This window comes from Peribacillus sp. YIM B13472 (assembly GCF_042788005.1).
Taxonomy (GTDB): Bacteria; Bacillota; Bacilli; order Bacillales; family DSM-1321; genus Peribacillus; species Peribacillus simplex_E.
This window is the reverse complement of record NZ_JBHZPG010000011.1, coordinates 57,672-114,850: the sequence shown is the minus strand read 5'-3', so window position 1 is coordinate 114,850 and position 57,179 is coordinate 57,672. Positions and strand designations below refer to the sequence as shown.

The 57,179-nt window shown below is 40.7% G+C and carries 58 protein-coding genes, 3 pseudogenes and 2 riboswitches (2 of these 63 cut by a window edge); of the genes and pseudogenes, 45 read left to right on the top strand and 16 right to left on the bottom strand.

All coding sequences use genetic code 11. The features are described 5' to 3' along the window. The 5 genes from ACFX4I_RS11505 to ACFX4I_RS11485 form a co-directional block, all read left to right on the top strand. Positions 1 to 179: the final stretch of a substrate-binding periplasmic protein gene (locus ACFX4I_RS11505; RefSeq protein ID WP_377420689.1), read on the top strand. 619 nt of this gene lie to the left of the window's left edge; the window shows 179 of its 798 coding nt (coding positions 620-798); the start codon falls outside the window, past its left edge; the stop codon is at positions 177 to 179. Between the two features lie 21 nt (positions 180 to 200). Next, entirely contained in the window at positions 201 to 875 is a 675-nt protein-coding gene (locus ACFX4I_RS11500; RefSeq protein WP_377420687.1) for an amino acid ABC transporter permease, read from the top strand. After that, entirely contained in the window at positions 853 to 1,620 is a 768-nt protein-coding gene (locus ACFX4I_RS11495; RefSeq protein WP_377420685.1) for an amino acid ABC transporter ATP-binding protein, read from the top strand. Before ACFX4I_RS11500 ends, ACFX4I_RS11495 begins: the two co-directional genes overlap by 23 nt. Before the next feature lie 147 nt (positions 1,621 to 1,767). Then, positions 1,768 to 2,610, top strand: coding sequence for a PfkB family carbohydrate kinase (locus ACFX4I_RS11490; RefSeq protein WP_377420683.1), 843 nt, complete (start codon positions 1,768 to 1,770; stop codon positions 2,608 to 2,610). Between the two features lie 377 nt (positions 2,611 to 2,987). Beyond that, positions 2,988 to 3,719, top strand: a complete 732-nt coding sequence (locus tag ACFX4I_RS11485; RefSeq protein WP_377420681.1) for a GntR family transcriptional regulator — start codon at positions 2,988 to 2,990, stop codon at positions 3,717 to 3,719. Between the two features lie 93 nt (positions 3,720 to 3,812). Here the strand turns inward: ACFX4I_RS11485 and ACFX4I_RS11480 are convergent. Further along, a pseudogene (locus tag ACFX4I_RS11480) lies at positions 3,813 to 3,953 on the bottom strand (amino acid permease); the annotation flags it as partial. A 163-nt stretch (positions 3,954 to 4,116) separates the two neighbouring features. Here ACFX4I_RS11480 and ACFX4I_RS11475 point away from each other — a divergent pair. The 11 genes and pseudogenes from ACFX4I_RS11475 (at position 4,117) to ACFX4I_RS11425 (ending at position 15,950) form a co-directional block, all read left to right on the top strand. Further along, the gene (locus ACFX4I_RS11475; protein ID WP_377420679.1) at positions 4,117 to 4,491 is read left to right on the top strand and encodes an STAS/SEC14 domain-containing protein; all 375 of its coding nucleotides are present in this window, start codon (positions 4,117 to 4,119) and stop codon (positions 4,489 to 4,491) included. Positions 4,492 to 4,903: 412 nt separating this feature from the next. Continuing rightward, positions 4,904 to 5,280 (top strand): annotated as a pseudogene (locus ACFX4I_RS11470) (IS110 family transposase); the annotation flags it as partial. A 381-nt stretch (positions 5,281 to 5,661) separates the two neighbouring features. Beyond that, positions 5,662 to 5,740, top strand: a riboswitch (ZMP/ZTP riboswitch). Positions 5,741 to 5,796: 56 nt separating this feature from the next. Then, positions 5,797 to 7,389, top strand: a complete 1,593-nt coding sequence (locus ACFX4I_RS11465) for a glutamate/serine transporter AimA (RefSeq protein ID WP_230304150.1) — start codon at positions 5,797 to 5,799, stop codon at positions 7,387 to 7,389. 609 nt (positions 7,390 to 7,998) lie between these two features. Further along, positions 7,999 to 8,658 carry a hypothetical protein gene (locus ACFX4I_RS11460; protein ID WP_377420677.1) on the top strand — a complete coding sequence of 220 codons (660 nt, stop codon included), beginning with the start codon at positions 7,999 to 8,001 and terminating at the stop codon, positions 8,656 to 8,658. An 11-nt stretch (positions 8,659 to 8,669) separates the two neighbouring features. Beyond that, on the top strand, positions 8,670 to 9,167 hold the full coding sequence (locus ACFX4I_RS11455; RefSeq protein WP_377420675.1) for a complement C1q domain-containing protein: 498 nt from the start codon (positions 8,670 to 8,672) through the stop codon (positions 9,165 to 9,167). A 598-nt stretch (positions 9,168 to 9,765) separates the two neighbouring features. Continuing rightward, the gene (locus ACFX4I_RS11450; RefSeq protein ID WP_377420673.1) at positions 9,766 to 10,122 is read left to right on the top strand and encodes a hypothetical protein; all 357 of its coding nucleotides are present in this window, start codon (positions 9,766 to 9,768) and stop codon (positions 10,120 to 10,122) included. A 116-nt stretch (positions 10,123 to 10,238) separates the two neighbouring features. Beyond that, on the top strand, positions 10,239 to 11,051 hold the full coding sequence (locus tag ACFX4I_RS11445; protein WP_377420671.1) for a carbon-nitrogen hydrolase family protein: 813 nt from the start codon (positions 10,239 to 10,241) through the stop codon (positions 11,049 to 11,051). A 351-nt stretch (positions 11,052 to 11,402) separates the two neighbouring features. Further along, positions 11,403 to 12,758, top strand: a complete 1,356-nt coding sequence (locus tag ACFX4I_RS11440) for an APC family permease (protein WP_377420669.1) — start codon at positions 11,403 to 11,405, stop codon at positions 12,756 to 12,758. A gap of 27 nt (positions 12,759 to 12,785) precedes the next feature. After that, on the top strand, positions 12,786 to 14,411 hold the full coding sequence (locus ACFX4I_RS11435) for an amidohydrolase (protein ID WP_377420667.1): 1,626 nt from the start codon (positions 12,786 to 12,788) through the stop codon (positions 14,409 to 14,411). A gap of 34 nt (positions 14,412 to 14,445) precedes the next feature. Continuing rightward, positions 14,446 to 15,345 carry a carbon-nitrogen hydrolase gene (locus ACFX4I_RS11430; protein WP_377420665.1) on the top strand — a complete coding sequence of 300 codons (900 nt, stop codon included), beginning with the start codon at positions 14,446 to 14,448 and terminating at the stop codon, positions 15,343 to 15,345. 464 nt (positions 15,346 to 15,809) lie between these two features. Further along, positions 15,810 to 15,950 carry a hypothetical protein gene (locus ACFX4I_RS11425; protein ID WP_157831099.1) on the top strand — a complete coding sequence of 47 codons (141 nt, stop codon included), beginning with the start codon at positions 15,810 to 15,812 and terminating at the stop codon, positions 15,948 to 15,950. 175 nt (positions 15,951 to 16,125) lie between these two features. Here ACFX4I_RS11425 and uraH read toward each other — a convergent pair whose 3' ends face one another. The 4 genes from uraH to ACFX4I_RS11405 all read right to left on the bottom strand — a co-directional run bounded on the left by uraH (position 16,126) and on the right by ACFX4I_RS11405 (position 21,108). Then, complete coding sequence (gene uraH / locus ACFX4I_RS11420) at positions 16,126 to 16,485, bottom strand: hydroxyisourate hydrolase (RefSeq protein ID WP_377420663.1); 360 nt, start codon at positions 16,483 to 16,485, stop codon at positions 16,126 to 16,128. Positions 16,486 to 16,494: 9 nt separating this feature from the next. Further along, a complete protein-coding gene (gene pucL / locus ACFX4I_RS11415; protein ID WP_377420661.1) occupies positions 16,495 to 17,988 on the bottom strand; it encodes a factor-independent urate hydroxylase in 1,494 nt (497 codons plus the stop codon). A 14-nt stretch (positions 17,989 to 18,002) separates the two neighbouring features. Beyond that, a complete protein-coding gene (locus tag ACFX4I_RS11410; RefSeq protein WP_377420659.1) occupies positions 18,003 to 19,328 on the bottom strand; it encodes a nucleobase:cation symporter-2 family protein in 1,326 nt (441 codons plus the stop codon). Between the two features lie 163 nt (positions 19,329 to 19,491). Then, positions 19,492 to 21,108, bottom strand: coding sequence for a PucR family transcriptional regulator (locus ACFX4I_RS11405; protein WP_377420657.1), 1,617 nt, complete (start codon positions 21,106 to 21,108; stop codon positions 19,492 to 19,494). 290 nt (positions 21,109 to 21,398) lie between these two features. Here ACFX4I_RS11405 and ACFX4I_RS11400 point away from each other — a divergent pair, with 290 nt between their 5' ends. From ACFX4I_RS11400 to ACFX4I_RS11385, 4 genes are all read left to right on the top strand, one after another. Continuing rightward, positions 21,399 to 22,454 carry a Rieske 2Fe-2S domain-containing protein gene (locus ACFX4I_RS11400; RefSeq protein WP_377420655.1) on the top strand — a complete coding sequence of 352 codons (1,056 nt, stop codon included), beginning with the start codon at positions 21,399 to 21,401 and terminating at the stop codon, positions 22,452 to 22,454. 195 nt (positions 22,455 to 22,649) lie between these two features. Then, a complete protein-coding gene (gene allC, locus ACFX4I_RS11395) occupies positions 22,650 to 23,897 on the top strand; it encodes an allantoate deiminase (RefSeq protein ID WP_377420653.1) in 1,248 nt (415 codons plus the stop codon). A gap of 15 nt (positions 23,898 to 23,912) precedes the next feature. Next, positions 23,913 to 25,175 (top strand): pyridoxal-phosphate-dependent aminotransferase family protein, encoded by a 1,263-nt coding sequence (locus tag ACFX4I_RS11390; RefSeq protein ID WP_377420651.1) that lies wholly within the window; start codon positions 23,913 to 23,915, stop codon positions 25,173 to 25,175. A gap of 30 nt (positions 25,176 to 25,205) precedes the next feature. Continuing rightward, the gene (locus tag ACFX4I_RS11385; protein WP_377420649.1) at positions 25,206 to 26,585 is read left to right on the top strand and encodes an allantoinase; all 1,380 of its coding nucleotides are present in this window, start codon (positions 25,206 to 25,208) and stop codon (positions 26,583 to 26,585) included. Between the two features lie 169 nt (positions 26,586 to 26,754). On the opposite strand, the gene ACFX4I_RS11380 is transcribed toward ACFX4I_RS11385, so the two are convergent. From ACFX4I_RS11380 to ACFX4I_RS11370, 3 genes are read right to left on the bottom strand one after another with little or no spacing between them, the layout of a single operon-like run. Beyond that, positions 26,755 to 27,201, bottom strand: a complete 447-nt coding sequence (locus tag ACFX4I_RS11380; RefSeq protein WP_230302793.1) for a PaaI family thioesterase — start codon at positions 27,199 to 27,201, stop codon at positions 26,755 to 26,757. Positions 27,202 to 27,217: 16 nt separating this feature from the next. Further along, positions 27,218 to 28,768 (bottom strand): solute symporter family protein, encoded by a 1,551-nt coding sequence (locus ACFX4I_RS11375; protein WP_377420647.1) that lies wholly within the window; start codon positions 28,766 to 28,768, stop codon positions 27,218 to 27,220. Further along, the gene (locus ACFX4I_RS11370; protein ID WP_377420645.1) at positions 28,768 to 29,118 is read right to left on the bottom strand and encodes a DUF485 domain-containing protein; all 351 of its coding nucleotides are present in this window, start codon (positions 29,116 to 29,118) and stop codon (positions 28,768 to 28,770) included. The genes ACFX4I_RS11375 and ACFX4I_RS11370 overlap by 1 nt, the downstream gene beginning before the upstream one ends. A gap of 265 nt (positions 29,119 to 29,383) precedes the next feature. On the opposite strand from ACFX4I_RS11370, the gene ACFX4I_RS11365 reads away from it, so the two are divergent. The 14 genes and pseudogenes from ACFX4I_RS11365 (at position 29,384) to paaX (ending at position 41,336) form a co-directional block, all read left to right on the top strand. Beyond that, positions 29,384 to 30,712, top strand: a complete 1,329-nt coding sequence (locus ACFX4I_RS11365; protein WP_377420643.1) for a phenylacetate--CoA ligase family protein — start codon at positions 29,384 to 29,386, stop codon at positions 30,710 to 30,712. Positions 30,713 to 30,913: 201 nt separating this feature from the next. Next, positions 30,914 to 31,153: a ferredoxin gene (locus ACFX4I_RS11360; protein WP_230302797.1), complete on the top strand. Its 240-nt coding sequence runs from the start codon at positions 30,914 to 30,916 to the stop codon at positions 31,151 to 31,153. Between the two features lie 127 nt (positions 31,154 to 31,280). Continuing rightward, entirely contained in the window at positions 31,281 to 32,237 is a 957-nt protein-coding gene (gene paaA, locus ACFX4I_RS11355; RefSeq protein ID WP_230302798.1) for a 1,2-phenylacetyl-CoA epoxidase subunit PaaA, read from the top strand. Between the two features lie 18 nt (positions 32,238 to 32,255). Next, positions 32,256 to 32,615 carry a 1,2-phenylacetyl-CoA epoxidase subunit PaaB gene (paaB, locus tag ACFX4I_RS11350; protein WP_230302799.1) on the top strand — a complete coding sequence of 120 codons (360 nt, stop codon included), beginning with the start codon at positions 32,256 to 32,258 and terminating at the stop codon, positions 32,613 to 32,615. Next, positions 32,605 to 33,405 (top strand): 1,2-phenylacetyl-CoA epoxidase subunit PaaC, encoded by an 801-nt coding sequence (paaC, locus tag ACFX4I_RS11345; protein ID WP_230302800.1) that lies wholly within the window; start codon positions 32,605 to 32,607, stop codon positions 33,403 to 33,405. The genes paaB and paaC overlap by 11 nt, the downstream gene beginning before the upstream one ends. A gap of 24 nt (positions 33,406 to 33,429) precedes the next feature. Next, positions 33,430 to 33,927 carry a 1,2-phenylacetyl-CoA epoxidase subunit PaaD gene (paaD, locus tag ACFX4I_RS11340; RefSeq protein ID WP_230302801.1) on the top strand — a complete coding sequence of 166 codons (498 nt, stop codon included), beginning with the start codon at positions 33,430 to 33,432 and terminating at the stop codon, positions 33,925 to 33,927. A gap of 20 nt (positions 33,928 to 33,947) precedes the next feature. Next, positions 33,948 to 34,253 (top strand): EthD family reductase, encoded by a 306-nt coding sequence (locus ACFX4I_RS11335; protein WP_230302802.1) that lies wholly within the window; start codon positions 33,948 to 33,950, stop codon positions 34,251 to 34,253. Then, positions 34,250 to 35,026 (top strand): enoyl-CoA hydratase/isomerase family protein, encoded by a 777-nt coding sequence (locus ACFX4I_RS11330; RefSeq protein WP_377420640.1) that lies wholly within the window; start codon positions 34,250 to 34,252, stop codon positions 35,024 to 35,026. Before ACFX4I_RS11335 ends, ACFX4I_RS11330 begins: the two co-directional genes overlap by 4 nt. Positions 35,027 to 35,036: 10 nt before the next feature. Continuing rightward, entirely contained in the window at positions 35,037 to 35,810 is a 774-nt protein-coding gene (locus ACFX4I_RS11325) for an enoyl-CoA hydratase-related protein (protein ID WP_377420638.1), read from the top strand. Positions 35,811 to 35,833: 23 nt separating this feature from the next. After that, a complete protein-coding gene (locus ACFX4I_RS11320) occupies positions 35,834 to 37,354 on the top strand; it encodes an aldehyde dehydrogenase family protein (RefSeq protein WP_377420636.1) in 1,521 nt (506 codons plus the stop codon). Positions 37,355 to 37,470: 116 nt separating this feature from the next. Next, entirely contained in the window at positions 37,471 to 38,343 is an 873-nt protein-coding gene (locus tag ACFX4I_RS11315) for a 3-hydroxyacyl-CoA dehydrogenase (protein WP_377420634.1), read from the top strand. Further along, positions 38,340 to 39,548 carry an acetyl-CoA C-acyltransferase gene (locus ACFX4I_RS11310; protein ID WP_377420632.1) on the top strand — a complete coding sequence of 403 codons (1,209 nt, stop codon included), beginning with the start codon at positions 38,340 to 38,342 and terminating at the stop codon, positions 39,546 to 39,548. Before ACFX4I_RS11315 ends, ACFX4I_RS11310 begins: the two co-directional genes overlap by 4 nt. Positions 39,549 to 39,614: 66 nt before the next feature. Further along, positions 39,615 to 40,369 (top strand): annotated as a pseudogene (locus tag ACFX4I_RS11305) (enoyl-CoA hydratase-related protein). A gap of 85 nt (positions 40,370 to 40,454) precedes the next feature. Beyond that, positions 40,455 to 41,336 carry a phenylacetic acid degradation operon negative regulatory protein PaaX gene (gene paaX, locus ACFX4I_RS11300; RefSeq protein WP_142244574.1) on the top strand — a complete coding sequence of 294 codons (882 nt, stop codon included), beginning with the start codon at positions 40,455 to 40,457 and terminating at the stop codon, positions 41,334 to 41,336. A gap of 76 nt (positions 41,337 to 41,412) precedes the next feature. Here the strand turns inward: paaX and ACFX4I_RS11295 are convergent, their stop codons facing one another. Next, on the bottom strand, positions 41,413 to 41,925 hold the full coding sequence (locus ACFX4I_RS11295) for a gamma carbonic anhydrase family protein (protein WP_230302809.1): 513 nt from the start codon (positions 41,923 to 41,925) through the stop codon (positions 41,413 to 41,415). A gap of 81 nt (positions 41,926 to 42,006) precedes the next feature. On the opposite strand from ACFX4I_RS11295, the gene ACFX4I_RS11290 reads away from it, so the two are divergent. Both ACFX4I_RS11290 and ACFX4I_RS11285 read left to right on the top strand, forming a co-directional pair. Beyond that, positions 42,007 to 42,972 (top strand): NAD(P)H-dependent flavin oxidoreductase, encoded by a 966-nt coding sequence (locus ACFX4I_RS11290; RefSeq protein WP_230302810.1) that lies wholly within the window; start codon positions 42,007 to 42,009, stop codon positions 42,970 to 42,972. Between the two features lie 331 nt (positions 42,973 to 43,303). Next, a complete protein-coding gene (locus ACFX4I_RS11285; RefSeq protein ID WP_377420629.1) occupies positions 43,304 to 43,915 on the top strand; it encodes a DedA family protein in 612 nt (203 codons plus the stop codon). Between the two features lie 45 nt (positions 43,916 to 43,960). Here ACFX4I_RS11285 and ACFX4I_RS11280 read toward each other — a convergent pair whose 3' ends face one another. Beyond that, positions 43,961 to 44,104, bottom strand: coding sequence for a YjcZ family sporulation protein (locus ACFX4I_RS11280; protein ID WP_230302812.1), 144 nt, complete (start codon positions 44,102 to 44,104; stop codon positions 43,961 to 43,963). A gap of 216 nt (positions 44,105 to 44,320) precedes the next feature. Between ACFX4I_RS11280 and ACFX4I_RS11275 the strand changes: the two genes are divergently transcribed. The 5 genes from ACFX4I_RS11275 to ACFX4I_RS11255 all read left to right on the top strand — a co-directional run bounded on the left by ACFX4I_RS11275 (position 44,321) and on the right by ACFX4I_RS11255 (position 48,817). Continuing rightward, positions 44,321 to 45,064, top strand: coding sequence for a metallophosphoesterase family protein (locus ACFX4I_RS11275; RefSeq protein WP_230302813.1), 744 nt, complete (start codon positions 44,321 to 44,323; stop codon positions 45,062 to 45,064). A 98-nt stretch (positions 45,065 to 45,162) separates the two neighbouring features. Further along, positions 45,163 to 45,297, top strand: a complete 135-nt coding sequence (locus tag ACFX4I_RS11270) for a hypothetical protein (protein ID WP_283932657.1) — start codon at positions 45,163 to 45,165, stop codon at positions 45,295 to 45,297. Between the two features lie 208 nt (positions 45,298 to 45,505). After that, the gene (locus tag ACFX4I_RS11265; protein ID WP_377420626.1) at positions 45,506 to 46,432 is read left to right on the top strand and encodes a cation diffusion facilitator family transporter; all 927 of its coding nucleotides are present in this window, start codon (positions 45,506 to 45,508) and stop codon (positions 46,430 to 46,432) included. A 274-nt stretch (positions 46,433 to 46,706) separates the two neighbouring features. Continuing rightward, positions 46,707 to 47,396, top strand: a complete 690-nt coding sequence (locus tag ACFX4I_RS11260; RefSeq protein ID WP_053534009.1) for a response regulator transcription factor — start codon at positions 46,707 to 46,709, stop codon at positions 47,394 to 47,396. Between the two features lie 44 nt (positions 47,397 to 47,440). Next, positions 47,441 to 48,817: a HAMP domain-containing sensor histidine kinase gene (locus ACFX4I_RS11255; protein ID WP_377420624.1), complete on the top strand. Its 1,377-nt coding sequence runs from the start codon at positions 47,441 to 47,443 to the stop codon at positions 48,815 to 48,817. 54 nt (positions 48,818 to 48,871) lie between these two features. Here ACFX4I_RS11255 and spx read toward each other — a convergent pair whose 3' ends face one another. Beyond that, the gene (gene spx, locus ACFX4I_RS11250) at positions 48,872 to 49,267 is read right to left on the bottom strand and encodes a transcriptional regulator Spx (protein WP_230302260.1); all 396 of its coding nucleotides are present in this window, start codon (positions 49,265 to 49,267) and stop codon (positions 48,872 to 48,874) included. Between the two features lie 247 nt (positions 49,268 to 49,514). Between spx and modB the strand changes: the two genes are divergently transcribed. Next, a complete protein-coding gene (gene modB / locus ACFX4I_RS11245) occupies positions 49,515 to 50,168 on the top strand; it encodes a molybdate ABC transporter permease subunit (protein ID WP_377420622.1) in 654 nt (217 codons plus the stop codon). Here modB and ACFX4I_RS11240 read toward each other — a convergent pair. Further along, a complete protein-coding gene (locus tag ACFX4I_RS11240; protein ID WP_377420699.1) occupies positions 50,130 to 50,609 on the bottom strand; it encodes a GNAT family N-acetyltransferase in 480 nt (159 codons plus the stop codon). The genes modB and ACFX4I_RS11240 overlap by 39 nt on opposite strands. Positions 50,610 to 50,725: 116 nt before the next feature. Between ACFX4I_RS11240 and ACFX4I_RS11235 the strand changes: the two genes are divergently transcribed. Both ACFX4I_RS11235 and ACFX4I_RS11230 read left to right on the top strand, forming a co-directional pair. After that, positions 50,726 to 51,217 (top strand): hypothetical protein, encoded by a 492-nt coding sequence (locus ACFX4I_RS11235; RefSeq protein WP_230302258.1) that lies wholly within the window; start codon positions 50,726 to 50,728, stop codon positions 51,215 to 51,217. 198 nt (positions 51,218 to 51,415) lie between these two features. Beyond that, positions 51,416 to 51,613 carry a cold-shock protein gene (locus ACFX4I_RS11230; RefSeq protein ID WP_028393295.1) on the top strand — a complete coding sequence of 66 codons (198 nt, stop codon included), beginning with the start codon at positions 51,416 to 51,418 and terminating at the stop codon, positions 51,611 to 51,613. A 41-nt stretch (positions 51,614 to 51,654) separates the two neighbouring features. On the opposite strand, the gene ACFX4I_RS11225 is transcribed toward ACFX4I_RS11230, so the two are convergent. From ACFX4I_RS11225 to ACFX4I_RS11210, 4 genes are all read right to left on the bottom strand, one after another. Next, entirely contained in the window at positions 51,655 to 51,822 is a 168-nt protein-coding gene (locus ACFX4I_RS11225) for a hypothetical protein (RefSeq protein WP_260284481.1), read from the bottom strand. Positions 51,823 to 51,943: 121 nt separating this feature from the next. Then, on the bottom strand, positions 51,944 to 52,363 hold the full coding sequence (locus ACFX4I_RS11220) for a flavodoxin domain-containing protein (RefSeq protein WP_377420620.1): 420 nt from the start codon (positions 52,361 to 52,363) through the stop codon (positions 51,944 to 51,946). Continuing rightward, positions 52,353 to 53,405: a ribonucleotide-diphosphate reductase subunit beta gene (locus ACFX4I_RS11215; RefSeq protein ID WP_098372568.1), complete on the bottom strand. Its 1,053-nt coding sequence runs from the start codon at positions 53,403 to 53,405 to the stop codon at positions 52,353 to 52,355. The genes ACFX4I_RS11220 and ACFX4I_RS11215 overlap by 11 nt, the downstream gene beginning before the upstream one ends. A gap of 45 nt (positions 53,406 to 53,450) precedes the next feature. Further along, complete coding sequence (locus tag ACFX4I_RS11210) at positions 53,451 to 55,748, bottom strand: ribonucleoside-diphosphate reductase subunit alpha (protein WP_377420618.1); 2,298 nt, start codon at positions 55,746 to 55,748, stop codon at positions 53,451 to 53,453. A gap of 138 nt (positions 55,749 to 55,886) precedes the next feature. Continuing rightward, positions 55,887 to 56,067: riboswitch (cobalamin riboswitch) on the bottom strand. A 293-nt stretch (positions 56,068 to 56,360) separates the two neighbouring features. On the opposite strand from ACFX4I_RS11210, the gene ACFX4I_RS11205 reads away from it, so the two are divergent. Continuing rightward, positions 56,361 to 57,179 carry the 5' portion of a manganese-dependent inorganic pyrophosphatase gene (locus ACFX4I_RS11205; protein ID WP_309519131.1) on the top strand. The gene runs 111 nt beyond the window's last position, so 819 of the gene's 930 nt are visible here — the first part of the coding sequence; it begins with the start codon at positions 56,361 to 56,363; its stop codon lies beyond the right edge, outside the window.

Below are 57,179 nucleotides of genomic sequence, written 5' to 3'. Positions count from 1 at the left end.
TGAAGTATCGAATTGTTGAGGGATATGTTCCTTCTCTCACTGGGGAAGTTGGAATAGGTGTATCAAAAGATCACCCTGAACTATTAAACAAATTCAATAAAGCAATTCAAGAAATGAAAGAAGATGGCACCCTTAAAGATATTTATAAAAAATGGGGTGTAGATTGGGACTTTAATTAATGAAGAGGGAGGGGACTGTAAATGAACGATTTTTTCTCAAATGCTAAAGATTTTGCACCCAGATTTCTAGAAGGTACCATTATTACTATTGAATTAACCGTAATATCTTTGATTCTCTCTCTTATTATTGGTTTAGTAGTTGCTCTTGGTAAAATAACACCTAATAAATTTATAAATAAAGTATGTGGTATTTATATCAGCATAGTAAGAGGAACGCCCCTCTTAGTACAAATGATGTATGTTTACTTTGTTTTCCCGGATTTGGGGCTTTCATTAAGTGCTTTCCAAGCGGCTATTGTTGCGCTTTCTATTAATGAAAGTGCTTACTTAGCTGAAACATTTCGAGCAGGTATTAAATCAATCCCTAAGGGGCAAATGGAAGCAGCAAAGGCAATTGGAATGAATTACTCTCTTTCGATGCGTAGGATTGTCCTCCCTCAAGCAATTCGAAATGTGATTCCTGCCATCGGAAATTCAGCTATTGTATTGATTAAAAACTCTTCATTAGCAGCAGTTATTACGGTGACAGAGTTAATGCATGAAGGAAATTTATTAGCCTCATCAACATATCAAAACATACAGATATTCACGATGATTGCGATCATTTATTGGATTTTACATTATCCACTGGCCATTCTTGTAGATTATCTAGAAAAGAGAGGTAATAAAAATAATGTTACAATTAGCCAATCTTAAAAAATCCTTTAATGAAAAGAAGGTTATTAATGGGATTGACCTATCAGTGCGAAAGGGTGAAGTAGTCGTTATCGTTGGACCAAGTGGTAGTGGAAAGAGTACGCTTTTGAGAATGATGAATGCTCTGGAGTATCCTACCGAAGGAGATATTAAGCTAGAAGGTGAGTCCATTCTCTATAAAGACATAAATGGAAAGCATATTTCACGAAATGAAAAGGAATTAAGTAAATCTCGAGCTGAAATTGGAATGGTATTTCAAGGTTTTCATTTATTTGCACACAAAACTGTACTTGAGAACATTATTGAAGGACCTATTCACGTAAGAAAAGTCAAAAAAGAGAAAGCAATTCAGGAAGCAGAATATCTATTAAAGAAAGTCGGCTTGCTAGATAAACGCGACCAGTTTCCACATTCTCTTTCCGGTGGGCAGCAACAACGAATTGCCATTGCAAGAGCGTTGGCTATGAAGCCTAAAATGTTGCTTTTTGATGAACCAACTTCCGCTCTAGATCCTGAATTAGTTGGTGAAGTTCTTATAGTAATGAAGGAATTAGCATTGGAGGGCATGACAATGGCCGTAGTCACACATGAAATGGGCTTTGCTCGTGAAGTAGGTGACCGTGTCATATTTATTGATCAGGGAGTAATTGTTCAAGATGCGCCACCAGAAAGGTTCTTTCATTCTACGAATGGAAATGAACGTATCAGAAAATTTTTGAGTACTTTATCAAGAAATGCCGTTTAATACTGAAAAGAAATTTGAAGATAAAAAGGGTCTTCTAGATTATTGAGTTAGGAAAAGTAAGATAACTTTCAATTAAATAATAGATTCTTCACTTTCATTGGAATTACTTACTTTTTAGATGAAATGTAGATGTTGAGGTGAAGGGAAATGAAGATAGTAGGGGTAGGGGACAATGTCGTTGATTATTATCAAGACCGTGGTGAAATTTATCCAGGCGGAAACGCTCTAAATATAGCTGTTTTATGTAAAAGGTATGGAGTGGAACAAAGCTCATATATTGGAGTTATCGGAAACGATATAGCGGCTGAGCATATTGTAAATAGCTTGAAAGCTGAAGGTGTTGATATCTCCAGGATTAGAAAAGCATATGGACCAAATGGGGAATCGGTTATCTCTCTTAACGAAAATAACGACCGCATCTTTGTCGGATCAAATAATGGAGGGGTACAAGGCCTAATAAAATTAAATTTTGATGAAAACGATCTTAACTATATTTCAACTCATGATCTTATGCATACAAGCTTGTATAGCCATATAGAACAAGATTTACCTATGCTGTCGAAAAAAATATCTATTTCTTTTGATTTTTCTTCACGACATGAAGAAGCATATCTTAAAGAGGTTTGCCCGTATCTTGATTATGGTTTTTTTTCAGGAAGTGAACTAAACGACTCACAGTGTATTGAATTAATGCATTATGCAAAAAAATTAGGAACTAAAATCATTGGAATTACAAGAGGAGAAAAAGGTGCTCTATTTTTAGTGGATGACCAAGTGTATAAACAGCCTATTGTGGAAGCTAAAGTGATTGACACCCTGGGAGCAGGTGATTCCTTCATTTCCATGTTTTTGGTCCATTATCATCAACATCATAATGTAACTGAGGCATTGAACCAGGCAGCAATAGCAGCCGCAAAAAACTGTGAAAGTTATGGTGCATTTGGATATGGATTAAGTAAAAAAACTAACCTTTCCAAAGACTTGGTATAATCTTTTAATGTGCATTTAAACTATAAGGGGCGGGAACTTTTATTATTTGAGTCCGCCTCTTATTGTATTTTATACGTACAATCAATAGATTGTTTACACAAATCTAACGTTCCAAACAGAGTTATATTATTCATTTTGAAGGGTTATTGATTGGAATTATTGAATCTATATTTTAAAAAGTTAATAAAATTATGAAAACAGTATAGCTATATAACAAGAAAATATGATTTTATATCTTATTAAAAGGTATTCTTTAAGTTGTTATGAGTTCTTGAGATATACTTCTTAATAGCTTTATGTTTAGGTTGTAAATCACTACTTATGTATATGTATTAGTAACATGGATAAATCGAAAAATATTAAGGATGATGTAGAATATGGAAAAGGGAATTGATGGAATTCCTTATTATCAAAAACTAAAAACAATGTTTATAGAGGAAATTAATAGTGGGAATCTTAAGTATGGTGACAAGATCCCTTCAGAGCGAGAGTTAGCTGAAAAGTTTAAAATAAGTAGAATGACAGCGAGACACGCGCTTTCTACCTTGGAAAGAGAAGGGTTTGTAGAACGAAGAGTAGGGGTAGGTACGTTCATTTCGAATCGTAAAATTCAATGGAACTTTATTACTGTAAATAGTTTTACAAAAGGGATGGAAGATAAAGGTTTAAAGCCCTCTACCGAGACAATATTTGCAAAAATAGAGACAGCAGATGAATTTCTGGCGAGTAAATTAAATATCTCTACGGGGGAAGAGATTTTTTCTTTAAAAAGATTAAGAATTGTTGATAATATCCCTGTTGCTATAGAATTAAGTCAAATACCATACAAATTTTGCTCACAAATAGAAGAGTATATATCTACCAAGGTTTCCTTGTACAAGGTATTAGATGAATTTTACGGATTAAAATTAACAAAGCAAAAACAGTATATGCGAATATCTTTGTCGGATCCGATTGAAAGTAAATTACTCAAAATAGGAAATGAAAACCCTTGCCTTTCAATTGAAGGCACCACTTATGATTCTTTCGAAAGACCTATCGAATATTATCAAATATTAGCAAGAGGAGATCTTGTTGAATTCTACTCAGAACCTACTAATCCTCAATGAAAATAAGCTCTAATTTTTTTCATTTATAAATTATCTATGCACTTATTCCGTAATTAACCAAAACCACCACAACTTCCATATAAGTTATGGTGGTTTTGGTGAGAACAAGCATATCGCATCCTCGTCTTTAGCTAATGTCACAAGTATATTGGTAACTGAAAAAAGTGAGGCTGTCATAGTTGAAAAGCCTGCGATGATGACTGCACCATTAAAAACATTGGGGAATATGCCTAGTTATACTACGATCATGGATTTACTTTATAAGCGAGTATTTGTGAGAAAATCGAATTAAACTGAGGGAGTTCCACAAGCACAGTGTATTCGAACTGTGCAACATTAAAATTTATGGTGCCTTCCATTATTTGGTTTATAATGATGGTAAGGAGTTGTTGTTTAATTGAATGTTAAAAATATAAGTACATCCATTTCTGAAGATATTATTATTACTAATTTGACAGGTTTCATAACCCTTGCTGATGTAAACACCTGGTTTAATTCATTTGAGAAAACGTGCTATTCATTTATTAGACAAGGAAAAAAGTATAAGTTGTTAGTTAATCGTAAAGGTTATACTCCAGAACATTTTTCTGTACAAAAATTGTGGAAAGACAAATTGTTCTCTAATAATATATTAGAGAACACCATTGCAGTCGCTTTTTTATTAGAAGAAGGGGATATTCTAATTCACCTTGAACAGTCTAATACCAAAGACAATGCAATGTTCTCAAGTAACTATGACCAATTAATTGACTGGCTTACTAAATATAAATAATGGATTTCTACTCCTAAGTTGCTGAAAGGTAACTTTTTTTATTGCACAGTTTGTGTCAACCCTACAATAATCCTTAATCAACTACCATGAAAATAAGTTTCTTTAAAAATGAAAAATGACAATACTTAAGAAGACCCTGCTCAATCGTTTAAAAAAAAGAGGAGAGCGTTAATAAATTAGCTTATAGATTAGGGTTGACTGGATTAAGGTCAGTATCAGTATTGACACTTCCTAACCATTTTCATTCTTTGTGGTGAATCGCCGATTTTTGCGATTCATGGATGGCTAACGGGGCAGCATTCCTGTAATAACTGAAAATGAAGTTTGAACGAAAAAAGACCTCTTGATAAAATGAATGTGTCCAGAGCTGGCCAGCTAAAAAGGACAAATACATCTATTTGGAGGCCTCACAATGAATTATAACCAAAATCATAAAATCTCTCAAATTACTTCTGAAACCTTAATTGTCGGAGTAGATATAGCCAAGCACAAGATTTTAGAGGTTTGGAACTAGGTAAAACGTGTTTCTTTGAAAATACGAAAGCAGGATTTCATTCGTTTCTAGATTGGATTACCCAACTTGTTAAAGGGTGTAAGTTAAATCAAGTGATTGTAGGCATGGAGCCAACCGGTCACTACTGGTTAAATCTAGCTCATCTTCTAAAAGAGAATAATATTAAATTCGTATCAGTCAATCCAATACATGTTAAACGAAGTAAAGATAATTCTCCTACTAAAAATGATGTGAAAAATGCTAAAGTCATTGCCCAATTGGTCAAAGACGGAAGATAAGCCGAACCAACGATACCACAAGGAGGTAATATAGGTATGGAGTATTCCAAGTATTTCCTCTGTTAGTTCATAAGATTTTAACTAACTGGTTCATTACTTCTGTGCAAATATTATAATTTGTAAAATACGAACGATTTATTTTGCGCATATAAGCTCTTAAAGGTTTTTAAGTATAATGTTAAAGAGAAATGATGATATTGATGTAGCATGTGTTCTGAAATTGAATGTTTGTTTTTAGGGCTTTAATCCACCTGATTTTTTCAAATCAAAATGAATTTTGTAGGTAATTACGAAAATTAAATAAGATTATATATAAAATATAAATGTTTTTCAAGTGTTGTGAAATTTTTAAAAATCCTATATACTAAAAAAAACTATTTTTCTATATGTAACTGGCGCAACATGGAGTACCATGGGGGAGCATATAGAGTATAAGCCGCGCGCCTGGGCAAACACTTGATTTATAAATAGATCAAGTGTTTTTTATTTTCCTAGGAAGAGGTGTAGGTAGAGATGAGTAATATGCATAGAAAGATGGGGACTTTTGCTTTAACTCTGACAGGTATTGGTTCTATTATCGGCTCAGGTTGGTTGTTCGGAGCGTGGAAAGCTGCCCAGATTGCTGGGCCAGCAGCTATTTTTTCTTGGATTATCGGTATGGTTGTAATTTTATTTATTGCATTATCTTACGCAGAGCTTGGGGCAATGTTTCCTGAAGCTGGAGGAATGGTTAAGTATCCTCAATATTCGCATGGCTCTTTTATTGGATTTTTAGCTGCGTGGGCGAACTGGATTTCTATCGCTTCGACTATTACCGTTGAGGCCATTGCTTCGGTACAATATATGAGTACGTGGCCTTGGGAATGGGCCAGATGGTCTCATTCTTTAGTTGATAACAATATCTTAACGACCAAAGGATTATTCATAGCTTCTTTATTATTATTGCTCTATTTCTTCATCAACTATTGGACAGTTAACCTTTTCGCTAAGGCAAATTCATTTATCACTATTTTTAAATTAATTGTTCCAGGTGTAATGGCAGGATCGTTATTTTTTGCTGGATTCCATGGTGAAAACTTTACAAGTTCTCAAGGAATCGCACCATATGGTTGGGCAAGCGTTTTAACAGCAGTAGCTACTTCTGGTATAGTGTTTGCGTTTAACGGATTTCAAAGTCCCGTTAATATGGCAGGCGAAGCGAAGTCGCCGAATAAGTCTATACCAATTGCTGTTATTGGGTCTATTCTAATTGCAGGATTTATATACGTTATTTTACAAGTTGTTTTTATTGGTGCAGTCGATCCGTCTATGATCGTAAACGGATGGAGTCATCTGAATTTTAATTCACCTTTTGCAGATTTGGCAATTGCTCTTAGCCTTAACTGGTTAGCGATTGTATTGTATGTAGATGCGTTTGTATCACCGTCTGGTTCAGGTACCACTTATACAGCTACAACTTCACGAATGCTTTATGGAATGCAGAAAAATGGGTACTTACCGAATATCTTTGGTACATTACATCCACTTTATGGTGTTCCCCGTCCAGCGATGTTATTAAACTTAGGTGTATGTTTTATCTTTTTATTTTTATTCCGCGGATGGGGCGTACTTGCTGAAGTGATTTCAGTTGCTACACTTATTTCGTATATCATGGGGCCGGTTGCATTGGCAACTTTAAGACGTACTGCTTCTCATTTTAACCGTCCTTTTCACTTAAAAGGTGCTTCCATTATTGCACCTTGTGGATTTGTTTTAGCATCGCTTACTTTATACTGGGCGCGTTGGCCATTAACAGGAGAAGTCGTTTTCATCATTGCCATTGGACTACCTATTTACTTTTATTATCAAGCTAAAAATAAATGGAATGGATTCAAAAAACAATTTTTATCAGGTGTTTGGCTGCTACTTTACTTAGGTTGTATGATTTTGATTTCTTATATTGGAAGTGAGAAGTTCGGCGGAAAAAATATTCTTACATTTGGCTGGGATATGGTGGTCATCGCATGTCTGGCACTCTGCTTCTATTGGTGGGGAGTTAAGAGCGGGATTAAAACAGAATACATGGCTGAGGCTGAAAAAATCAACAAAGAATTTATCAATAAATAACTCTTAGTGTGGACACAGCTATATGAGTAAAAAGAAAACATGGTTACTTTATGACCATGTTTTTTTATTTTATTAAAAAGTGTTCGGAAATTGGAACTAATGAAAAATTAAACTTTTACCACACGTTTATATCCAATCCCGCTGAATAATGGATTGGCAGGAAGTACAAACATTTCATCTCCCAAGTCTAGTTTTAGTTCATTAAAAGAAAAAAGGAGAGTACATACATGACTAATATGTACTCTCCTTTATTTATTAAGGTCTTTTATAATTAGGTCTAGATAACTTTAGTTCAGTAATGAAATCATTGTCCTCGAAGGGTTGCTCTTTTTTTGTGCAAGAGCATTGGAGAAATAAACAAAGTTACCACCTCAAAATAATTGTAACACTTATAAAACAACATTTTCTGAGGTAGATATTAAAATCAAATGGAAAATTATTGATAAATCCATTTTTTCATACATAAAGCCCACCTGTCTTAAGTATCAAAAATCAAAATAGGGAGAGTGCTCATTCATTTTTTGAAAATGTTCATATGATAGGAATCAGGGATAATTGTCCAAAAGAATGCGACCTTGAAAAGTAACTTAAAGTATAGCAAAAAAAGGAGTGATATTTCTATGTCTTATCACGATGATTGTTGTAAGAAGAAAAAACGCTGCGATTATGACCATCACGCTGATTGTTGTAAGAAGGAAAAACGCTGCGATTATGACCATCACGCTGATTGTTGTAAGAAGGAAAAACGCTGCGATTATGATCATCACGCTGATTGTTGTAAGAAAAAAAAACGCTGCGATTATGACCATCACACTGATTGTTATAAGAAGGGAAAACGCTGCGATTATGACCATCACGATGATTGTTGTAAGAACGGAAAACGCTGCGAAAATGACCATCACGCTGATTGTTGTAAGAACGGAAAACGCTGCGATTATGACCATCACGCTGATTGTTGTAAGAAGAACAAATGCTGCGATTATGGCCATCACGCTGATTGTTGTAAGAAGGAAAAACGCTGCGAAAATGACCATCACGCTGATTGTTGTAAGAAGGAAAAACGCTGCGAAAATGACCATCACGCTGATTGTTGTAAGAAGAAAAAACGCTGCGATTATGACCATCACGCTGATTGTTGTAAGAAGGAAAAATGCTGCGATTATGACCATCATGCTGATTGTTGTAAGAGGGAAAATATTCAATTCCAACTTCAACAACAGCAACTTCAGGACCGGACTCAAAATGATACCGATATTATTTCAAACGTAGGTAATCCAGTTGTGAATGTAAATGTATCCAATGATACTTCACCAAATGGCGTCTCTATTCCACAAACTAATTCAGCTTTTAGTGCAGCTACCCAAGGTTCAACTGTTCTTCAACCACTAGCTGGAACACTTCCTTTAGCTAAGGTGTTTTTTCCAAATGAACTACTTGACTTAGGAAATGAATATGACCCATCTACTTCAACCTTCATCGCAAAAAATTCAGGTGTATATCTTTTTATCACATCTCTTAATTTTTTCCCTGATCATATCGGGGTTCCTTATCAGGTTCGAGTTCAAATTCAAGTTAATGGTTCATCAGTCGGTACTGATGATGAATTTACTAGAGGCGATTCTGGTGATTTCACTCTAGTTATATCACTTAGTGCCAAAGTGAATTTAAATGCCGGAGATACCGTAGAAGTTTTTGCTTCAAGTACAACTCCGGGTGTCCTTTTGCCAGGGAAAGCAACTCGCTTTGAAGGAGCTAGATTCCCGTCTCCTACAGCATAAATAAAAAAAGGCTTAAATAAAATTTGAGTAATGTTACAGATTAACCGGGAAAAGTTGGTTATAGCAGTGAGTGCGGTAGAGGTAACTACATTCACTCCATCTACCATTCCGGTTTTTTTGCATCTAGATTTTGGGTTTATGCCAATTAAAGAACATAAATAAAAAAATCCTGTTCAGCTAACAGGTACGTTAGTTCATTAAAAGATAAAAGGAGAGTACATACTATACATGGTTAGTATTTGCTCTCCTATATTTAAGAAGAAAAAAACGATACCAATTAATCAATATACACCTATTGATGACATCAATAATGGATTGGTTCGAAATTACTCAAGCGAGCCTCAAGAAATAGAGTCAAGATAAGAAATACGTTATGAAGAAGTTGATAAAAAGAGTGATTGAAATAAAGCACTATTCCACTAACGGGTGCGTTAGCTGAAGATCAGAACTGTCTCTAAGGCAGCTTTTTATTATGGAACTATCGGGACTGGTTAGTTTACTAAGGCATAACTATTGAGCTTAGCTAAAGAATAAGGAGTAAACAGAGTTATGAGGTGAATCTTGATGATTTAGTTTTTTTTTATTTGCCTTTGCTCCTATGCAAGCAGTTAAAGCAGAATCGGTTTCAAAAGTGGAAGGATGGTATGGAACAACAGAGGATATTTTTGGAGATATTGTGTTTCCAACTCTAGATAAGAAAATTGAAAAAGAGTATGGACGTAATTTAGGTTGGCAATGGCAAAGAATTGTTGGCATAAGTTACAATGAAAATCATTCTTACGATGTCGATATAAAAATTCAAGTTTCTTCCGAACGTAATGAACCATTGGATTATGTAGACGACCAAGTTAAATTAAGAATATCTCCATCCTGTGACAGTGAAAAGCTTAATCAACTGAAATGTAATCATGGTTTTAAGATAGAAATATTAGATCACAAACATTTGTCACAATAAGAACTTTTAGCAGCTATTAAAGGCCGCTTTTTCTTCTTTAGCTTATGTGTGCGTTAGGGGGATCCAGGGGCTGCCATTTGGTGGCCCTTTTGGCTTAATGAACTAAAGCGGCAGGATTGACACAACTCAGTTGTGAAGCAGGGGAAGTTGAGAACAATCTTACTCGTTTAGATAACGTGGTTGATGAATATGGTCATTCTCACGACCTCATTGTGTTTCCTGAGACATTTATCACGGGATTTCTTTCACCGGAGGATTGCCATACATTAGCCGAGCCGTTAAATGGACCAATTGTTAAACATTTAGAATGTCAAGCGAGGAAATCTAATACCTCAATTGTTGTTGGTTTATACGAAAAGGAGGGAGAAAACCTTTATAACACAACTGTTCTGGTTGGACCGACAGGATTATTGATTTCTTATCGTAAAACCCATTTATGGGCAGGCGAATCTTCAGCCGTTAAAGCCGGAAATTATTATCGGAACTGCAGCTGGCAAGGAACAAAAATCGGACTGCTCATTTGCTACGATATAGAATTTCCAGAAACAGCACGTGCAGTTGCCAGTATGGGAACAGAGCTATTGGTGCTGACAGATGGAAATTGGGATGGTCCGGTACACCGCCTTGCCAATAAAGCCAGAGCACAAGAGAATCAAATGTTTGTCGCTATGGCAAATCGAGTTGGACAGCTAGAAGAAACTGCGTTTTGTGGAGAGAGCGTTATTGTTGATCCATATGGAAGGGTAATTGCTGAAGCGGGACGTGAAGAAGAAGTTTTATCAGCAACGATAGACTTGTCGCTTGTTCATGAGAGCAGACAACATTATCACTATTTGAAAGAGCGCAGGGGGCTATTTAATATTCCTTCAAAGGAAATTGGAAGGGAATTCGGGAAATTAAATTCTAATAATTCGAATCGTCAGTCTTAGAATTATATATATCAACGGAAAAATGTCGTAATAAGCATTAATGGCATCTTAAACAATCGCGAGATTTGCGTGTATACCAAATACAAATTATCGATGACGCCATTACGGCACGTAGCTTATTTTGAACCTTATTCAACCAGAATACGCGGTGAGACATCTTCGTCTCTAACGATTAATTATGCAATCTTAAATAATTGATGTAAGATTGCATAAAACTATTAATCTGTTAAAAAATCTGTATATTGTAATTATTGGGAATATACCAATAATTAAATCGCGAAATAATCAATCTCCGCTTGGTATGGTATTTGCATATAAGTTAATTAATCACGAATAAGGGTGGAGTGATACATGGAGAATGCAAAATTAAGACGTTCGTTAACAGTATTTCCTTTAGTGCTATTTGGATTGGCTTATATGGCACCTACAACCGTTTTTTCTACTTATGGGGTGGTTGCGGAAATAACGAAAGGGATGGTGCCAGCTGCTTATATTATAGCTTTAGTTGGTATGTTGTTTACAGCCTATAGTTATGGTCAAATGGTTAAGGCCTACCCTGTTGCTGGTTCTGCATATACATTTACTCAAAAGGCTTTTAATCCTCACCTTGGATTCTTAGTAGGCTGGGTTATCCTATTGGACTATTTATTTTTGCCAATGATCAATGGATTGCTAATCGCCATTTACTTAAACGCATATTTTCCATCCGTTCCTTTTTCCGTCTGGTTAATCGCCTTTGTCATTTTAATCACCATTGTAAATATAATTGGAGTGAAAATAGCAACAAAAATAAATCTTTTATTAGTTGCCTGTCAATTCCTAATAATAGTTATATTTACATTCCTCTCAATTAAAGGGTTACTTAACGGAATGGGTTCAGGAACATTATTCATGAGTTCTCCATTTGTGAATGGAGATATACCACTATCTTTAGTATTAGCGGGATCATCCATTTTATGTTTATCTTTTTTAGGATTTGATGCTGTTACTACATTTTCAGAGGAAACCATTAATCCGAAAAAGATAATACCAAAGGCAATTTTCCTAGTCGCATTAATAGGGGGAGGTCTGTTTGTTACCATCTCATACATCAGTCACCTTGTATACCCAAATTTCCAAGCCTTTAAAGATCCAGATTCCGCTTCCTTGGAAATTGCTATGTACATCGGGGGGAATTTATTTCAATCTATTTTTCTAGCAGGTTATATTACCGGGGGGATGGCGTCTGGTTTATCAGCTCATGCAAGTGTTTCCCGACTTTTGTATGCGATGGGGAGAGATGGAGTTCTTCCAAAGAGAATTTTTGGTCATATTCATCCAAAATTTCAAACCCCAACACACAACATCATCTTAGTGGGCATTTTTGCTTTATCTGCGTTATTTATTGATTTAGTGACAGCATCATCCTTTATTAACTTTGGGGCGCTCGTTGCATTTACATTTGTTAATCTTTCAGTTATTTCCCATTATTTTATTAAAGAAAAACAGCGAAACGGAATTAACACAATAAAGTACCTAATATTGCCGCTGATTGGTACTGGTTTCACAATTTGGTTATGGACCAGTCTTGATTCAAAGGCACTTTTACTCGGACTGGGATGGTTTGGAATTGGTTTCATCATGCTCCTTTCTAATACGAAAATGTTTAGTAAACGGCCAACAGAGTTTTCTATTGATAGTGCGAATGAAAAAGAAATTCAAGCATAAAAGCTATATTCATTAAGGAGGATAAAAATGGTAAAGGCAGACATCATTCTTTCTGGTCAACATGTTTTCACTGGGTTACAAGAGGAGCCAATAGAAGCAGATATCGCTATTAAAGATAATAAAATTATTAAAATCGGTTCTAAAGAAGATATAAGGTCATTCCTTGGAAATCAAACGAAAGTGTATGACATGGAAGACGGACTAATTATTCCGGGATTTCATGATTTTCATATGCACATTATGATGGGAAGCATTTTACAGAAGGACAGTACTAAATTATTTGATGCAGCTTCAGAAGAAGATGCAGCCAAAATAGTAGGTGAATTTGCAGAAACGAGACCAAATGATGAGTGGATATTTGGCGTCGGTTGGGATCATACCAATTGGAAGAACAAACTGCTGCCACATAGAACAACACTAGATAAATATATTAGTGATCGCCCTGTTTTATTATTCAATGCAGAAGTGCATTACGCATGGATCAATAGTAAAGCAATGGAAATGATTCAATTAACGAAGGATACCCCAGATCCGGAATATGGAGAAATTGGAAAAGATGAAAATGGGGAACTGACAGGCCTTCTATTTGAACAGGCAATTGGTTATGCATCGGAACATGCATACAAATTACCGAAAGATAAACGTGTAAGCCTATTCCAAGGTTTTCTTAATGAAACAAAAAGATTGGGAATCACATCCGTTAATGATTTATATGGAGCTAAAATTGCTCCAAATCCATTAGACGATCTTGAAATTTTCAAGGAATTTGAGAGAGAAGGGTTACTTACAACCAGAATTCACTTTTCGCCGGAGTTAAAAATGGATTTAGCTGTCGCAAAGGAATTACAAACAAATTATCAGTCAGACAAGCTCACCTTTTCTGGATTAAAACAATTTATAGATGGTGTTGTGACAAGTCATACTGCTTTTTTATTGGATCCTTACAAAGACCGTCCAGATACCAAAGGCGGAACAACTTATCCAGCTGAAACAATTAAACAATTAGTAAAAAAGGCAGATAAGGAAAATTTTCAAATTCGTTTCCATGCTATTGGTAACGGTGCAGTCCGCTTAGCATTGGATGCATTTGAAGAAGCGAGAAACGTAAATGGAGAAAGAGATGCTAGACATGTCATTGAACATGTGGAGGTATTGCATCCGGATGATGTTCATCGTTTTAAGGAATTGGATGTAATCGCTTCCTTTCAACCTAAACACATTGAATTAATGGAAAGTGAGGCGTATACAGCCAGAATCAGTGAAAAACAACAACCTCTCTATTATCCTATCAAAACACTAGTGGATACTGGTGCTAAAATTGCCTTTGGTACAGATTTTCCTGTAGTGCCCTTAAATCCTATGATGGGTATTTATCAGGCAATCACGAGAAAAGATTTAACCGGGAAGGCGTGGCAAGAGTCGGAAGGAGTAACATTGGCACAAGCGTTAAAATATTACACGGCCATACCGGCATTCGGGTCTTTTAGAGAAAAGGAATTAGGCACATTGGAAGCAGGGAAGATAGCGGATATCGCAGTATTAAATAAAAATTTATTTAGCATATCAACAGAGGAAATTCTTGAAACAGAAGTGAAGATGACAATCATGGATGGAAAGGTCGTATATGAAAACCCGGTCGTCCAAACTGTATAAGATTAAAAAATAATAAAAGTGAGGTAGTGAGAAGATGTCAAAAGTAAAAGTTGGCCTTATTCAAATACATTGTGGAGAATTCATTGAGCGAAATATTCAAAAAACGATAGAGAAAATAAAAGAAACAGTAAATAAAGGGGCACAAATCGTTTGCCTACAGGAATTATTTTCTTCGCAATATTTTCCGCAAACGGTCAGTGTGAAAAATTATGATTTAGCGGAAGATGTAGATAGCGGTACACTAGCCGAAATGGGTGAATTGGCAAAGGAATTAGCAATTGTCTTGATTGTACCTTTTTACGAAAGAGCAGGTTCTGGTATTTATTTTAATAGTGCAGCTGTATTTGATGCTGATGGAGAATGTTTAGGGATTACAAGAAAAAATCATATTCCGGATGGTCCCCAGTATCATGAAAAATATTATTTCGTTCCAGGCAATACTGGGTATCCTGTCTATGAAACGGCTTATGGAAAAATAGGAGTCGGGATTTGTTGGGACGAGTGGTTTCCAGAAGTTGCCCGAATTTTAAGCTTACAAGGTGCAGAGATATTATTCTATCCTTCCGCTATTGGTTCAGAGCCAGATCATCCCGAGATATCGACAAGATCATCCTGGGAAAAGGCAATTTCCGCTCATGGCATTTCGAATGGTGTATTTGTTGCTGCGACAAATCGAGTGGGCCAGGAAAAGGACATGAATTTTTACGGCGGTTCATTCATTAGCGATACATTCGGGAATATTCTAGCTTCACTTGATGAAGAAGAGGGAATTATTGTGCAAGAAATTGATTTAAAAGAAATAGAAGAGACTAGAAAAATTCTGCAATTCTTTAGAGACCGTCGTGTCGATACATACGGCCCTATATTACAAAAAGAAATACTCCCAACCCCATCCCCTTCAAAAAAGGGAACAAACAAAGCACTGTTTAGTTAATCATCAAAGAAATGGCAGGTATGATTACTGCTCAGACTGTTTTGGACGCGCTAAATTTTTGGTGGAGTTATTAGTGGTACAACTGAAAACACAGGTGTAACTGGTTTGCTTGCAGCAGTTACAAATAATTACTGACTGCATTGCTAAGATAATCTATAGTCCAAAAGAAAAAAACCAATTTTCCTTTATGGAGAATTGGTTTTTTACGCTATTCAAATGGTCGTTAATGTAACAGGCATTCTATTTCTTGCTTTATAGAAATAACGGGTGAATTAGCTTTTGATCGGAGCTGTCGCTAAGGCGGTTTTTTCTTTATAGGACGGTTAGCGAAGAACAATATGGGAAATACTAAGAGAATGAAAATATTACCGAATTTTCAGAAAAATACATTGATGGGAAATTACAGTTGTTATATATTATTAATAAGTTAAATTTATTGTTATATAACAGAAGGAGGAGTCAAGATGATGAACATTCAGGATAAAGCCTATGAAAGTTATTTAAAGATTTGTGAAAGGTATGAAATCGAGTCGATAAACTTCGACCGCTTCATCAAAAATTTAACTAAAGACCAGTTGGATGAATACAGTAAATTAGCCGTTTAAATGAAAGGACGTGATTGCACAAGATGGACCTCCCGGTTGATGTAGATGTAGAAGCCAGTTAGAAACCCCACCAGTTGCTATTGGGAACAGGTGGGGTTTTGTTATGTGTTTTAAAATCCAGACTGTAATCGATCAAACAAGAAACTGCCGGAGAAGGTCTTCTCCAGCAGTTTCTTTAACTTCCCCGATATATTTGATAGCCCCATGGGGAAACGAGCAGGGGCACATGGTAATGAGAGGATGGGGAAGATAATCCGAAACGGACGGGGACCTGGTCCAAAAAGGGAGGTTCAGGAAGCTCGATGGACTTATTCCGGAAGTAATCCCCGATATGAAAAACGATTTCGTAGTTTCCCATTTTAGTGTTTTCTGCGTTCAGCAGCGGGGCATCGAGCCTCCCGTCTGTATTTGTGACAGCTGACTTGAGCAACTGCCAGTCAGATGTGGATGATTCGGAAAAGTATAATTCAATCGTCACGTTTTCGGCCGGATGGCCATGCATTAAATCCAATATATGTGTTGTTATACCAGGCATAAATACTCCTTAACCGATGTTTTCTTCAGCAGCAGCCAGGATTTTGTTATTATCGAGATTTTCTTTATTAATGGTGAAGACCTGAAAACCGTATGGTGGGCGCGGCTCTGTATATACTTTTCCATTGGATTCCGGGATTTCGGAAACGACTGTATCCCATGTGTGGTTTTGGGATTCGAATGTAACTTCAAGAAGCTGAGGGAATCTTGTTAAAATACGGCAGCCGATTTCATAAATCAGATTTTGGATGGAAGGAGTCTCCATTTCGTGGAAAACGGATGTAGCAATATCGATTACCTGTTCAGCAGCTACGTATTTAGAAGGATCCACGCCGAATGCATCCTTTTGATCCTCATAGACCCAATGGAGATTCAAATAGATGAAAAGCGGACGATTTCCATCTTCGGGAAGCGTCGTATATTCATCACGGACAAAACCGACAAAAGAGTTCCCGCTTACTTTGATTAATTGGAGGTCGAGGATGGAGCTGCTTTGCTGGACGATTTCGCTGCCATTTTCCCCGCGGATGATTTCGACGGCAGCCTTGGCCCGTTCGTTGCGGGACTTTTTGAATACCAGGTCACTCTGTTTCAAAACGGGGTCCGTTGCTTCAGTCACAGCTTCGAAAGGGATATCTTCGGCAATCAATTTAACAGTATCGATTTGTGGATATTTATTCAGGAAGGCTTCTGACACATATGAAGCAAAGCCTTCTAAAGTTGCCCCTTTGAATGTCGCTAAATGCCTTTGGATGAAGTTTTTCATCGAATCTGTCGCGATGACCATGGAATTGTCCCCTTCCGTGAAGGAGGGAAGAAAAGAGGAGCCGCCAACGGAAACTTTTACATTGGTGCCAAAAATGATATGATCTCTGCCTGAAAAAGTGGATTCTGGTATTTGTTTGATTCCGGTTAAGGGATTTGAATAGGTCCTATAGGCAAAAACATTCCCTTTTCCATAGCTAAGTGTTTGTGCGGCTGATTTATTTTTCATTGAATTCTCTCCTTCAATTTTGATTTTATCCTGTAAACGAAATAGGGCAATTTGATGAATTTCAGATAGAGCCTTATCGAACTCGGCTGTTTCAGAATGGTGAATCCTAGTTTTCATCGATTGATATATGTCATTTTTATCTTTGCCGCGTACAGCGAGGATAAATGGAAAGCCGAATTTATTCAGATAGTGCTGGTTCAATGATATGAAATTTTCGTATTCATCGGCAGTAAGGTCCTTTAAACCGGCGCCATGCTGTTCCTTAATCGAATCTTCACTCATTTCAACTTTGTCCCCAAGGTTCGGATGCTTCCTGATTAACGTTAACTTTTCTTCCTTTGATGAATTGCTTACAATCTCCACCATGCATTGATGCAGGTTGATTATGGATGAAAAGGGCCTATTGGCTGCCGACTTTTCTGCAATCCAAGGTGAATGTTCGAAAGTATCACCAAGGAACTTCGTGAACTCCTTATCGCTTAGTGCATTTAGTGACTTAAGAGTAATCATTTTCATGCTCCTTTTTATATACTTTTTGCCATGAACTGATCTGCATCAGGGATGGTACTATCGGCTGCCTTTTTCCTTCGCGGAGTCAAGATTACATTCAGGATGATGGCTGTCAGGCTTCCCGTGATGATTCCATCACCGACAACGATACGGATTGCTTCCGGCAGGCTTGAGAATAACTCGGGAACGACGGTGGCGCCAAGTCCGAGCGAGACTGAACAAGCTATGACCAATAAATTAGCATTATCCGAGAAATCGACGTCATTCAACATTTTAATTCCTGATGAAACGACCATTCCGAACATGACGACTGTAGCACCCCCGAGGACGGCAGTAGGAATGAGTGTAGCAAGTGCCGCGATTTTCGGTACAAGTCCAAGCCCGATTAAAATGAAGCCGGCTGCGGTGGTGATCGTTCTTTTTTTCACTCCGGATAATTGAACGAGGCCAACATTCTGGGCGAAGGTACTATAAGGAAAGGCATTGAAGATCCCGCCTAAAGTGAATGCCAGGCCTTCTGCACGGTAGCCTTTGACAATATCTTTTTCACCCAATTCCCTGCCAGTTATTTTTCCGAGAGCAAGGAATGCGCCAGTGGATTCTACCAGGATGACAGTGCCAACCAACATCATCGTAAGTATGGGGGCTATTTCAAAGGTGGGTGTACCAAAGTACAAGGGAGCAGGGATATGGAACCAAGAAGCCTCGGTAACAGTGGAAAAGTCCATTTTTCCAAAAAACGTTGAAGCAATCGTTCCTGCTATGATGCCGATCAGAACGGAAATGGAGCGAATGAATCCAGTGAAGCAGCGATTGATTAACAGAATAACAGCGAGGACTCCTAAAGAAAGCATCAAGTTTTCGGCTGAACCAAAGTCTTTGCTGCCGGAACCGCCAGCCATATTCTTTATGCCAGTGGGTACTAATGATAATCCAATGATGATGACGACGGTACCGGTCACGACAGGCGGGAATAATTTAAGCAGTTTACCAAATATGTTGGAGAAAAAAATGATGAATAATCCAGCGGCGATGATTGATCCATAGATAGCGGAAATGCCATAATTGCTGCCGATGGATATCATGGGGGTGACTGCGACGAAAGAAGTTCCCAAAACTATCGGGAGGCCAATGCCAAAATATTTATTTTTCCAAGATTGCAATAATGTAGCGATCCCGCAGGTCAATAGATCAATGGCAATAAGGTAGGAGAGCTGTTGGGAATTGAATCCTAATGCCCCTCCGACGATGATTGGCACCAAGATGGCACCGGCATACATGGCAAGAACGTGCTGAAGACCTAACGAGAAGACTTTGGACTTATTAATTCTGTCATTCATAAAAAAACTCCCTTCTCTAATAACGTGTCATTTTATATCACGTGATTTTGTTATGAATAATATCATCATAATGAAAAATCAGAAAATTGTCATTAGTTAGATTGTACAATTTTGGGGTGTGTATATAGACAACTTGCATAAAGTGAAGGGAGGTTGTGTCTTTTTATAAATTAAGTAAGGATTTAATGCGAAGGGCAAGCCGAATCTGGAGTGTGGCCTCTGAATCTTTTAGGCTCTTGCCGAGCAGCTCTTCGCACTTCTCGAGTCTGTATACAACGGTGTTCCGATGTACGAATAATCTTTTGGCAGTTTCGGATATTTGGCAATGCGTTTCGAGATAGACAGATAATGTCTGTAATAAGGATTGCTCCTCCTCGGTGAAAACCTTTGAAAATCCCTGTAGTGAAAAATGGTAAAAATTCATGAGGTCTTCTTCTGGGATGATTCTCAATAATTCCATAATATCCTTCGTCCGGAATATTTGGATGTATGCGGTTCTTTTCGAAAGTCCTCCTTCGAGAAGGGAGTCGTTCGCTTCTTTGTAAGCGTTCTTGGTCTGTAAAAAACTCGGGCTCATATGGCTCATGCCGAAAGAAATCGTGCAGCCGAACTGGCTGGCTGTTATCCTTTGCAAGGATTTTAGCGAAGTTTCGACAATTTGGAGAACATCAGCAGAGACTTCGTTCACTTCGTATAACAGAATGCATTTTTTGCCTTTTGTAAAGAGGTGAATCGGATTAGGTGTTAGGCGAAGTTCATCTTCCAAAAACTCGTATATCGAATCAGCCCTTCGTTGCAGCTGTGTGTAACTGATGTCCGATTCGGATTCATCGATCTTTCCGACTGCGCATATATAGGTTTGTTCATTGTGTAAGGAAAACTCTTTTGCTCGATTTATGATTTCCTCTTGGGAGGAGAAACTGCCATCCAGAAAATGAAGGAAGAAATCATTTCGGATATTCCGATCATGCTGTTTAAGGGCATGCTCTTTCAACAAGGCGAAAGAAATGACATTCGTTGCCTGTTCTATCGTCAATGTTATGAGGTTATCGCTAGTCTTGATTTCTCCTGATATCGTCAAATAACCAAATTTTTCTTCATTCAAATAGATGGGGAATACGGTATAGGGTTGTTTATTGGAAAGGGATGAAAACGAAAAGAATGACGTTTTGGTTTTATGGAATCGGAATCCCTCTTCATTCATTTTTTTGATTATTGGAATAATTCCGGATGTTGAGATTGGATGGAATATCGGTTTTAGGTACTGGTCAACTAATAAGATGGGGTATCCGATCATATCCGATAAATGATCAAGCAGCTTTTGAATCCCTTTCCCCCGCATGATTAAGTTTGTGAATTGTTTGTGTGTTTCCATGGCAAAAGTCAATTCCGCTGCACGTTGATCCAAAATCCCCCGTAATGTATGGTTGATGATTTCCCCGAGTGACAATTCTGCAGGGAGTTCGATGATTGGAAAGGATAAATCGTTGGCAAGAACCAGTACGTCTTCAGGTATTTCTTTTAGGTATCTTCTTGTCTTTATCCCAAGGGCGGCGCAGCCTTGTTTTGCCATCGCTGCGACGAGTGATGACAAGTGGTGTGGCTTGTCCTTTACGTGATAAGCCGTTGTTACAAGGAATTCATTTGGTTTTAAAAAGTTGATGATATCCGGAGCGTCCATCATATTGACTGTTTGGACTACCCGTTCGATTCCTGTTCCTCCGGCTATTAAATGCATGCCGGTTAATGCGGGCAATGTTAAAAGTTCGGTAACTTTCATCTGAAACACCTCATTTTGGGAAATTAGAGTATTGAGTGTGCTTTTATAAATAAAGCGTGTATGAATCCAGGGAATTATTTAGTGCGGTTACTGATGTTTATACCATGATTTTGCGGATTTTCATTATCATATCATACAAATCCTTTGGCATATCCTACAAATTACATTGTTTGGGTTGTCAGGAAAAATAAAAAGTATTTGTGTGTTAGATTTCATTACATCATTAGTGACGTGTTATCTGAATTTTGTTAATGTTTATAAAAAAATGTAAGGATAAGGGAGACGATAAAATGAGTGAAGGCACAGTTACTTCCAGTAAGAAAAAAAGAGTGACGCCGTTTCCAAAAGAATGCACATTCAGCAATGAGGACTGGGATGTATTATCGCAATTTTGGTTTCCTGTAGCTACAGTGGAAGAGGTGTCGGAAAAACCGATGGGCATTAAACTTCTGGATGTGCACCTCGTCCTTTATCGGGCCAATGGGAAGATTATCGTTGCAAGGGACCTTTGTCAGCATCGCGGTGTGCCATTAAGCATGGGGTGGGTGGAAGGTGATGAAATCGTATGCCCTTACCACGGTTTCAGATATGGCCCGGAAGGAAATTGTACGGGGATACCTGCGCATCCCAATGCTAAAATATCCCCGCGTCTTTGCATTAATATTTATCCCACGGCAGAACGTTACGGTTTGGTTTGGACATCGATTGCGAGCGATAAAGAGGATATTCCGAAGTTGCCTGCCTGGGATGATGAGGAATATTTGAACATCCTGCCGCCATCCATAGACATTGCAGGGTCAGCCGGCCGGCAGATGGAAGGATTTTTGGATGTGTCCCATTTTGCTTGGGTTCATTCGGAAAGCTTCGCTGATCGCAATAATCCTATCGTTCCTAGCTATAAGGTGGAAAAAACGGAATATGGCCTGCATGTGGAATACTTAAGTTCTGTCAGTAATTACGGAAAAGGCATGCAGCATTTAGAACCTACCGACTTTGAATGGCTGCGAGTTTTTGATATCTATCCACCGCTGGCGGCCAGGCTTACCGTCCATTTCCCGCGGGATGGAAAACTTCATATCCTGAACTGTGCCAGTCCGGTTTCGGCGCGAAAGACAAGAATGTTTTCGCCGATGGCCCGTAACTTTGATTTAGATGCCCCGATTGAGGATACCTATGCATTCAATTTACAGATTTTCAATGAAGATAAGGAAATGGTGGAAAATCAAAAGCCGGAGGAGCTGCCTCTCGATTTGCAAGCGGAAGCGCATATCGCGGCAGATAAGACGTCGATCGCTTATCGTCAGCTCTTGAGGGAATTGGGCTTAGGTGCGAATTATACAAGTTGAGGAGAAGAGGGTGCCCCTGTTAAAAGGGCATCCTCTTCTATTGCAGATATTATTGTTTGGTTATTTTGCACAAAAAAACACCGAAATACTAATAAATATGTCAATGAAGTTATAGGTGAAAGCAAGTAAAATAATAGATAACATAAATTTGTGAATATTCATAACATGAATGGATATTGGAAGGAAGGCGATGTGATGGGCATTCAAATCGAAAAGTCCATAAATGAAAAGGACGAAGTTGCTTCGATGATTGAATGGTTAGCATCTTTCGGGGCAACGGAGAGTGATGGGGTGACCCGGTTATTATATTCCAAGGAGTGGATGAGCGCTCAGCAGGCAATGAAAGCTGAGATGGAAAAAGAAAACCTTATTACATATTTTGATAGTGTAGGCAACTTGTTTGGCAGGCTTGAGGGAACGGGCCCCTCCGGTGAAACCATTCTGACCGGCTCTCATATAGACACGGTCAAGGATGGAGGGAAATATGACGGTGCATATGGGGTCGTCGCTAGTTTCCTGGCAGTTAAGAGGTTGTATAAAGCCTATGGGAAGCCGCGGAAGACGATTGAAGTCGTTTCCTTTTGTGAGGAGGAAGGAAGCAGGTTTCCTTTAACGTTTTGGGGATCGAGGAATATTAAAGGAGTCTATGGTCTTGAGCATGTCAGGGATTTAAAGGATGCTGAAGGAATTCCTTTTTTGGAAGCCATGAAAAAATCAGGGTTTGAACCTGAAGCCTATATAACCCCGGTCCGCGATGACATTGAACGGTTTGTCGAAATTCATATAGAACAGGGAATGGTGCTTGAAAAGAATGGGAATACGATTGGGGTCGTCAGCCATATTGTCGGGCAGCGCCGTTATACGGTGAAAATCATTGGTGAGAGTGATCATGCGGGCACTACTCCCATGTCCTATAGGAAGGATGCAGTTGGTTTTGCTTCTGAATTCATTTCTTTTTTAACGAAAAAAGCGAAGGATATGGATCCGGGTTTAGTTGCGACGGTCGGCAGAATGGATGTTAAACCAAATGTTCCGAATGTCATTGCTGGTGAAGTGGAGTTCAGTCTCGATATCAGGCACTACGAGGAAGTTGTTCTAGAAAGGTTTTGTCAGGAAATCTTTTCGAATTTCGATTCCTTGGCAAAAGAAGCTGAAATGAAGCTGGAGGTTACACAATGGATGGATGTCAAACCTGTCGCGATGGATCGGGAAATGAATCGCCTTGTCCGAAAGATAGCTGAAGATAAAAATATACCTTACCAAGATATGGTCAGCGGAGCCGGGCATGATGCACAGGTGTTTGGTTCGTATTGTCCGACTTGCCTGCTGTTCGTTCCAAGTAAGGGGGGGATCAGCCATTCGCCTAAGGAGTTTACGAGTGTTGCGGATATGGAAAAGGGAATCGACGTTTTAAGTGAAATACTATATAAATTAGCCTATTAAAAGGAGTTGGGTAAAATGGCATATTCAGAATTGAATGCACCGATGAGAACGATCATGACACCAGGCCCGGTCGAAGTGGACCCGCGTGTCTTAAGGGCGATGAGCACACCGATTTTAGGGCAATTCGATCCTTCATTCACTACTATCATGAATGAAGTGATGGAAATGCTGCGTTTGGTTTTTCAAACGAAAAATAAATGGGCGTTCCCTATAGATGGCACCTCAAGATCGGGAAATGAAGCGATTCTATGCAGCATCATTGAGCCGGGGGATAAGGTTCTGGTTCCTATATTCGGAAGATTCGGTCACTTGTTGGTGGAAATTTGTGAGCGATACGGAGCTGAAGTCCATACTATGGAATGTCCATGGGGAGAGGTGTTCGAACCGCAAGCTGTCATAGCGGAAATCAAGAAGGTCTCCCCTAAAATAACAGCGATCGTCCATGGGGAAACTTCCACTGGTTGTATGCAGCCTTTGAAGGAAATCGGGTTGGCCTGCCGTGAATTGGGTGTACTGCTTGTGGTGGACGCGGTTGCCTCCATCGGGGGCACCGATGTAAAGGTGGATGAATGGTGTATTGATGGATTGATAGGCGGGACACAAAAGTGCTTATCCGTTCCTTCGGGTATGGCACCGATTACGTATAATGAGCGAATAGAAGAAATCATCCAGTCCCGCAAAAAGGTGGAACGTGGCATTGCGACGGATGAAGACAACCAAAAGGTTTCGGTCCGCCGTCCGATCACCAGTAATTATTTCGATTTAAGCATGTTGCAGGATTATTGGGGGCCGCGCCGTTTGAACCACCATACAGAAGCGACTTCCATGATTTATGCGTTACGTGAAGGATTGCGTCTTGTGCTTGAAGAAGGTCTGGAAACGCGCTTTGCCCGTCATGAACTTCATGAAGCTGCTCTCGTTGAAGGAATCAAGGCGATGGGGCTGACGTTATTCGGGGATGGGAAAAACAAACTTCCATGTGTAACCTGCATCGAAATTCCAAAAGGAATCGACGGTGAAGCTGTAAGAGCCATGCTGTTGAATGAATTCAGTATCGAGATCGCGTCCTCATTTGGTCCGCTTCACGGGAAAATTTGGAGAATTGGGACCATGGGATTCAGTTGTAGGAAAGAAAATATCCTCTTTGTATTGGCCTCCTTGGAAGCTGTCCTTTTGCGCCAGGGGTTCCAAGTTAATCGGGGAGAGGCTTTGCAGGCTGCACTGGATGTATATGTGGGAAAGACGGAGAAAGTGCTTGCATCAAGGGAATCTCTTTGAATATAAAAATATTATGGAGGAGTGGTCCGTGTGTCTATATATGATCTTATTATCCGCAATGGATATGTAGTTTTTCCTGATGAAGTGAAGAAAGCTGATCTTGCCATCCAAGATGGGGTGATTGTTAAGGTTGGGGATCGTCTGGATGATAAAGCGGATGCAGAATATGAGGCGGGTGGCCAGCATATCTTTCCTGGTATGATTGATGTCCATGTGCATTTTAGCGAACCTGGCCGCGCTCATTGGGAAGGCTTTGTAACAGGGTCGCAAATGATGGCAGCGGGGGGCTGCACCACATATTTCGATATGCCGTTGAATGGAATCCCTTCAACCGTCGATCGAAAGGCTTTCCTTGAAAAGGGCAAGATCGGTAAGATGAAGTCAGTTATAGACTTTGGATTATGGGGAGGATTGGTCCCGGGAAATATCGATGATTTAGAGGGTCTCGCCAAATCCGGAGTCATTGGATTTAAAGCTTTTCTCTCAGCGACGGGGAATGAGGAGTTTGAGCGAGCGGATGATTTCACCCTTTTACATGGAATGAAGAAAATTGCAGAATTGGGCAAGGTCTTGGCACTTCATGCAGAAAGTGATCCGATCACTCAGTGGTTTAAGCAGGAAAAAGAGCAGAATGGACTATTCAGTGCGAATGATTATGCAGCTACAAGACCTGTGCAAGCGGAAGCGGAGGCTGTGGGACGTGCCATTACATATGCAGAGTTAACAGGCTGTCCGCTGCACTTTGTCCATATTAGCAGTGATTTGGCCATAGAAAAAATTCAATCGGCCAAACAAAAGGGGCTGGATGTAACGGTTGAGACGTGTCCGCATTATTTGTTATTCAATCAGGATGATTTAATAGAAAAAGGCGCGGTTGCAAAATGTGCTCCCCCACTAAGGGGAAGAGAAGAACAAGAAAGATTGATTACCTGTTTAATGGAGGGGAAATTCGATATGATTTCCTCCGACCATTCACCATGCCCTTATGAGCTGAAAGATCCTGCCATACATAATATTTTTGAAGCGTGGGGCGGAATAAGCGGGGGGCAATTTTCGCTGATGTCGATGATAGAATTGGCAGTTTTACACGGTATCCCGCTTCATAAAGTCGCTGAGTGGACAGCTTCAGCACCGGCTGAAAGATTCGGTCTCTCTTCTAGGAAAGGACAAATTAAGGAGGGGATGGATGCGGACCTTGCTATCGTTTCCCTTAATGGAACGCATGAAGTTTCGGAATCGAATTTTTTTGCGAAACATAAGCATAGCGTTTATATGGGCCATATCTTTCCTTGCCAAATCACGGGTACCATTAATAAAGGGAAAATAGTTTATCAGACTGGTGTAATAAGTGAAGGGGAGCGTGGGGAGTGGTTAAAAGTGATAGATTCCAGTATTGCGGTCAATAACTAGGGAGAAGGCTTTGCAAAAAAAGGTTCGGGGCAAATGAATTCATTATAAGGGAGGGGGATTCCGAATCGGGAATCCCCCCCCTTTTTATCAGCTCTGCGTATGTATCATGTGCAAATCAAGGGGAAATGAAACCGGACAAGTGGATTGCTTGTCCGGTTTAAAACGTTACTTATTCAACTTTGTCGACGAAATATTGATTTTTCCTGAATACCATCGCTTCCATGGTTGCGATCAATTCCCTTTCATTTAACACGTCTATTTTATACCATGCCAGTTTATGGTTTTTCTTTATCTCTTTCGCTCTAGCGGTTAAAGTCTCCCCCCGTTTGCCAGCTGATAAGAAGTTGATGTTATTTGAAACACCAACCGCTATTTTGCCATATGAATTGCTGGCTGCTGCGAACACATAATCAGCAAGTGAAAAGATAATGGCACCGTGAACCGTTCCATGGCTATTTAGCATGTGGTCACTTGGAATCAATTCTGCTTCCGCTGTACCGGGACCGAGTTTCGTCAATCTCATCCCGAGAAAAGAAGCATATGGTTCGTCGACCAGTATTTGTTTGATTTGGTCATAATGCAATTCGTGAATATCCTGATCTAAATGTGTGGTCATGGAAATCCCCCTTTTATTAATGGTCTTTTGCTGAACTTATCCCATATCCGGTGTTAGATTTGAACAGTACTTCAGGAAAACTGTTTTCCTCATCTTTTGCCTTTGACAAGATTGTCCCTAAGTAGGCTCCGATAAAGCCAAGCGGTACGGTGAAAATGGTCGGGTTGCTCATCGTGAAGAGGGGATTGCCTGTGAAAATACCCATTCCAGGTTCCGGATTCCATACATTGGGACTGAGCATGACCAGTATGATGGAACTGAGTAACCCGAATAACATTCCTGTGATCGCTCCGGTTGCGTTGAAGCGTTTCCAATATATTGTGCAAAGGATGATCGGTAAATTGGCACTTGCAGCAATTCCGAGCGCAAGGACTGAAAGAAAAGCGACATTCATTGATTGTGCAAATAAAGCAAGTAAAACCGAAATGACAGCTACGCCGACAGAAGCCATTCGGGCGACGAGCATTTGCTGTTTTTCCGTAACCTTTCCTTCCTTGATGATTTCACCGTATATATCATGCGCAAAAGCGGATGCCGACGTTAAAACAAGACCGGATACAACCGCTAAAATCGTGGCAAATGCCACAGCAGAAACGAATGCGAATAAAAATTCGCCGCCCATGGTTAATGCAAGAAGGGGCGCGGCCATGTTTCCAGCCGAGTTTGCTGCGACGATCCGCTCAAAACCGACGAAAGATGCAGCACCGAAACCAAGGAAAATCGTCATGATGAAAAATATCCCTATAAACCATGTCGAATATACGACGGATTTCCTTGCAGTAGCTGCGTCCTTTACTGTAAAGAAGCGGACGAGTAAATGCGGAAGACCTGCTGCTCCAAGGACAAGCGACATATTAAATGAAATCATGTCTAGTCCATCGGTGTATTTATTTCCAGGATTCAAAAATTCCTTTCCGAGTGGTGTTGCAGTTTGGACATGATGGAACATCTCTGAAACGTTGAAATTAAAACGGGAAAATACGATGAACGTCAGCACAGCGGAACCGCCTAGTAAGAGAACCGCTTTGGTGATCTGCACCCAGCTTGTCGCTCGCATCCCGCCGAAAATTACATAAATCGTCATCAGCACACCGACAAGTAGGACGGATAGCCAATACTCGATGCCGAGCAGCAGTTTAATTAATCCCCCTGCACCAACAAGTTGTGCAATCATGTAAAAGATTGAAATGACAAGTGTATTGGCGGCAGCTATCCCTCGCACTTTTTTTGATTTGAAGCGTGCTGAAATCATGTCTGCGAGCGTAAACTTACCTAGATTGCGAAGTGGTTCCGACACAAGGTACAATAAGACAAGAAAGGCAACAAGGATCCCGATGCTCATGTAAAAGCCATCGAAACCAATCAGTGCGATTGCACCTGTAATTCCCAGGAAAGAAGCGGCTGACATAAAGTCACCTGCTACGGCCAATCCATTTTGCCATGCTGTCAATCCGCCGCCGGCAGTATAAAAATCACTGGCATTTTTCGTTTTCTTAGAAGAGTAATAGGTTATTGTAAGCGTTAACAAAATGATGCCCAAAAAAAGTGTGAGGGATAAAATGCTCATTAGCCAAGCTCCTTCTCATATTTTTTCAAGATATTTTTAGCCAGCTTGTCGTACTTCGCTGCTTTTTTGATATAGACAATTCCTCCTAACCATACGACGGCAAATTGGAGAAGTGCATATACCCACGCCCAAGTAATATTGAAAAAAGCTTCACCTTTCAATACTTCGCTATAAGCAGCTAAAATAGGCAGAACAAAATAAAAAGCAAGAAAGAAGAGAGTGACAGGTACGATGAAAGCCTTTTTCTTTTGAAGCAAATACTTGAATTCTTCCGTTTCAATTAATTGACGATACTTATTTCCGCTGTCATGACCTGATGGTGAATGCCCATTTTTAGCTGGTGATTCCATAGTAAGCCCCCTTTTTGTTGTAGTACGTTTTTAAAACGAAGGTTTGATAAAATGATATATCATTGTTAAAATTAACATAGTCTGAAAATTTAGTAAATTAATATTTTTGTTTGTTCGGTCATTTTTCTGAATTTAAAAAACATTATTGACAACGTAGAAATGACGTATTAATCTTGAAATGGATCATAACAATAATTTAATCTCCGTTTTATTACCGTTATGTATGTCAGATGGGACAATAGTAAAATTGAGGGGGACTGAAACAATGTACAATCCGGAAATTGAAACGGCTTCGCGTGCTGAAATGGAACGTTTACAATTGGCTCGCCTAAAAAAAACGATAAGCCATGTATATGAAAATGTACCTTATTACAGGGAAAAATTTATGGAGATGGGCTTGGAACCAGAAGATATACAAACCCTAAACGATGTGATAAAGCTACCCTTTACAAAAAAACAGACTCTTCGTGATCAGTATCCATTCGGTTTATTCGCCGTTCCGATGGAGGATGTCACACGCATTCATGGTTCATCCGGAACAAGCGGAAAGCCTACAATTGTCGGGTATACGAAAAATGATTTGGAAAACTGGGCAACAATCGTCGCACGTGGAATTGTAGCTGCAGGAGGTCGCAAGTCAGATATTTTCCATAACGCATATGGATATGGTCTGTTTACCGGGGGCCTTGGTTTGCATTGCGGTGCAGAAAAGCTAGGAGTTGCGACAGTCCCCATTTCAGGGGGGAATACCGATCGGCAGATTACGATCATCAATGATTTTAAACCGCGCGGCATTTGTGGAACCCCTACTTATATTTTGAATATCGCCGAAAAGATGGAAGAGATGGGAATTGATCCTGCAAATAATGGGCTTGAGTATGGGATTTTCGGAGCTGAGCCATGGTCAGAGGAAATGAGGGCAACACTTGAGAGAAAACTGAATTTGAAAGCCATCGATATTTACGGACTAAGTGAAATCATGGGGCCTGGGGTTGCGATAGAATGCCATGAAGCACAGGATGGACTGCATATCGCAGAAGACCATTTTCTTGTCGAGGTCATTAACCCGGACACGCTTGAACAGGTGGAGGACGGCGAAGATGGGGAACTTGTCTTTACCAGCCTTACAAAGGAAGCGCTGCCAATCATTCGTTATCGTACGGGTGATATTGCCTCAATTACCCATGAACCGTGTAAATGCGGGCGTACCACCACTAGAATGTCACGTGTTAAAGGCAGAACGGATGATATGATCATAGTCAGGGGAGTGAATGTATTTCCTTCTGAAATTGAGCGTGTATTATTCCAAATGGAGGGAATTGTGCCTCATTATCAAATTCATCTCGTTAAGAAGGGGAACATGGACGGTGTTGAACTTCATATTGAAATTGAAAGCGATTTCTATAGGGAGATTGAAGAAGACTTAACGCATGGGAATGTAGAGATATTAAGGAAAACGATACAGCATCATTTGAAATCCACATGTCTTGTAACGATGGATGTTGTTGTCAACATTCCAAAAAGCATACCCCGTTCAGAAGGAAAAGCCATTCGTGTCGTTGATAAGCGGAAGGATGAAGTCATTAGTTTATAAATTCCGAGCTCATGAACATAATTCTGACGTTCAGTATATGACTGCTTATGTCCCGATTGAAATACGTGAAGCAAAAGAACTCGAACAAGTGGTGCGAAAACGCGATACATAAAGCGGATGCATTCGTGGGTAACCATGGGTTTATCTCTTAATGGAAGCGGAGATAAGGACCAATCTGAAATAGAGAAGGAGGAGGGCATCTTGGCTAAATATACAGTTGTTGATCAAGAAACTTGCATTGCTTGCGGTGCATGCGGTGCTGCTGCCCCGGAAATCTTTGATTACAATGATGAGGGGGTGGCATTTGTCATCCTGGATGAAAATGAAGGAACTGCAGAGGTCGCGGAAGATCTATTTGATGATCTGGATGATGCAATGGAAGGCTGCCCAACAGATTCAATTAAAGTGGGAACTTCGCCCTTTAAAGTTTTAGTGGATTAAAAGATTCGTGAAATCCACTGATAATTTCCTTTTAATATGAAAAAAGACAGAATAGTCTTGCATTGAATATAACAATAAAATATAATAACGTTATATAAACGTTATATTATAAAATGAGGTGATTTGGATGAACGTTCTTTTAAATGATATGGCAGGAGAAGAAAAGCTAAATCAATTCATTGCCAGAATCGAAGCAGGAGAAAAGATAGAAGCGGATGATTGGATGCCGGAAGAATACCGGGGCACTTTAATCAAGTTAATATCGATGCATGGAATCAGTGAAATCATGGGGGCGCTTCCAGAAAAGGAATGGGTGCCTAAAGCCCCGACCTTAAATAGAAAACTTGGAATCATGGCAAAGGTGCAGGATGAAATGGGGCATGGGCAATTATTGCTTCGGGTCGCCGAAGATTTGCTAAAGCCGTACGGAAAAAAACGGGATGACCTAATGCAAGATTTGTTTAAAGGAGATTTAAAGTTTCATAATGTTTTCCATATGGAAGCCAAATCCTGGGGCGATGCTGGATTGATTGGCTGGCTGGTTGATGGTGCAGCCATCATTTCCCAGACGAACATGCTTGGCGCCTCATACGGACCTTATGCCCGGGCGTTACAAAGGATTTGCGCGGAAGAAGTTTTTCACGCCCAACATGGTGAAGCGATAATCATGGCTTTGGCTGAAGGGACGGAAGAACAAAGGAAATTGGTTCAAGACTCCATCGATTATTGGTGGGAATCTTTATTACTTTTCTTTGGACCTCCCAGCAAGAATGAAGTGGGCACATCCAAACAGGATATAACGATTAAGTACGGAATCAGAACCAGTACGAATGAAGAGCTTCGACAAGCCTTTTTTTCTAAATATGTGAAGCGGATCCTTTCACTCGGTTTTAGCATTCCCGATGAAACGCTTAGATTTGATAAAGCATCTGAAACCTGGATTTACAAACAACCCGATTGGGGGAAATTGAAGGTGTTCGCAAGGAATGAAGGCCCCCGTTCGCAGGATCGCTTAAGCCTTCGAAGAATTTCTTATGAAAATAATAAATGGGTACGTGAAGCATTGGCGCCAAAGGTCATCTAATGGAGGGGGAAGGACGATATGGAAACTAGACAAGGAAGTTACTTTGAAGAATTTGAAGTATTCAGCCGTAAAACGCAATCATCACCCGTTCAATACCACTTCAGCCTGTTGGCCCCAAATGAGGATATCGCCATCATGATGGCGCAAGAAAACTTCATGAGACGTGAAGCGGTTGATGATATCTGGGTCGTGAAAAGACAGCATATACGGAAAATGACGATCGAGGAAAAGAAAACGCTTCAACGTATTGATAATAAAGATTACAGGACCACAAAAGGGTACGGGTATTTAAAGAAAAAATGGCGGAAATATGAGCAGGGAATGCTCGATGAAAAAGAGATAATGTCTTGGGCTGGAGGTGTGAAAAATGAGGAATGAATCATTGAAGGACATCGCAATCAAGGAATTGCTGCTTCAACTGGCGGACGATGATTTCATCCATTCATACCGTGGTGCAGAATGGCTTGGACTCGCACCGCATATCGAAGAAGATGTTGCATCCGCTTCGATATCTCAAGACACGATGGGGCATGCAGCCATATATTATAAATTACTGGATGAACTCGGCGAAGGGGATGCTGATAAATTGGCTCACGACCGTCCCGCCAAGGAACGGCGCAATGCGATCATTCTCGAATTGGTCAATGGTCCTGGTTACTATATGAAAGACCCGGAATATGATTGGGCGTTTGCGGTAGTGCGGAATTATTTTTATACCCAAGCCAAAGCGATTAAGGTTCAATCCCTTCGTTCATGTTCATATGAACCGCTTGCTGAAGTGGCACAAAAGGTACAGATGGAACTTTACTATCATTTGATGCACTGGAAAACATGGTTCGTCCAATTGCTGGGATCTGGCCACTTGGAAGCGGTTTCGAGAATGAAAGCGGCGATTGGGAAAACAATGCCGGATTTTGCCGGCGTATTTTCCCTTGGACAATATGGAGAGGAAATGGTGGAGCTTGGCTTGATAGAAGGCGAAGCTGACTTACAGAAAAAATGGATCGAGGCTATCTCCCCAATTTTTGAAAGTGTAGGTTTAGCAACAACTATTGAAATAGGCATGGCAAGAGGTGATGGTCGTAATGGGCAGCATACGGAAGATTTGGTAAAGGCGCTAGACACGTTAAGTGAAGTGTACGCAACCGATAAAGCAGCTTCATGGTGAATCAATGGAAAGGGGAGGGGTACCATGTCGGCCATACAGATAAACACAGAAGAAATTTATAAGCTCCTGGAAGACGTTAAAGATCCCGAAATCGATACAGTAAGTATTCTGGATTTAGGGATGGTTGAAGACGTGACGGTTTCGGGCCAGGACGTTTCGGTAAAAATGCTGCCAACTTTTCTTGGGTGCCCGGCATTGTCGATCATTCAAAAAAATGTGGAAACAGCCCTCCGACAGCTGCCTGCCGTAAAAAATGTAAGTGTGGAATTTTTACGTTCCCCTTCCTGGACATCCGATAGAATTACGGAAAAGGGGAAAGCTGGATTGAAGGTTTTCGGAATCTCCCCTCCTCCTCGACAAATGAAAAGTGATGGATCATGGCATGTGGATTGCCCATATTGTGAATCGACATATGTCACGATGGAAAATATCTTCGGTCCAACGGCCTGCCGCAGCATTTTATATTGTAAAGCATGCAAAAATCCGTTCGAAGCGATGAAACCGATGATAAAAATAATCTAATAAAATGGAGGTTTTATAAAATGGTAAAGTTAATCGCCCTATACAAACAACCTGAAAACAAGGAAGAGTTCGATGAGCACTATTTCAATGTACATGGTCCGATAACGGAAAAAATTCCAGGTCTTCAAAAAATGGAGGTCACTAAAATTGTAGGGACCCCAATGGGCAAAGACTCCGAGTATTACATTCTTTGTGAAATGTATTATGAAGACCACGAAGCATTGCAGCAAGGAATGCGTTCCCCGGAAGGAAAAGCATCAGGGAAAGACCTAATGGGCTTTGCCGGGAAACTTGTAACGATGATGATCGGCGAAGAAATAAAATGAATGCGCTTCAATTCATTGAAACGTCAATCGCGGATGGCATTGGTCATATCTCTTTAAATCGGCCGAAGCAACTGAATGCCCTTAACAGGAAAATGGTGAGGGAAATAGTTTCAACCATGGAAGAGTTCGACCGGGACCCACAAGTGAAGGTGATCTTGCTATCGGGCAATGGAAAAGCATTTTCCGCTGGAGCTGATATTGACGAGATGGTGAACGACAATCCAATCAGTATGGAGTTAACGAACCAATTTGCTGATTGGGACCGAATAAGCCTAGTCAAGAAGCCTGTGATTGGGGCGGTGAAAAGTTTTGTATTCGGCGGCGGTTTTGAACTTGCATTATCCTGCGATTTCCTGATTGCCGCCAGCGATACCCAGTTTTCCTTTCCGGAAGTGACACTTGGGGTCATGCCTGGTGCAGGAGGAACTCAAAGGTTGACGAAATTGGTAGGCAAGACAAAGGCACTTGAATGGATGTTGACAGCTGAAAGGATAAAGGCAAAAACAGCTCTGCAATATGGTTTCATTAATAAGATCGTGGCACCTGAATTGTTAATGGAAGAAACGGTTGATTTTGCTAGAAAGATAGCAAAGCAACCCCCGTTAGCAGTGAGGCTGATCAAAGAATCCGTCAATAAGGCAGTTGATTATCCTTTAAATGAGGGCATGCAATTTGAACGGAAGAACTTCTATATTCTTTTTGCATCAGAGGACCAAAAAGAAGGAATGAAAGCATTTGTTGAAAAAAGGGAGCCAAAATTCACAGGCGGATAAGGGGTGCTCTATGTACGAAACGATCAAATATGGGGTTGGAAATGGAGTGGCTTGGCTTACTTTGAACCGTCCTGATAAACTTAATGCCTTTACGTCCCAAATGAATAAGGAAATACAGAAAGCGATCAAAATATCTGCGGGGTCAGATGAAGTGCGGGCCATTATCATTACAGGGGAAGGCAGGGCCTTTTGTTCGGGGCAAGATTTATCGGATGTTGATGAGGGCATGAATTTAGGCCAGATTCTGCGAGAAGACTACGGTCCGATGATGGAGCAAATAGCAAACTGTGAAAAACCGATCATTGCTGCAGTCAATGGAGTGGCTGCAGGGGCTGGCTTCAGCCTGGCACTGGCATGCGATTTCCGGCTTGTTTCTGAAAAAGCCAGTTTTGTAAATGCTTTTGTCAATATCGGTTTGATACCTGATTCGGGGAATCTGTATTACCTTTCGCGGATCATTGGTCATGCGAAAGCCTTGGAATTATCTTTATTGGGGGAAAAGGTTACGGCTGCCGAGGCGAAAAATATCGGGCTCGCTACAAAAGTGATCGGTGTGGAGGAATGGAGCGAGCAATTGAAAGCCTTTGCAGAGAATATCGCGAACAAGCCAACGAAAGCAATCGGGTTAATCAAAAGATACTTAGAGGCGTCCTATCACCTTTCATTGGAAGAATACTTAAAAGAAGAAGCGGAGGGTCAGCGAATTGCTGGCTTAACGAAGGATCATGCAGAAGGTGTGGCAGCATTCATTGAAAAAAGGAAGGCTCAATTCATAGGCAAGTAATATAGAAAAGGGAGTGGGATTACATGGTAAGAGTTCAAGAGGCGGCATTTGAAAAAGCGGAAATGAAGCGTGATTATTATCATCTGATCATTAATGGAGAAAGAGTGGAAAGCTCCGATGGTTCCACGATTGACGCGTACAATCCAGCAACTGGTGAAATCATTGCCAAGGTAGCAAAGGCAACAACTGAAGATGCAGAAAAAGCTGTTCAAGCTGCACGTGAAGCATTTGATAATGGGAAATGGAAGAGGACTCCGATTAATAAACGTTCTCGTGTATTGAACAAAATTGCTGCAATCATGCGTTCACGCTTTAATGAATTGGTTGAATTGGAAGTTCTGAACAGCGGCAAATCCATTTCTGCAGCGCAAGGCCAAGTCATGCAGGCAATTGAAGATTTCGAGTTTTATGCAGGCGCTTTGGTTGCACACCGAGGATCTGTCAATAATGTACCTGGTCAATTCCATAACTATACGGAAAAAGAGCCAGTAGGTGTTTGTGCTCAAATCATCCCTTGGAATTACCCTATGATGATGGCAGCGTGGAAAATTGCACCTGCAATTGCAGTTGGCTGTTCGGTCATTGTTAAGCCAGCCTCGTTAACGCCATTGACGGCAATTGTATTAGGGGAAATCTGTTTGGAAGCTGGTGTTCCTTCCGGCGTGGTCAATATCATTCCAGGTCCAGGATCGGACGTAGGGAATTACCTTGTCGAGCATCCGAAAGTGAATAAGGTGGCCTTCACGGGTTCTACGCCAATCGGCAGGGATCTCATGGGCAAAGCATCACAGACATTAAAAAGGGTAACATTGGAGCTTGGCGGGAAGTCCCCTAATATTGTCTTTGAAGATGCGGACCTTGAAGCAGCTATCGATGGATCATTATATGGCATATTCTACAATACTGGACAATCTTGCGAAGCTAGATCCCGTTTATACGTACATGAAGACATATACGACGAATTCGTTGCCAGATTCGTGGAAAAAACGAAAAAATTGAAATTGGGCAATCCACTCGACAAAGAAACACACGTCGGTGCAGTCATAGATCAAGGGCAATTGGTTGTCATCGACAATTATGTGCAATCTGCCATTACTGATGGAGCGAAAATCCTGACAGGAGGAAAGCCAGCTGTCATTGAAGGTTTCGAAAACGGTTATTGGTATGAGCCGACGGTCATAGCCAATGTCAATCATGAAATGGATGTAGTGAAAGAGGAAATATTCGGGCCGGTCGTTGTCATAATGAAATTCAAAGATGAAAAAGAAGCCGTGAGACTCGCAAATGATACGGAATTCGGTTTGGGTTCAGCCCTATGGACAAAAGATGGCGGGCGTGCGACTAGAGTGGCCAATCAAATAGAAGCGGGAATCGTCATGGTGAATTGCCCATTCTCCGCATTTCCTGGAACACCTTTCGGAGGGTATAAACAATCAGGATTCGGCCGGGAACTTTGTATTGAGACACTTGATCTTTATACAGAAACGAAAAGCATCATTTCCTATCATGGAAGCCGTCCCTTAAATCCCTTTGGAATTCAATAAAACATAAAATAGGTGGCTGGCTGATCGGTATGTCGGAAAAGTAATTCAGGAATGGATGAATGCTGATCTGATTCATCGTAGCCAGCCCTATTTATTTTTGAAGGAGGAATGAACGAATGATTAGAAATCTAGTGATTGTCGGATCTGGTGTCATGGGCAGGGGAATAGCTTATGCAGGAGCAACAGGAGGCTTTGATGTAGTACTGGTGGATGTGAATCAGGATGCTTTGGAAAGTGCAAGAAAAGAGATCGATGAAATTTTTGAGAAGGGTGTACGCTACCAAAAAATCACCCAGGAAGAAGCGGCAGCTGCAAAAAGCAGATTTTCCTATTCTTCCAATTTGAAAGATTCAGCAGCATATGCCGACCTGATCATAGAGGCAGTTCCGGAAAAGGCGGAAATTAAGAGGGCAGTCTTCGAAACGATTGAAGTTCATGCAAAAGAAGACTGTTACTTTGCAACCAATACTTCCACGATGAGTCCTACTGAAATTGGTTCTTATGGAAAGCGTCCTGAAAAAACGATTGCCATGCATTTTTTCAATCCTGTACAAAAGATGCCGCTCGTTGAAATTGTACGTGGTCTTGAAACCAGTGATGAAACGGCAGCCATAATAAAAGAGGTAGCCAAAAAGATGGGAAAAGAAACCGTGGTCATTAATGAATTCCCTGGGTTTGTAACCAGCAGGATCAGCTGTTTGGTTGGTAATGAAGCGTTCTTTATGCTTCAAGAAGGTTTAGGTACACCAGAAGAAATCGATAAGGCAATAAAGTTAGGGCTGAATTACCCAATGGGACCATTTGAGCTAGGTGATTTGGTGGGATTGGATGCCCGTTTGAATAATTTAAAATATTTACATAGTAAACTTGGTGAAAAATACCGCCCTGCCCCTCTCCTTGAACAGTATGTTAAAGCTGGCAGGCTCGGCCGTAAGACAGGTAAAGGTGTGTACGATTATACAAAAGATGGCGAGCTGGTGAAGAAATGAACGATGTTGTGATTATTGATGCCGTGAGAACACCAATCGGAAGATATAAAGGAGCTTTGAAAAGCGTTCGCCCGGATGACCTCGGTGCAATTGTAATCAAGGCGCTGACCGATCGCAATCCAGAGCTGCCGCCAGATCAAATTGAAGATGTCATCTTCGGGAATGCGAATCAAGCAGGAGAGGATAATCGCGATGTGGCCAGGATGTCCGCCCTTTTAGCTGGTCTTCCGGTAAATGTGGCCGGAACGACAATAAATCGTTTGTGTGGATCAGGACTGGATGCCGTCATGTATGCTGCACGCTCCATTGCTGTAGGTGAAGGCGATATTTATATCGCAGGCGGTACCGAAAGCATGACAAGGGCGCCGTACGTCATGGCCAAACCTGAAAGTGAATTTCCGCGGGGTTCAATGGAGCTTCAGGATACAACGATCGGATGGCGCTTCACGAATGAGAAACTTAAAGAAATGTATGGTACGGATTCGATGCCTCAAACGGCTGAAAACGTCGCCCGGCGTTTTTCGGTTTCAAGGGAGGACCAAGATCAATTCGCGTATCAAAGCCAGCAAAAAGCGAAAAAAGCAGTGGGAAATGAGCGTTTCATTAATGAAATCGTACCTGTTCGATATACAGATCGTAAAGGGAATGAAGTCATTGTCGAGAAGGATGAACACCCTCGTCCTGACACGACCATCGAAAAGTTGGAAAAACTCAAACCGCTCTTTAAAGACGGCACTGTAACGGCCGGTAATGCTTCAGGCGTAAATGATGGAGCTTCGGCATTACTTTTGATGAGTGCAGAAAAAGCACGGGAGCTTGGATTGAAACCTCTGGCCAAATATGTTGTAGGGGCGGTAGCGGGCTTAGAACCGTCCATTATGGGCCTTGGCCCGATTCATGCCACTAAAAAAGCATTGGAGAGGGCAAACTTGACGATTGAAGACATCGGGCTAGTGGAACTGAATGAAGCATTCGCTTCCCAATCCTTGGAGTGCATCCGCCAATTGAAATTGGATCAGGAGAAAGTGAATGTCAACGGCGGGGCAATAGCGTTTGGCCATCCGCTCGGTGCAAGCGGGGCGCGTATTTTAACAACGCTCGTCCACGAAATGAAAAAGCGGAATGTCCGCTATGGTCTTGCGACGATGTGTGTAGGCGTTGGCCAAGGCATTTCAGCCATTATAGAAAATATTGAAAAGGATTGATGGTGGGGCCGGCCCTTATTAGTTTTATCTGCATAAGGGTCATTTTTTTAAAGGGGGAGGAGACTCATGTCCAAGGTTATATATAAAGTGATAAATCAAATTGGCTACATAACAGTGAATCGGCCCGACGTATTGAACTGCTTCGACTATGAGACACTTTGTGAACTGCAGGAAGTAATCGATGCAGTTTATTATGACGGCGATATCCGTGTCGTCGTTTTCACCGGTGCTGGGGAAAAAGCCTTCAGCGCGGGAGCGGATTTGAAAGAAAGGAAGTCTTTGAATGATGCGGAAGTAAGAAGGAACGTTAAAGCGATTCGCGATGTTTTTAATAGTATCGCAGGGCTTCCGCAGCCAACGATAGCTGCCGTCAATGGATATGCATTGGGGGGAGGATTTGAATGGCTGCTTTCATGTGACTTTGCAATTGCTGCCGAAGGTGTTTCTTTGGGGCTCACTGAAACTAGCTGGGCCATTATTCCTGGGGCAGGCGGTACACAGCGGCTGCCGAGATTGATTGGGGAAATGAAAGCGAAGGAATTGATCTTCACGGCTAAAAAACTGACTGCAGAAGAGGCATGTCAATTAGGGATCCTTTTGAGGGTCGTGCCAAGGGATCAACTTATGTCAGCCTGTGAGGAATTGGCAGCCAATATCATGAAAAATGGGCCGATTGCAGTCAAACAAGCCAAATATGCGATTGACCAAGGACTGAATACGGACTTGCAAAGGCCTATGAATTGACCATCCCGACTCAAGACAGATTGGAAGCGCTCCTTGCATTTAACGAACGGAGAAAAGCACGATTTACTGGTGAATAATATTGCGCTTTCTTTTTAAAAAGATATAATAATTATTATGTCTTCCGTGTGAAAATAGTAACAATGTAAGGGCGAGGTGAGAAAGATAGGTACTAACACTCAATCCATGATTTTTACGATATACGGCGATTATATCCGTAACTATGGAAATAAAATCTGGATAGGCAGTTTAATTCGTTTATTGAAGGAATTCGGCCATAATGAGCAGGGCGTACGTGTAGCCGTTTCACGAATGGTCAAGCAAGGATGGATTCAGTCAGAGAAGCAGGGAAATAAAAGCTATTACTTTTTGACTGATCGCGGTGTGCAGAGAATGGATGAAGCGGCCAATCGAATATATAAGATGAAACCGAATGAATGGGACGGTAAATGGCGTATCTTAATGTACACGATCCCTGAAGATAAGCGGCAATTACGGGATGATCTCCGTAAAGAATTATTATGGAGCGGGTTTGGCAGTTTTTCAAGTGGTTGCTGGATTTCCCCTAATGATTTGGAGAAACAAATCAATCGCTTGATCGAGAAATATGACATCAAAGAATATGTTGATTTTTTCATTTCGGAGTACAAAGGTCCAAAAGAAAACCAATCGCTTGTAGAGAAAAGCTGGCATTTGGAAGAGATTGAAAATAAATATGAAGAATTCATCGAGAAATACAGCAAACAATTCATCGTTCATCAAAGCATCATTAACAGGGGTGAAATGTCAGATGCCGATTGTTTTGTGGAACGAACGAACTTGGTGCATGAATACCGTAAATTTTTATTTATCGATCCTGGCCTGCCAAAGGAACTTCTGCCTTCAAAGTGGAATGGGAATCATGCTGCTCTTTTATTTAGCCAGTATTATCAAGTCTTGGCTGAACCAGCAAGCCGTTTCTTTGAAAGCGTATTTCAGGAAAATAATGATTTATGCCGGAAAGACGAAACCTATGATGCCAAGGATCATCCACTTATCATAAAGTGAAAAAGAGCTTCAGCCAGTCGCTAATGACGACTTGCAGAAGCTCTTTTCACTTTATCATTTTCGACTTCTGCAATAATTAATCAAGTATCCCTTTGAAGTCTTTCCCTTTTTGAACATATGTATCGATAGAAATTTGGATCAATTCAAGATCTTTATTATTCAATCTTCGAACCACTTTCCCTGGGGAACCAATAACCAGTGAACGTGGAGGTATAATTTTGCCAGAGGAAATCAATGTGTTCGCTCCGATGATGCATTCTTCGCCGATCTCTACATTATCCAATATCGTTGAACCCATACCAATAATGGATCGTTTGCCTATTTTACAACCATGCAGGATAACATTGTGACCAACCGTCACTTCGTCTTCAATGACAACTGGGCATCCTTCAAATAAATGAATGGTGGAGTTATCTTGTATACTGCATTTTTCTCCTATTGTAATTGAATCTTCATCACCGCGCAGTACGGCATTAAACCAAATGGTAGAGTCTTTCCCAATCGCAATATCACCGATTAAATGAGCGCCAGGTGCCACGAAAACAGTATCATCAATGGATGGTTTTTTATTATTATACGGAATAATCATAGTCTCGCTCCTTTTTTAAAAAGTCAGAATTGTTTTTCTAATGAATATAGTATAACATTAAATTGACAGGGAGGGATGAAAGTGAAATATATTTGTGAACTTTTTGCGATAAAATATCCTATTATTCAAGGCGGCATGGGGAATATAAGCAATGCAAGTCTTGCGGCTGCAGTTTCAAATGCAGGGGGACTAGGGACAATAGGGTGCGGTACCATGAATCCTGAACAAGTAGAAGCCATCATTCTCGAAACCAAAGATAAAACCAATAACAATTTTGCGTTGAACATTCCAATAAACGTTAGTCCATATACTGATGAGTTAGTGAATCTTGTCCTGAAGCATGATATACCTGTAGTTTCCTTATCTGCAGGAAATCCTGCCCCGTTCATTCCACTATTACAAAAAAAGAATGTAAAAGTGATCGCCATCGTTGCGTCGGTCAAGCACGCGCAAAAAGCGCAAGCTGCAGGGGCTGATGTGTTGGTAGCAGAAGGGTTTGAAGCTGCCGGCATCAATTCGGACCTGGAAATGACGACCTTTACACTCATTCCGCAAATCAGCAAGCATGTGACGCTGCCAGTTTTGGCCGCTGGCGGGATAGGCAATGGACAGGGTTTGGCAGCTGCATTGATGCTGGGGGCTTCAGGAGTCCAATTAGGGACCAGGCTGATCGCTACACAAGAAGGACCGTTTCATCCGTCATATAAGCAGAAACTAATCGAAGCGATGGGCACTGATACGGTAATTTTGGGCAGAACATTTGGCCAGGTCAGAAGAGTATTGAAGGACCCATATACCGAGAAAGTCCTGGATTTGGAAAAACAGGGACTGTCTCCTGTGAATTATCGTGAAATGACCTCTGAAGTCCATCATATTAATGGGGCGATGAACGGCGATGTTAACAATGGTTTCATGAACAGCGGCCAGGTCGCCGGATTGATTGACGATATACCCACGGTAAAGGAATTACTTGATGGCATGATGAAAGATGCGAAAAAACAAATGGAGGATGGATTGAGCAGGCTCTCTGCCCCTTTTATGATTTGAGAGCGGAGGGGCCCATCTTGTCATTAGTTCATGGGTTTATTCCTTGGTAAACTACCGAAAGCTTGAGGTGAATTCGTCCTCAAGCTTCTTTCATTTCTGGACCATCTGAAATTATAAGATCATTCTTCATACAATCTGAGTTCTTATGTGAATAGCCCGATAACATAAAATGGACTCCATCAGGTACATTGTTTTAGGATAACATTTTGGAAAAATGTGATTGAACTTGTGATACAATGGAGAATGTCCTTTTTGAAATCAAGGGGTGCCCAGAATCAATCTGGGAGCACCCCTTTTATATGTAATAAAAGATAGAAAAGGGGAAACCTCTATGGAAACTTTAATAATGGATATGATTGAAGCGTTTAAATCTTTATCCTATTTCGGTGTGTTGCTAGCTTTGACTTTTGAATTCATTCCTGCTGAAATAATTTTGCCACTGGCTGGATACTGGGTTTATCAAGGTGATATGAATTTATACTTGACTATCCTTGCCGGTTCGTTTGGTGGGGTAACGGGCCCATTGACGCTTTATGCTTTAGGCAAGTATGGCGGGAGACCGCTTGTATTAAAGTTCGGGAAATACTTTTTGATCAAAGATGAGCAGTTGAATAAGGCTGACCGATTCTTTGAAAGGTTTGGTGGGGGAATTGCCTTCTTTGGACGGTTTGTACCAGGAATTCGTACCGCCGTTTCGCTGCCATGCGGAATATTGAAAATGAGTATTTGGAAATTCATTTTATATACCTATATGGCGATGCTTCCTGTTACAAGCGTTTATGTTTATCTAGGGTATAAGTTAGGACCGAGATGGGAGCAGGCAGGAGCCATCTTTTCACAATATGCGAATTTCTTGCTTATCCCCATCGCACTTATAATCATTTGGTTCATTATGAAGACTCAAAAACAAAAGCAAAGACAAAAACTAAAAGTCAATTCATAACAAAGAAGGCGCCTTGAACAGGCGCCTTTTTGATTTATGTCATTATTAGCAGCATCCACCGCCGCCGCCGCCGAATCCCCAACTGCATCCGATGATGATCAACAAGATGAATAATACGATAAGCAATGCAAATCCATTATCGAAACCGCTGAAGCCACCGCCACAACAATCGTTACCATTTCCACCCATTTGATTTCCTCCTCAATACATATTATGAATTACATACCTAGCAAAACATCTTTACCGGGAATACTTCATACTATGTATTCTAGGCCGAAGTGTTTGCTTATTCATAAAAAATGGGCGTGGGAAATAAGGGGAAATAAGCCCGAATATTTTTTTGATTTCACTTTAAATGTTATAATATACCATGTGGATTGTGGGGGAAGGGAGCTGAATTAAGTCATGAAAGTTGCCATTATAACGGATGTGCATGGAAATGCTTCAGCGTTAAAAGCCGTTCTTAGGGATATTGATCAAAGGGAAGATATAGATCGTCTCTATTGTTTGGGAGATATGGTCGGGATTGGCCCTGATACAAATGAAGTCCTTGAACTTTTATTTTCAAGAAATGATTTATCGATGATAACTGGAAATCATGATGAAGCTGTCCTGGCCATCATTAACGGGGAGCCGCATCCGGACGGTCATATTCATGTAAAGGAGCATCATGAATGGATAGCTGAAAGGATGCAGCGGAAATTCATAAATGAATTGGAAAAATTGCCTCGAACCATACATCATATCATTAATGATCACTCCGTTTACTTCACCCATTATCACATGGAATCGAAGAAATTGAATGAGCACATAAGCCAAAATCCATTTAGTAAAATAGTTGAACCGAATTTAAATAACGTGGAAATGCTTTTCAAAGATCAGCATCACGATTTAATAGGATTTGGACATCATCATCCTATCCACCTCTTTAAAAATGACCGAACGATATTCCTGAACCCTGGTTCTCTTGGCTGCAATGGTGAACCAGTTGCTCCTTATGCCATTGTTACGATTGAAAATACCGGTATACAGGTAAAGCTTGAAAAAGTCGCCTATGATAATACATCGTTCCTGTTATCGTATCAAAGTTTACAAGTTCCAGAGCATGAATTCATTATACGTGCCTTCCATGGCGGGCAGCATGCCTAATACGTTTATAAATGATGAAGTATGGGGAAAAGTTGAGCATAAAGGTACATGCCTGTGGATACGATAATAGGCAAACATCATGATGCTGGAGGTACGTTATGAAGGAAAAGGAACTGGTACAGGTAAGTCAAGAGCAGGAAGAGATGGAACGGCATAGTCTTGTCTGTAATGATGAATTGTTTAATAAGGATCTGCACGCCATTGTCGATGATACGATGCAAGAGGATAGATAAACGGGAAAAACGCTGCAGGAAATGTCTGTAGCGTTTATTTTTACTTTGGAATGGTTGAAGGCAGAATTTTGGTTTTTCGCAAAAGGTCTCGTCCTGCTGGTTTTCACCAACCTTTTTTTTTCAGTTAATCCCGGGAATGAATCATTTGAAACCATTCTGGATTTATCCCATACTATATATAAGTTTCAAATCCGAGAGGAGGGATGGCATGGGACATCATCATGGTCACTCCCATGATCATGGGCACGGACACCACCACCATTCTAACAATAAAAAAGCATTGTTGGCATCTTTCTTATTAATCTCCACATTTATGATAGTCGAGGTCATTGGTGGTTTCTTGACAAATAGTTTGGCTTTACTGTCGGATGCAGGTCACATGCTTAGCGATGCGGCAGCCTTAGGACTTAGTTATACTGCGATAAGGTTGGGGGAGAGGAAAGCGACATCTTTCAAATCGTTTGGATATAAACGGTTTGAAATCATTGCTGCTTGTTTGAATGGATTGACCTTGATCGTCATATCCGTATTCATTTTCGTAGAGGCAATTAAGAGGTTCCTGGATCCCCCTGAGGTGCAAAGCTTGGGAATGCTGATGATTTCAATCATCGGCTTACTTGTTAATATCATCGCCGCCTGGATTTTAATGAGCGGAGATAAGGAAGACAATCTGAATGTACGGAGTGCTTTTTTACATGTTATTGGTGATATGCTTGGATCTGTGGGTGCCATTGCGGCAGCCCTCTTGATTTATTTTTTCGATTGGGGAATTGCAGATCCGATTGCAAGTGTCATAGTCGCGATTTTAATTATTATCAGCGGTTTTAGGGTAGTAAGGGATTCTTTCCATATCTTGATGGAGGGCACACCGGACCAAGTCGATATGGATGAAGTGAAAGCATCCTTGATGGGATTGGTCGGAGTATCCGATGTCCATGATCTCCATATCTGGACGATCACCTCTGGTTTTTTGACAATGAGCTGCCATGTTGTCATAGATGAGAGCGGTAATCACGATTCAGTTTTGGCAGAAGCGCAAAAACTACTTCACGATCGGTTTGGGATCGAACATAGCACGATCCAAGTGGAAAGACAGGAAGCGGGCTGTCCCAATCCGCACGAGACATGTAATTGAAAAAGGCTGGCTCAGTATAGAGCCAGCCTCTTAAAAGTTTAATAAGAAGACCATAGTTTTTCCTGTATGATTTTTACGACCATATAGCAGCATTCCTGTTAAAATGAATCGAGATCACTTGCACATAATTACTAAGTGAAAACATCGGTTAATTTTACTGCGAACATAATCCTGACACATAAAAAGGGTAAGATTGGGGTAAAATGCTTGGTGATTTTAATGGTTAGCATATACAAAATGATTCCACTATAATTCAGGAAGGAGGAATCCATAAATGAAGAAAATTCTTGTAGTAGAAGATGAAATCGCCATATCGATGGTATTGAAAGCATATTTGGAGCGTGAGGGTTTTGATGTAGTCCAAGTTTACGATGGGCTAAAGGCCATTCCGGTATTTGAAGAAACGAAGCCAGACCTTGTCCTGCTTGATGTCATGCTGCCGGGTAAGGAAGGCTGGGATATATTGAAGGAAATTCGGGAGGACGATACATGTCCGGTTATCATGTTGACTGCACTGACAGATGTCGATTACAGATTATCGGGATTTAAGTCAGGCGCTGATGATTACATCTCCAAACCTTTCGTTGCCGAAGAAGTCGTGGCCCGGGTGCATGCCGTTTTAAGAAGATCCTCATCGGTTGTAACGGAAGATGGTCATGTACATGAGTTTGGGAGTTTAACCATCGATGATCTGTCTTATATGGTGCATTTGAATGGGGAAGAGATAAACTTGACGCCGCGTGATTTGTCGCTGCTCGTTTTTTTCGCTAAGCACCCTAATCAAATTTTCACGAGAGAACAGCTGCTCGACCAAGTGTGGGGCATGGATTATGACGGCAGTGACCGTGCGGTGGACCTGGCGATCAAACGGATCAGGAAGGCGATAGATGCATGGCCTGTAACTGAGGGGGAAATAAAAACATTGCGAGGATTGGGGTATCAATTGAGTGTCTATGAAAACTAAAAAAAAGAACCACTTTACAACGCTATTGGACTAAGAGATACGTATTGACCTTGATTTCCGGTTTGATCTTATTGTCTGTTTTTTCCTTATGGTGGATGGAAAAAACGGCTTTGGAATATAGGCTTAGCCTTCTAAAGTACTTAGCTGATGAAACATCCGATCGGGCGATTAAGGAAAATGGTCAGATTGTCGTTGGCCCGATCCTTTCGGAAATTGTAGAGGAAAGGGAGAAAATCCTTCATCTGAACCAACAGCCAATCATCTATATCGTCGATCCCGATGCCACCATCATATATACGATGCCACAATTGTATATCGATCCGGATGAAAATAAACTCCCGGACGTCATCATGAAAAATAAGGAATTAATCCAGAAGGTCAAGATTTCCGACAACAAAGTATATGTCGTCAAATCCCCCATTACGTTTAATGATGAGACGAGAGGCTGGGTGGTCATTGCACAGGAAGAAGGGGCATTGAAGGAAATCAACCAAGATCATGGCTTGTTGGCGATCATGATTGGAGGCCTACTGATTCTCGGAACGGGGGTCATTTATTTTCTTTCCAGGCAGATTTCACGTCCCATCCAGGACGTAGCTAACGCCGCTGTCCAGGTTCGTGAAGGCAACTATGATATCCATTTCAAAGAGGAAGAGGAAATCAAGGAAGAAGAAATTTATGAACTGATAGAATCATTTAAGGAAATGACCAATCGATTGAAGGTCATGGAGAAGTTGAGGGCGGAATTGCTTGCAGGCGTAACTCATGATTTGAAAACGCCAGTCACTTCCATTAGCGGACTGATACAAGCGGTTAGGGATGATGTCGTCAAGGGAGAGCAAAGTAAGGAATTCCTCGATATTTCCTTAAAGGAAACTCAACGTTTACAAGGTATGATAGAGGATTTACTCAATTATAATGCCATATCGGCAGGTGCTTTTAAAATTCGGCTGCAAAAAGAGAATATCAATATATTCATCAAGGAAATCGCCTATCGCTGGCAGGTGACCCAGGATGATGATCAAGCGTTCGCTCTTGAGATAAAAGTTCCTGATGAACCGGTCTTTGGTCAAATTGATTCATTGCGGATGCAGCAAATCGTCATTAACCTTTTGAATAATGCCAGGCATGCACTTGATGGCAAAGGGAAAATAGCGATTCACCTTTATGAAAAGGATGAAGAACGAATCTGCATTGATGTACTGGACAGTGGCCGGGGGATCCCAAAACATGAACAACAATTTGTGTTCGAACCATTTTATCGTGGTGAAAACAAAAAGTTGAAGGTACGTGGTTTAGGTTTGGGACTGCCATTCAGTAAGATGCTCGCAAAAGCGCAAAAGGGTGATCTAGTGCTTAAGGATAGCGATGAACAAGGCACCACCTTCACGATTGTCATAGAGAAAGCGGATCAGGTATAAAAAAGGGTTGTCCGATGTAATGGACAACCCTCTTATTATGCAGGATGCTAACTATTAAGCCAATTGGCTGATTGCACGCCATAATTGTACATGACGGACTTTCCTTGGAAGGAAGCGTCCCATTTCTTCTTCATTATATCCTGCATGCAAGTTCTTATGGTCAAAAATGATTGGCCGGCGAAGTAAATCCGGGTTATCTTGAATAAGCTTGCAAAGATCATTAAGTGGTGTATTATTTATATCGATATGCAGGCTTTTGAATTTTTTTGAACGGGTTGAGATGATTTCATCTGTCCCGCCTTCCGTTTTACGTAAAATCTCTTTTATTTCTTCTATAGAAAGAGGTTGGGAATATAAGTTGCGTTCATTAAAGGAAATTTCGTTCTTCTTAAGCCAAGCTTTTGCTTTACGACAGGCTAAACTGCTTGGAGTAGTATAAATTGTTACCATTAAAATCGACCCCTTCAAAGTTTTCAAGTTTATTGGAATGAATTTATTTTTATCTTTGTGATACTCTTACTTTAACGTTTCTTTGTGTCAGCAAGATGTCAAGAAAAATAAACTTAAATGTTATTTTAAAAGGAAAGGGAGAAAATGAAATGAAATCTGCCTTTAATGAAAAAGAATCCGTTTGGGTAATGATGGCGAACAAGGACATGCATAGGCCGATATTTAACAATGATGTGCGGATAGTATCATGACAGGGGATTTTTGGTCACCAGTCAGGCTATCGATACAAGTAGCGGGACTATCGGGTATCCTTGTTTTCATTTTAGGAATTATCCTGGCGCGAATGATGGCTAAAAAGCAATTCAGGGGAAGAGTCCTATTGGAAACAGCGTTTTTATTGCCGCTTGTTTTGCCGCCTTCCGTCGTTGGGTTTTTATTGATTGTGATTTTTGGCAAGAGTGGAGTGCCGGGACAATTCATTGAAAGGGTTTTTGATCAGCCCCTGATGTTCACTTGGTGGGCAGCGGTCATTGCATCTACTGTGGTAGCGTTTCCTCTTATGTACCAATCCGCTAAAACGGGCTTTGAAGGTATAGATGAAGAAATCGAAAACGCAGCAAGGGTTGACGGGGCCGGCGAGTGGAGTTTGTTCCTGAATGTATCCCTTCCATTGGCGGTCAAATCCATTGTCACAGGTGCCATCTTGAGTTCTGCTCGTGCGTTGGGGGAATTCGGAGCGACACTCATGTTTGCCGGAAACATTCCCGGACAGACACAAACCATACCGACTGCGATTTATATCGCCATGGACTCCGGGAATATGACATTAGCCTGGCTATGGGTTGCCGTAATCATTGTCATTTCATTTCTTATGCTTTTTATCGTGACATACATAAAATGAATGCTTTTTCTCGAATATGCTTATGAAAAAGTGAGGTGAGGCTTCTATGTCTTCTTTATGTGTGAAGCCGTTTTTTTCGTAAAGGCTCCGTGCAGGCAGGTTCATTTTACCGGTTGAAACGGATATCTTTTCCCAGTCGCCGTGTAATTGAAGAGCATGCAATAGTGCATCCGCGATACCCTGCCGAAAATAATCAGGATGGACGACCATTCGGCAAATCAGTATTTGACCATTCTCTTTTGTAAAAGATAGTGCACCCGCTAAGGCATCACCCTTTAAGTAGCATAAAAACGTTTCATGACAATGAATGAATTGTTCATATTTTTCCAATAGAGGAGGTATATCGGCAAACCCGATCATATCCGCTTCCACCTTATACGCCTCTTTCTGAAGTTTAAAAAGCTGCTGGCCGTAATCGGAGTCCAGATTCCGAATTTTCATGATCAAATCTTATCACTCCCTTTCATTACATTATAATGGAAGAGGGAGATTATTGTTTCTATTCAGTCTGTGTTATAATCGACAAACAATATGAACTAATGAAATGAGGAAGAAATTTGTTAACATTTGAAGAAAAATTGAGCATCATTGAAACTTTTCCGGAATTACAGCGAAAAGATGTTTCATTGGGACGTGTGAACTTCCATTATCCAGATAGCGTCCAGGAGAAAAAGATCGTCGTTCAGCACTTGCATCCCAATGGAAATGGATTCGTTTATGCAGGGCATATGAGAAAAAAAGACACTGACCGTAAAGGTTTTATCAATATTCGTGACTATAATGAAGCGGAATTAAAAGAATTGATCCAAAAAAGCGTCGATTACCTATCTGAACCTCCGGTTGAATTCGAAGAAGAGGAAAACGAGTTCGCTAGGTTGGAAGGGACATGGATTGGCCCTGAAAAGCAAGAGCTTACACTTGAAAGGGAAGACCTGCTTTGGAATGTGTATTCAGGCTCGAACCTTGAGGAGTGTTTCGAGAGTCCAGTAGAGGCGGAGCGCTACTTATTGGACGAAGGCTTCCGACAAAGCAGGAAGAGAAAAATGTAGAATTTTAGGATAATTTGTCGGTTGATTTACTGCGATAATCTTGTTTTTTTAGGATTTTCCATGATATAATATAAGTAATTATTTTTGTTCGGAATAAGTTTGATAGAAGGATTTACTGTAATAGGATTCCTCTTGAAACATTATCCAGAACCAAAAATAGTAATAAAATGGATTTTTCCAAACACAGGAGGAACTATCATGGTACAAGGTAAAGTAAAATGGTTTAACGCAGAAAAAGGTTTCGGTTTCATCGAAGTTGAAGGCCAAGACGATGTATTCGTACATTTCTCAGCTATCCAAGGCGAAGGCTTCAAAACGCTTGAAGAAGGCCAAGAAGTTTCTTTCGAAATCGAGCAAGGCGCTCGTGGACCACAAGCAGCTAACGTTCAAAAATAATTGAACGCATATAAACAAAAGACTCCGATTTTGGAGTCTTTTTATTTTTCCTTTTTTTCGGCCATTTCCTTTAATGCTTTGTCCAATTTTTCTTCGATCCGTTTAGAACGATTAAAATGCCCTGCAAGGAAAAACACGATGAATATAACGAATGCGACAAGCACTAGCATAAAAAGGATAGGCAGGAACTGGGTTATATTTTCAGTCATTGGATAGTATCTCCTTTTTTCTTCCATTATAATTCATGCTTACCGCTGCTACGATAGTGGGAGCCAAGTTTTTTTAAAAAACACTGAAAGGGGATATGCGAAAACGCATATCCCCCTTCAGTCAGTTCTGGAATAGCGAGACGAACTTTTGAAGTCTGGGCAAGTCCGATTCTTGATACATCTGTTCTATCTTCAATGTCACCAATAACTGGCTCTTGGCAAATAACATGTCCCGGAAATGATCGACCGCCCCACAAAAATGATGATAGTTGGTTTCACCAGTGCCGAAGACTCCCGTTTTCAGATAAGCAATAGGCAACTGTTCCAGTTCTTTATAAAAGGCTGCTGATTTAGCAGGAAGCTCCCCATTTCCCCATGTATAGGTGCCGACGATCAATGCATCGTAATCCGGCAATGTATGTAAGTCAAATTCATTCATTCGATATAGTCCAGCTTCAGGTAAAAGGGAAGCGAGGGCTTCAGCAAGCGCTTTTGTATTGCCACCGGCAGAATGATAGACAATGGCAACTTTACAGCTCATCGAACCCATTGCTGGCATTTACTTGACTGTATGTCCTTGACTTCTGTTCGAAGAAATCGGTTTTGGTAAGTCCGATGGATTCATCATCGAACGTTTTGATCCATGGCATCGGATTCTCGCCATACTCTTTATACAAATTTTCAAGGCCTAGCATACGTAACCGTTTGTTGGCGATATATTCGATGTACTCATTGAATTCTTCCAAATCGAGATCGGCTTTGGTTTGGATATCTTCGAGCATATATTCAGACCATTCTTTTTCGAGTTCGACTGCTTTTTCAATCGTTTTATAGATGAACTTCGTGTTTTCTTCATTATTTAACTCAGGATATTCATACATCAAGATTTGAACGAGCATTCCAATGAAATCGAAATGGACCATTTCATCGCGATGAATATAGGATATCATCGTAGCTGAACCAGTCATTAAATTTTGTCGTCCTAAATTATAATAAAAGGCGAAAGCAAGATAGAAATATATCCCTTCAAGGTTCGTTGAATGGATCAGTGCCTCGAATAAATGCTGAGGGCTGGGATCGTCCACGAACGTTTGATAAGCATCAACGATCGGTTGGTTACGCTTAATCACTTCAGGATGTTCTTTAATGCGGTCGAAAAGCTGTTTTTGCTTGCCTACAGGAATCAAGGAAGCAAGGATATAGGAATAAGATTCATTATGGATCGATTCCTGCTGGGCCATGTTGGCCAGGATAGCTTTTGCCGCCGGATCTTTGATGTACCGAAGGATTTCTACTAGAGTGGGCGTTTGAAGACTGTCCATTCCAGCAATCATCGTAAGGATATCGAGAAAAGCGTCCTGGATATCTTCGTCCAGTTCGCCCCACTGCTTTTTATCCTGAATCATGTTCACGCTCGAAGGCTTCCAAAAGTTATTGATGAGCTGTGTATAGGTATCATAGAATTTTTCATACTGAATATCGTTCCAAAGGAGGAAGCCTGAAGCTTCTCCTTTGAAAACACCGGTTGCCTTGGTTGGATGCGTAGGTTCGAGCATCCGAATCTTTTTGATATGATTGGTCATTCGTGAAAACTCCTTTAAGAATAGATTACTAGGTTATGATTGTCGTTAACTTGAACAGCTTTCGCAGGCATTGTCATATTCGGAAGAAGTCGAACGTACATAATACGTTGATTTCAATCCGCTTTCCCATGCCGTTAAATGGATATCCAATAGGACCTTCGCTTTGATTGTATTGTGTACATACAGATTAAAGCTGATTGCTTGGTCAATATGGCGTTGGCGGGCTGCGTTTTGCCTGATGCTTTCCAGTTGGTCCAAATTAAATCGCGTCTTTTTATAATATTCATACGTATTTGGCGTCAAGCCTGGCGCGGTCACCTTGAATTTGAAGTTTTTCTTTTCTTCGTAAAATTCAATTTCATACAAAGGATCGATTCCATCCGTGGAATTACCGATTTTAGCTGTCGAAGAATTCGGGGCAATGGCCATTAAATATCCATTACGGGTCCCATGTTCCTGCACGTCTGCTTTTAAATCCATCCATTTTTGATCTGTATAGTCACGCAGTTCGAAATAGTCCCCTGTATGCCAATCAGATCCTTCAAAATATGGGTATGATCCTTTTTCCTTGGCCAATTCGTTGGATGCCTTGATTGTTAAGTAAGCGATCTTTTCGTATAAAGCATCTGCATAGTGAACAGCCTCATCGGATTCCCAATAAATATTCTGTGTGGCAAGTAAATGATGCCATCCAAACGTTCCTAAACCAATTGCCCGGTAACGTTTGTTCGAGATGGATGCTTGTTTGACAGGAAGATTATTCACATCAATGACATTATCCAGCATGCGGATCTGGATGGGAATCAATCTTTCCAGAACATCGCTGCCCACCGCCTGGGGCAAGTTAATGGATGAAAGGTTGCAGACAACGAAATCGCCGCTTTTACGAACCACGACAACATCTCCATCTTCTGTTTCATATTCATCCGTGATCGTCGAAGGGCTTAGGTTTTGGGCAATCTCCGTGCAAAGGTTAGAACAATAAATCATACCTTTATGTTTATTGGGATTCTTCCGATTCACTTCATCGCGGTAGAACATATACGGTACGCCTTCTTCTAATTGAGAAATCATGATGCTTTTCATGATGTCCATCGCATTGATTTTTTCGAAGCTATAGTTTGGAAGCGTGCCATTTTCTGCGGCCTCGACAGCAAGTGCATAATGATTCCTGAAGCTTCCTTCGCCTTTCTTCTCGTCATAAAGATCTTCAAGTGAAAATCCAAGGGTTTGCTTAACGGTATGAGGATCGAAAAGATACCATTCTTTTCTGTCGCGTACAGCTTCCATGAATAAATCGGGTATGCATACACCTGTAAAAATATCATGGGCTTTTAATCTGTCATCCCCGTTTTGTGTCTTCAAATCGAGGAAGCTCATGATATCTTTATGCCAGGCATCCAAGTAAATCGCGATGGCACCTTTACGTTGACCCAATTGATCGACACTCACGGCTGTCTGGTTGAATAGTCGAATCCAGGGGGTCGTGCCGGAACTGTTTCCAGAGAAACCACGGATATCAGAACCAAGCGAGCGAACCTTACCGACGTAAAGACCGACACCGCCGCCAAATTTAGATACTTTTGCTGCATCATAGTTTGATAGGTAGATTCCGTCAATGGAATCTTCAATTGCGTCGATAAAGCAAGAGCTTAACTGTCCATGTGTTTTACCTGCATTGGAGAGTGTAGGAGTCGCAACGGTCATAAAAAGATTGGACATGGCCCAGTATGCTTCTTTTATAAGTTGCAGGCGGTGCTCCGTTTTTTCCAATCGCATGATTTCCATCGCGATGATCATGAAACGTTCTTGTGGCAGTTCGTAGACCTTATCCTTTTGTGGGCGGGCTAGATAGCGGTCGTTCAATAAGTAGATGCCTATGTAAGAGAATAATTTATCTTTTTCCGGGTCGATCACCGAACCCAATTCCTCAATTTCCGCTTTCGTATATGAAGATAGCAGTTCTGATTTATAAATGGGATAACGCTGACCTTCTGAAAGCTGGGAGAGTTCCGTGATCAGCTCATAGAATGGGCCATAACTCATGCCTTCATAACCTCGATTGGCTTGTGCATCCCTATACATTGTATTCAACAGTTCTGCTGCAGCGACGAACGTCCAATCCGGAGCATCGATATCCACATTTTCAAGAGCGAGCTGAATCAGTTTTTTTGATGCCTGTTCTTCGGTTGAGTCACTTTTGCGATCTAGCCATTTTGTAAAACGCTTTTTGAACTTTTCCATATCGAGATGGCCTTCGAATTCCTTTGATAACATCTCAAGCTGGATGGATTTCGTTTCTGTGTCATTTTCACTTATGGTAGAGTTATATGTTTGAGTCATTAATGATCCTCCTAGTTAACTTCAGCTAAAATAAAAAAAACGCCCAATGAATTGAGCGGATCAAACGATAGAATAAAAGAGCCATGAAAAAATAGCCGTTAAACTATCGTTTCATCATCTCAATCCCCGAAGAATAAGAAACGTGAAAAATTCAAGGCAGGTCTCCTGACTCATGATCATCCTACTTTGAGTCCTTCCCGTATAGAGAGCTATACAGTGGGTATCTCATTTCGTCACATTTACAGTTGCGGGGACAGTTCCGGGTTTACACCGGATTCCCTTTTCAGCCATCACTGGCACCTTGGATTATAAAAAATTCTATATATAGTTATTAGTAATGTTTGTATAATCAATATCTAGTATTTCTGCTTATATTATCGTAAGCCATATACGATGATAATTCAACTAATATATTTGAAAAAAACCAATCCTTATCTATTGACAAAGTGATGGCAGAGTGTGAGGGAATGAAAGATTTTATTGGGGAATGGGTAATTCAAGCGCTGATTTTACGCGATTTTGTGTTAAAATAAAGTGTCTAGTAAAGGTGGCTCTCCCTTATTGCGATAAGGGGATTCGCGGAAAAATATTTAAGAAAAAGGGGATAAAATCTTGGAAAAAGTATTAGTTTTTGGACATAAAAACCCGGATACAGACACAATCTGTTCAGCAATCGCTTATGCAGACCTGAAAAAGCAGTTAGGTATCAACGCTGAACCAGTTCGTCTGGGTGAAGTGAATGGTGAAACTCAATATGCATTGGACCAATTCAAATTCGAAGCTCCCCGCCTTGTGGAAAAAGTTGCAGGGGAAGCTGAAGGCGTAATCCTGGTCGATCATAACGAACGCCAGCAAAGTGCTGAAGATATTGACCAAGTCCGTGTGTTGGAAGTTATCGACCATCACCGTATCGCTAACTTTGAAACAAGCGATCCACTATATTACCGTGCGGAACCAGTTGGCTGTACGGCAACCATTTTAAATAAAATTTATAAAGAAAACGGCATTGAAGTCCCTAAAGCAATCGCAGGTCTTATGCTGTCTGCCATCATTTCCGATTCGTTATTGTTCAAATCACCTACATGCACGGAGCAAGACGTTGCAGCAGCAATGGAACTGGCTGCCATTGCGGGAGTCGACGCTGAAACATACGGCTTGGAAATGTTGAAAGCTGGAGCTGACTTGAGCGACAAAACGATTGCCCAGCTTATCACTCTTGATGCAAAGGAATTCTCCATGGGAATGGCAAAAGTGGAGATAGCACAGGTCAATGCTGTAGATCCGAACGAAGTCCTTGCTAAGCAAACAGAATTGGAAGCGGCGATTGAAGCGGTCATCGCTGATAAGGAATTGGACTTATTCCTTTTTGTCGTAACGGATATCTTGACTAATGATTCTGTTGCCTTGGCTCTTGGTAAGGCAGCTTATGCA

What these genes read in the sequence shown, in the direction of transcription:
- ACFX4I_RS11330 (WP_377420640.1), top strand. Translation starts at nt 34,250, where the DNA reads ATGAATGCGCTTCAATTCATTGAAACGTCAATCGCGGATGGCATTGGT.
- ACFX4I_RS11260 (WP_053534009.1), top strand. Translation starts at nt 46,707, where the DNA reads ATGAAGAAAATTCTTGTAGTAGAAGATGAAATCGCCATATCGATGGTA.
- ACFX4I_RS11220 (WP_377420620.1), bottom strand. Translation starts at nt 52,363, where the DNA reads ATGAGCTGTAAAGTTGCCATTGTCTATCATTCTGCCGGTGGCAATACA.
- ACFX4I_RS11315 (WP_377420634.1), top strand. Translation starts at nt 37,471, where the DNA reads ATGATTAGAAATCTAGTGATTGTCGGATCTGGTGTCATGGGCAGGGGA.
- ACFX4I_RS11425 (WP_157831099.1), top strand. Translation starts at nt 15,810, where the DNA reads ATGATGAACATTCAGGATAAAGCCTATGAAAGTTATTTAAAGATTTGT.
- ACFX4I_RS11390 (WP_377420651.1), top strand. Translation starts at nt 23,913, where the DNA reads ATGGCATATTCAGAATTGAATGCACCGATGAGAACGATCATGACACCA.
- spx (WP_230302260.1), bottom strand. Translation starts at nt 49,267, where the DNA reads ATGGTAACAATTTATACTACTCCAAGCAGTTTAGCCTGTCGTAAAGCA.
- paaB (WP_230302799.1), top strand. Translation starts at nt 32,256, where the DNA reads ATGGAAACTAGACAAGGAAGTTACTTTGAAGAATTTGAAGTATTCAGC.
- ACFX4I_RS11405 (WP_377420657.1), bottom strand. Translation starts at nt 21,108, where the DNA reads ATGAAAGTTACCGAACTTTTAACATTGCCCGCATTAACCGGCATGCAT.
- ACFX4I_RS11225 (WP_260284481.1), bottom strand. Translation starts at nt 51,822, where the DNA reads ATGACTGAAAATATAACCCAGTTCCTGCCTATCCTTTTTATGCTAGTG.
- ACFX4I_RS11325 (WP_377420638.1), top strand. Translation starts at nt 35,037, where the DNA reads ATGTACGAAACGATCAAATATGGGGTTGGAAATGGAGTGGCTTGGCTT.
- ACFX4I_RS11210 (WP_377420618.1), bottom strand. Translation starts at nt 55,748, where the DNA reads ATGACTCAAACATATAACTCTACCATAAGTGAAAATGACACAGAAACG.
- ACFX4I_RS11215 (WP_098372568.1), bottom strand. Translation starts at nt 53,405, where the DNA reads ATGACCAATCATATCAAAAAGATTCGGATGCTCGAACCTACGCATCCA.
- allC (WP_377420653.1), top strand. Translation starts at nt 22,650, where the DNA reads ATGGGCATTCAAATCGAAAAGTCCATAAATGAAAAGGACGAAGTTGCT.
- pucL (WP_377420661.1), bottom strand. Translation starts at nt 17,988, where the DNA reads ATGATTACTCTTAAGTCACTAAATGCACTAAGCGATAAGGAGTTCACG.
- paaA (WP_230302798.1), top strand. Translation starts at nt 31,281, where the DNA reads ATGAACGTTCTTTTAAATGATATGGCAGGAGAAGAAAAGCTAAATCAA.
- ACFX4I_RS11370 (WP_377420645.1), bottom strand. Translation starts at nt 29,118, where the DNA reads ATGGAATCACCAGCTAAAAATGGGCATTCACCATCAGGTCATGACAGC.
- ACFX4I_RS11335 (WP_230302802.1), top strand. Translation starts at nt 33,948, where the DNA reads ATGGTAAAGTTAATCGCCCTATACAAACAACCTGAAAACAAGGAAGAG.
- ACFX4I_RS11310 (WP_377420632.1), top strand. Translation starts at nt 38,340, where the DNA reads ATGAACGATGTTGTGATTATTGATGCCGTGAGAACACCAATCGGAAGA.
- ACFX4I_RS11270 (WP_283932657.1), top strand. Translation starts at nt 45,163, where the DNA reads ATGAAGGAAAAGGAACTGGTACAGGTAAGTCAAGAGCAGGAAGAGATG.
- paaC (WP_230302800.1), top strand. Translation starts at nt 32,605, where the DNA reads ATGAGGAATGAATCATTGAAGGACATCGCAATCAAGGAATTGCTGCTT.
- ACFX4I_RS11400 (WP_377420655.1), top strand. Translation starts at nt 21,399, where the DNA reads ATGAGTGAAGGCACAGTTACTTCCAGTAAGAAAAAAAGAGTGACGCCG.
- ACFX4I_RS11365 (WP_377420643.1), top strand. Translation starts at nt 29,384, where the DNA reads ATGTACAATCCGGAAATTGAAACGGCTTCGCGTGCTGAAATGGAACGT.
- uraH (WP_377420663.1), bottom strand. Translation starts at nt 16,485, where the DNA reads ATGCCTGGTATAACAACACATATATTGGATTTAATGCATGGCCATCCG.
- ACFX4I_RS11435 (WP_377420667.1), top strand. Translation starts at nt 12,786, where the DNA reads ATGGTAAAGGCAGACATCATTCTTTCTGGTCAACATGTTTTCACTGGG.
- modB (WP_377420622.1), top strand. Translation starts at nt 49,515, where the DNA reads ATGACAGGGGATTTTTGGTCACCAGTCAGGCTATCGATACAAGTAGCG.
- ACFX4I_RS11320 (WP_377420636.1), top strand. Translation starts at nt 35,834, where the DNA reads ATGGTAAGAGTTCAAGAGGCGGCATTTGAAAAAGCGGAAATGAAGCGT.
- ACFX4I_RS11275 (WP_230302813.1), top strand. Translation starts at nt 44,321, where the DNA reads ATGAAAGTTGCCATTATAACGGATGTGCATGGAAATGCTTCAGCGTTA.
- ACFX4I_RS11230 (WP_028393295.1), top strand. Translation starts at nt 51,416, where the DNA reads ATGGTACAAGGTAAAGTAAAATGGTTTAACGCAGAAAAAGGTTTCGGT.
- ACFX4I_RS11495 (WP_377420685.1), top strand. Translation starts at nt 853, where the DNA reads ATGTTACAATTAGCCAATCTTAAAAAATCCTTTAATGAAAAGAAGGTT.
- paaD (WP_230302801.1), top strand. Translation starts at nt 33,430, where the DNA reads ATGTCGGCCATACAGATAAACACAGAAGAAATTTATAAGCTCCTGGAA.
- ACFX4I_RS11285 (WP_377420629.1), top strand. Translation starts at nt 43,304, where the DNA reads ATGGAAACTTTAATAATGGATATGATTGAAGCGTTTAAATCTTTATCC.
- ACFX4I_RS11485 (WP_377420681.1), top strand. Translation starts at nt 2,988, where the DNA reads ATGGAAAAGGGAATTGATGGAATTCCTTATTATCAAAAACTAAAAACA.
- ACFX4I_RS11380 (WP_230302793.1), bottom strand. Translation starts at nt 27,201, where the DNA reads ATGACCACACATTTAGATCAGGATATTCACGAATTGCATTATGACCAA.
- ACFX4I_RS11430 (WP_377420665.1), top strand. Translation starts at nt 14,446, where the DNA reads ATGTCAAAAGTAAAAGTTGGCCTTATTCAAATACATTGTGGAGAATTC.
- ACFX4I_RS11440 (WP_377420669.1), top strand. Translation starts at nt 11,403, where the DNA reads ATGGAGAATGCAAAATTAAGACGTTCGTTAACAGTATTTCCTTTAGTG.
- ACFX4I_RS11500 (WP_377420687.1), top strand. Translation starts at nt 201, where the DNA reads ATGAACGATTTTTTCTCAAATGCTAAAGATTTTGCACCCAGATTTCTA.
- ACFX4I_RS11295 (WP_230302809.1), bottom strand. Translation starts at nt 41,925, where the DNA reads ATGATTATTCCGTATAATAATAAAAAACCATCCATTGATGATACTGTT.
- ACFX4I_RS11280 (WP_230302812.1), bottom strand. Translation starts at nt 44,104, where the DNA reads ATGGGTGGAAATGGTAACGATTGTTGTGGCGGTGGCTTCAGCGGTTTC.
- ACFX4I_RS11240 (WP_377420699.1), bottom strand. Translation starts at nt 50,609, where the DNA reads ATGAAAATTCGGAATCTGGACTCCGATTACGGCCAGCAGCTTTTTAAA.
- ACFX4I_RS11265 (WP_377420626.1), top strand. Translation starts at nt 45,506, where the DNA reads ATGGGACATCATCATGGTCACTCCCATGATCATGGGCACGGACACCAC.
- ACFX4I_RS11465 (WP_230304150.1), top strand. Translation starts at nt 5,797, where the DNA reads ATGAGTAATATGCATAGAAAGATGGGGACTTTTGCTTTAACTCTGACA.
- ACFX4I_RS11450 (WP_377420673.1), top strand. Translation starts at nt 9,766, where the DNA reads ATGCAAGCAGTTAAAGCAGAATCGGTTTCAAAAGTGGAAGGATGGTAT.
- ACFX4I_RS11490 (WP_377420683.1), top strand. Translation starts at nt 1,768, where the DNA reads ATGAAGATAGTAGGGGTAGGGGACAATGTCGTTGATTATTATCAAGAC.
- ACFX4I_RS11375 (WP_377420647.1), bottom strand. Translation starts at nt 28,768, where the DNA reads ATGAGCATTTTATCCCTCACACTTTTTTTGGGCATCATTTTGTTAACG.
- ACFX4I_RS11410 (WP_377420659.1), bottom strand. Translation starts at nt 19,328, where the DNA reads ATGAATGACAGAATTAATAAGTCCAAAGTCTTCTCGTTAGGTCTTCAG.